At 68.1% G+C, this 45935-nt stretch carries 23 protein-coding genes (1 of these 23 running past the window's edge); 7 read left to right on the plus strand and 16 right to left on the minus strand.

Features of this window, described 5'->3' with window-relative positions:
- From ACQG3P_RS12910 to ACQG3P_RS12925, 4 genes are all read right to left on the minus strand, one after another.
- Positions 1–701, minus strand: the 5' portion of a protein-coding gene (locus ACQG3P_RS12910; protein ID WP_426805276.1) for an OmpA family protein. It extends 310 nt beyond the left edge of the window; 701 of the gene's 1011 nt are visible here — the first part of the coding sequence; the start codon lies at positions 699–701; the stop codon falls past the left edge of the window.
- 10 nt (positions 702–711) lie between these two features.
- Positions 712–4065, minus strand: coding sequence for a hypothetical protein (locus tag ACQG3P_RS12915; protein WP_426805277.1), 3354 nt, complete (start codon positions 4063–4065; stop codon positions 712–714).
- Positions 4062–13601 (minus strand): SdrD B-like domain-containing protein, encoded by a 9540-nt coding sequence (locus ACQG3P_RS12920; RefSeq protein WP_426805278.1) that lies wholly within the window; start codon positions 13599–13601, stop codon positions 4062–4064. The genes ACQG3P_RS12915 and ACQG3P_RS12920 overlap by 4 nt, the downstream gene beginning before the upstream one ends.
- A 223-nt stretch (positions 13602–13824) precedes the next feature.
- On the minus strand, positions 13825–14532 hold the full coding sequence (locus tag ACQG3P_RS12925; RefSeq protein WP_426805279.1) for a response regulator transcription factor: 708 nt from the start codon (positions 14530–14532) through the stop codon (positions 13825–13827).
- A gap of 187 nt (positions 14533–14719) precedes the next feature.
- Here ACQG3P_RS12925 and ACQG3P_RS12930 point away from each other — a divergent pair, with 187 nt between their 5' ends.
- Complete coding sequence (locus ACQG3P_RS12930; RefSeq protein ID WP_217537474.1) at positions 14720–15448, plus strand: hypothetical protein; 729 nt, start codon at positions 14720–14722, stop codon at positions 15446–15448.
- A gap of 11 nt (positions 15449–15459) precedes the next feature.
- Here the strand turns inward: ACQG3P_RS12930 and ACQG3P_RS12935 are convergent, their stop codons facing one another.
- The 8 genes from ACQG3P_RS12935 to glyQ all read right to left on the minus strand — a co-directional run bounded on the left by ACQG3P_RS12935 (position 15460) and on the right by glyQ (position 35169).
- The gene (locus ACQG3P_RS12935) at positions 15460–17607 is read right to left on the minus strand and encodes a S46 family peptidase (RefSeq protein ID WP_426805280.1); all 2148 of its coding nucleotides are present in this window, start codon (positions 17605–17607) and stop codon (positions 15460–15462) included.
- Between the two features lie 98 nt (positions 17608–17705).
- Positions 17706–18032 (minus strand): SymE family type I addiction module toxin, encoded by a 327-nt coding sequence (locus ACQG3P_RS12940; RefSeq protein WP_426805281.1) that lies wholly within the window; start codon positions 18030–18032, stop codon positions 17706–17708.
- A 707-nt stretch (positions 18033–18739) separates the two neighbouring features.
- Positions 18740–22582: a translocation/assembly module TamB domain-containing protein gene (locus ACQG3P_RS12945; protein ID WP_426805282.1), complete on the minus strand. Its 3843-nt coding sequence runs from the start codon at positions 22580–22582 to the stop codon at positions 18740–18742.
- Entirely contained in the window at positions 22579–24363 is a 1785-nt protein-coding gene (locus ACQG3P_RS12950; RefSeq protein ID WP_217539147.1) for an autotransporter assembly complex protein TamA, read from the minus strand. Before ACQG3P_RS12950 ends, ACQG3P_RS12945 begins: the two co-directional genes overlap by 4 nt.
- Before the next feature lie 77 nt (positions 24364–24440).
- Entirely contained in the window at positions 24441–24953 is a 513-nt protein-coding gene (locus ACQG3P_RS12955) for a hypothetical protein (RefSeq protein WP_184126058.1), read from the minus strand.
- Between the two features lie 96 nt (positions 24954–25049).
- Entirely contained in the window at positions 25050–31895 is a 6846-nt protein-coding gene (locus tag ACQG3P_RS12960; protein ID WP_426805283.1) for a hypothetical protein, read from the minus strand.
- 269 nt (positions 31896–32164) lie between these two features.
- Positions 32165–34261 carry a glycine--tRNA ligase subunit beta gene (gene glyS, locus ACQG3P_RS12965; RefSeq protein ID WP_426805284.1) on the minus strand — a complete coding sequence of 699 codons (2097 nt, stop codon included), beginning with the start codon at positions 34259–34261 and terminating at the stop codon, positions 32165–32167.
- On the minus strand, positions 34258–35169 hold the full coding sequence (glyQ, locus tag ACQG3P_RS12970) for a glycine--tRNA ligase subunit alpha (RefSeq protein WP_068847918.1): 912 nt from the start codon (positions 35167–35169) through the stop codon (positions 34258–34260). Before glyQ ends, glyS begins: the two co-directional genes overlap by 4 nt.
- A gap of 116 nt (positions 35170–35285) precedes the next feature.
- On the opposite strand from glyQ, the gene ACQG3P_RS12975 reads away from it, so the two are divergent.
- From ACQG3P_RS12975 to ACQG3P_RS12985, 3 genes are all read left to right on the plus strand, one after another.
- Positions 35286–37121: a GspE/PulE family protein gene (locus tag ACQG3P_RS12975; protein ID WP_093532598.1), complete on the plus strand. Its 1836-nt coding sequence runs from the start codon at positions 35286–35288 to the stop codon at positions 37119–37121.
- Positions 37093–37812, plus strand: a complete 720-nt coding sequence (locus ACQG3P_RS12980; protein WP_068847921.1) for a glutamine amidotransferase — start codon at positions 37093–37095, stop codon at positions 37810–37812. Before ACQG3P_RS12975 ends, ACQG3P_RS12980 begins: the two co-directional genes overlap by 29 nt.
- 103 nt (positions 37813–37915) lie before the next feature.
- Complete coding sequence (locus ACQG3P_RS12985; RefSeq protein ID WP_184126062.1) at positions 37916–38827, plus strand: BPSS1780 family membrane protein; 912 nt, start codon at positions 37916–37918, stop codon at positions 38825–38827.
- Between the two features lie 486 nt (positions 38828–39313).
- On the opposite strand, the gene tatC is transcribed toward ACQG3P_RS12985, so the two are convergent.
- The 4 genes from tatC to ACQG3P_RS13005 form a co-directional block, all read right to left on the minus strand.
- On the minus strand, positions 39314–40063 hold the full coding sequence (gene tatC, locus ACQG3P_RS12990; RefSeq protein WP_320457670.1) for a twin-arginine translocase subunit TatC: 750 nt from the start codon (positions 40061–40063) through the stop codon (positions 39314–39316).
- On the minus strand, positions 40060–40551 hold the full coding sequence (gene tatB, locus ACQG3P_RS12995) for a Sec-independent protein translocase protein TatB (RefSeq protein WP_426805285.1): 492 nt from the start codon (positions 40549–40551) through the stop codon (positions 40060–40062). Before tatB ends, tatC begins: the two co-directional genes overlap by 4 nt.
- 15 nt (positions 40552–40566) lie before the next feature.
- Positions 40567–40794 carry a Sec-independent protein translocase subunit TatA gene (gene tatA / locus ACQG3P_RS13000; RefSeq protein WP_217538947.1) on the minus strand — a complete coding sequence of 76 codons (228 nt, stop codon included), beginning with the start codon at positions 40792–40794 and terminating at the stop codon, positions 40567–40569.
- 77 nt (positions 40795–40871) lie between these two features.
- Positions 40872–41759 carry a YSC84-related protein gene (locus tag ACQG3P_RS13005; protein WP_426805286.1) on the minus strand — a complete coding sequence of 296 codons (888 nt, stop codon included), beginning with the start codon at positions 41757–41759 and terminating at the stop codon, positions 40872–40874.
- A gap of 166 nt (positions 41760–41925) precedes the next feature.
- On the opposite strand from ACQG3P_RS13005, the gene hemH reads away from it, so the two are divergent.
- The 3 genes from hemH (at position 41926) to ACQG3P_RS13020 (ending at position 45697) form a co-directional block, all read left to right on the plus strand.
- Positions 41926–42888: a ferrochelatase gene (hemH, locus tag ACQG3P_RS13010; RefSeq protein ID WP_093532593.1), complete on the plus strand. Its 963-nt coding sequence runs from the start codon at positions 41926–41928 to the stop codon at positions 42886–42888.
- Positions 42885–43733, plus strand: coding sequence for an alpha/beta fold hydrolase (locus tag ACQG3P_RS13015; protein ID WP_426805287.1), 849 nt, complete (start codon positions 42885–42887; stop codon positions 43731–43733). Before hemH ends, ACQG3P_RS13015 begins: the two co-directional genes overlap by 4 nt.
- A 254-nt stretch (positions 43734–43987) precedes the next feature.
- Positions 43988–45697 (plus strand): methyl-accepting chemotaxis protein, encoded by a 1710-nt coding sequence (locus tag ACQG3P_RS13020; RefSeq protein ID WP_426805288.1) that lies wholly within the window; start codon positions 43988–43990, stop codon positions 45695–45697.
- Positions 45698–45935: the final 238 nt, after the last annotated feature.

Consider the following 45935-nt stretch of genomic DNA (forward strand, 5'->3'; position numbering starts at 1 on the left):
TCCAGCGAGTAGGTGCGGATGTCGCGGTAGCCGTCGCGGTCGAACTCGAACAGCACGTTGGCCACCAGCGGGCCCGGTGCGGCGATGGCCGCCGGGCCCACGTCGCACTGGCGGGCCAGCGCTTCGGCGTCGTTGACCAGCTCCTCGGCGATCTGGATGTACGGCTTGGAATGCCGCCACTGCTGCTGGTTGAATTCGTTGCCGGCGTGCACCAGCTCGACCTCGCCGCAGGCCACCTGCTGCGCCGCGCAGGCAAAGCCCGGCGTGCCATGCAGCACGCGCAGGCGCTGCCACAGGTCGTCGCGCAGGTACTTCGCGTTGTTGACCAGCGCCGTGTCGGTGGGCAGCGGGCTGGCGCCCTGTTCCATGCCGATGATCAGCCGCTCGGATTCACCCAACGCGGCCTGCGGGAAATCGCTGCGGTCGTTGCGGCTGTATTCGTGGAAGGACACGTCCAGCCAGCACTGTGCCTTGGACAGGTGGTAATCGCGGATCGGGCGGCCGCCATCATTGAGCGCCTGGATGCGGCCCTGGGTGGCCTCATACGTGGCATGGTCGGCATGGATCGCCTCGTCGGTGATGCGCTGCTGCTGCGGCAGCAGTTGCGCCGTCTGGGCGTGTGCGGCACCAGCAAGGGCGGCAAGGAGCGCCGCGCCCAGCAGCGGGCGCGCAGAACGGAAGATCGGGTTGGCGTTGTTCATCAGGGCATCCTCAGCGTGCCGGGTCGCGGTAGCGGACGGGGTCCGGCCGGAAAAGGTCTTCGTCGAACTTGAAGCGCAGGCGCACGAACACACCCTGCTGGGTGTACTCATAGCCGTTCAGGTCGCGGTCGCCGGCAAAGCCGGTCCAGTTGTAGCCGGCCGACAGCCACAGGTTCTGGCGCAGCAGGCGGCCGACTTCCATGCCGTAGGCGTACTGGTTGGCGCCGCTCTGGCCGCGGAACGTGGAGCCGAGCACGCCGATGTCCCAGTTCTCGGTGATGTCATAGACCACCCGCCCGGACAGCAGCGTGGCGCGGAAGTCACTGTTGACCCGTCCCCCGTCGGCGTAGGCGAACTGATCCTGCTGCCACTTGCCGGCCACGCGCCCGGTGAACCACCACGGCCGCGAAGGATGCCAATCGGCATGGGCAGAGACAATGTGCGCGCGGGTGCGCACGTCCTGGCTGCTGCCATCCACGGTGCTGCCGTCGACCAGGGTCAGCCCGCTCTCGTCGCGCTCGAGCTTGTACTCGTAACGGGCCAGCGCGTTGATCCGGTTGCGGTCGGTATCGCGGTAGGCCACGCCCAGCTGGAAGCGGTCCTGCAGCACGTCGCCGCGTGCGTCATACCGCGTGCTCAGCAGGTAGTTGCGGGCCAGCAGGGTCCAGTCGCGGCTGAGCTTGCGGGCCAGCATGAACTGCAGCAGTGTGGTGTTGAACGCCTCATTGGTGTCGGTGTCCGGCACGTCTTCGGAGATGCGATGTTCGGCCCGTATCGCACCGCGCCACAACGGGTTGGCGCCGTAGTCCAAGGACAGCGCCAGGCCGGTGCTGTCACCGGTGCTGCCGTCGATCACCTTCACGTGCTCGGCCGAACTGGACAGGCGCAGTCCTTCGGCGATGTCCCAGTTGTTGCGGATACCCGAGGCGGCCTGTACGTCGCGGCCACTGATCGCGTCGCGCAGGCGGTACTCGCTGAAGGTCTGGGTATCGCGCAGGTAGCTGCTGTCGATACCGAACACCAGCGCGTCGGCCTCGCGGTCGGTGGTGGTGATGCCGTAGGCGCTGGTCAGGCCGGTCTGCTTTTCGTAGCGGCCGTAGAGGCGGCTGCGTTCGAATACCTGGTAGTCCAACCCGGCGGCCAGGCGCCGACGTTCTTCGCCGCTCACGCTGTGCTCGATCTCGGCACCACTGCTGAGCTTGTCGCTCAGGCGGTAGCCCAGGCCGAAGCGGGCGCTGTCCGATTCCAGCTCGGTGCCCACCGGCAGGTCGCTGGTGATCGGGCTGCCGGTGCTGCTGCCGTTGATCACCATCAACCCGGTAGCCGGGTCCAGCGCCTGCTGGCCGTAGCCGAGCGCGCCGCCACCGGCACCGGTGGCGAAGCCGCCGGTCAGCCCGCCGGCATTGCCGAACGGTACCCCGGACGACCACGGCGAGGTCACGCCGATGGTCTCGCGGATGCTGCGCACGCCCAGGTCCACGGTCAGCCGTTCAGTAGCGCCAATGCGCACGCCGGCGCCGCCGGCATCGCGCTTGCCACCGTCCGGGTTGCGGTCTTCGCTGCGCAGCCCTTCCACGTACAGCTCCAGGCGCTGCCCAAGCTGGTAGGCCACGCGCGCGTTGTACTCACCGCGGCCGCCGTAGAGCGGCGCGGCCGGGTTGTTGAACGCCGGGTCGGTACGGGCGGCAAACAGGCGCGCTTCCAGCTTCTCGGTCTGGTGCGCGAATTCCACGCGCCAGGCATCGCCTTCGACCTCGCCGGTGACGTCTTTCAGGCCCTGCGAGGTGATCTGGTTGATGCTGTTGGTATTGACCTCGCTCTGGGTGCGCGCGAACTCGGCCACCAGCAGGGTGTTGTCGCCGAACCGATAGCTGGCGTTGGCGCTGCCCATGCGGAATTCCGCATACGGGTTGCGGTCATCCACCGCCGCCGCGCCGACTTCCAGCCGGTCGGTGAGCTTCACCTGCGCGTCGGCTCCCACCACCCAGAACTTCTCTGTGTCCTGGTCCAGTTCATAGGTGATGCGCAGCGAGACCGGGTTGAGGTCGCTGTCGAAGGCCGGCAGGAACTGGTTGAGCAGGATGCGGCCGGAGAACGGCTCGAAGCTGTAGTCCACCAGCCGCGCCAGCGGCCGCACCGACACGATGCGGGTGGGCTGGTTGCGGTCGCGCGAGATGACTTCGACACGCTCGCTGCCTTCCAGCACCGCGTTGTTGCGCAGCGCGTAGGGACCACTGCCCTGGCTGCGGAACTCTTCGATCACCTGGCGCAGGGAATCTTCGATGGCGAACACATTGCTGCGCACGCGCTCGCTTTCGAAATGCCAGCCCAGTCCGGTGGCGGTGCGGTTGTAGGTCCCCAGGCTGCGCTGCGGAATCGGACCGCTGCCGCCGATGCCGGTGGCCGTGGCCAGCCCGTCGCCGGTCTGGAAATCGCCGTAGAGCAGGTAGCTGCGCTTGTTGTCGATGCGCACATACAGGCGCTCGGCCGAGCGCGCGTCGAAGCCGCGCAGCGACGCGTCGCCGTAGACCGGGTAGAACTCCTCGGGCTGGATGTCACGCAGCAGGCGGCCGCGGGTGTCCTTGTCCGAATCGTAGGCGGCAGTGAGCAGCGCATCGCCCTTGATCCGGCCCTTGACGAAGAACGCGGTGCGCGCGGCGGCGTTGGCCTTGCCGTTGTTGAACTGGCGCTCCCAGCGACGGATGTCGCGGTCGAAGGCGTCGTTGTGCTCCACCGGCGAAACCAGGCTGCCATTGCCGTGGCGACGGAAGTTGACCACGCCTTCGATGAGGCCGGTGGCGATCATCTCGCGCATCTCCGGCACGAAGCCGATGCTGCCCTGCGCGGTTTCGGCCCCGGCGGTGATCCGCAGCAGCACATCCTGTGGCTCGTGCGGCGCGACCAGGTCGAACTCGGCTACGCCATCGACCACCTGCAGCTGCACGCCGGGGGTGACCTTGTCAGCATCCAGCGCGCCCGGGCCGAGCTCATCGGTGCGCGAGCCGGGAAGGCGGATCCGGCCGCCACTGTTTTCAATCGTCGCGTAGGTGGTGCCGGCCAGCGGCAGGCCGCTGGGGTCCAGCAGCTGCACGCGCACGTGCACCGGGCTCTGGCCATCGGCCGGCACGCCGTCGCGGTCCAGCTCGACCACGATGCGGTCCAGCGTGCCCGATGCGGCGCGCACCGCAACCGGCGCGGCGTCCACGCTGGCTGGGCTGCGCGGGTACAGCGTGCTGGCATCGCCCAGTACCGGGGTGAAGCGGCCCGGCGTACCCACGCTCTGGGCCATCGCCGGCAGGGTCGCCAGCGCGCAGGCCAGCAAGCTCAGGCGCGGCAGCTGGCGCACTACGGAAGCACGGCTCATGGCTGGCCCTCCGTGGTGGCGGCGGGCGGTGTGGCTCTGGGATGCACGATCGGTCTCTGGTTGGCCGTGTCGGTCGCCTGCTGCGGCGCCCGTGCGGGTTTGCTCTCGAAGCGCAGCGGCGCCTGGCCCGGTTCGGTTTCCGGCGCCTGCACCTCACCCTGGGTGCGGCGTGCCTTGACCTGCTCCAGCACCGGGTTGGCGCAGCTGCCTTCGATGAAGTCGGCGCGGTGCAGCTCGCCGTTCTTCAGGTCGAGCAGCAGGCTGTCGGCGTCGCCCAGGTTGCGGTTGCTGCTGGTGGTCAGGCGCGCGCCGACCGGCAACGTGCTCGCATCCACCTTCAGCGTGTGGCTCTGCGGCGGCAGGCCGCAGAAGCTGTACTTGCCTTCCGAATCGCTGATCACCCAGGTGCCGTCGGAGAAGTACAGGCGCACCCCCGGAATGCCCAGCTCTTCGCGGTCCTGCAGGTGGTTGTTGTTGCAGTCCATGAACACCTTGCCGAGCACACAGGCCTGTTCGGTGAACACGCCACCGGTGACACGCACGCGGTATTCGGCACGGTTGGAGGCCAGCGAACCGGGCAGCGGGGTGACCGCCACCGGGTCGATGCAACCGCCGCTGATCGAACAGCCAAGGGCCTGCGCACGGTTGATGCCGTCGCCCTGCTGCGCGCCCACGCCCACGCGGACCCGGTAGGTCAGCACGATCTGGCCACCGACAGTGATCGGCCCCAGCGCGAAGCCCAGCAGCGGGCCGGGCTTGCCGGCCGGGTCGGCCACCGCACGGCCGTCGGCACGCGCGGTGCCGTCGATGTAGGTGAAGCCACGCGGCAGGCGGTCGATCACGTTCAACGCGGCCAGCGCACTGCCGGCGGTCTGGCGCACGGTGATGGTGTACTGCACGGTGTCGCCGATTTCGGCGGTCTGGCGGTCGCCGGTCTTGGTGATCGCCAGACCCGTGGCCACCGCCGTATCCAGCGGCAGATGGTTGTGCACGATCGCTGCGGTGGCCGAACCCGCGAACAGGGTCAGGTAGTACTCGGTCGCCGTACCCACCGCGCCGGTCGGCGCCTGGGTGTTGGTCTGCACGACATGGTTGGCACCGGCACCGCCGGCCGGCGACAACGCGCCCGCCTGCGGCGGAATCATCGTCGACACGAAGGTGTAACCCCCCGGCGGCGTGACGGTCAGCTGGAACTCGCAGCGGGCCGGCGCGGCCGGCGCGAAGGCGAACTGGTAGAAGCCTTCGCTGCCGACGGTCATCGCAATCGTGTTGCCGTCAATGCGATAGCCACCACCGGCTGCATTGAGCACGCTGGTTCGCGGGTCATACCCGCTGCACAGGCCAACCGGCGCCAGGGTCACCACCGAACCGGGAACCGGGTCGCGGGTCGTGGCGTCGTACACCACGCCCGACGGGTCTACCGGCAGGCTCTGCTGCGCGAGGTGGTCGCCGGCGCGCAGCACCACTTCCAGCTGGCTGGTGCCGTTGTCGGTGGTGCGGCAGGCGCTGACCCCGCCGCGCGCGATCGCCGCGTCGGCGTCGCAGGCTTCCTGCACGCCGCCGGCACTTTCGCGGGTGACCGGGAACGGCCACAGCACGGTGGAGCGCGGGTCGCGGAAGCGGATGTTCCACTTCACGCCTGGCACCACATCGCCGAAGCGGTAGCTGCCATCGGCCGCACTCACGGTGGTCTTCACCACCTGCCCGTTGGCAGGGTCCACCAGCTCCACGATCCAGGCCGACAGACGGCGGTCGCCGCCATCCAGCAGCTGGTCATCGCTGCCCACGTCGAACCAGACGGTGCCGCCGACCGACGCGGCCAGCTGCACGCTGTTGGGCACGCGGCAGGCGTTGTGGATGATGGTGTCCACGCACGCCGGCAGGTTGCCCACTTCGCCCCCGAACGCAGCGCGTTCGGTTGCGGTCGGGGCGCGGAACGGGTTCTCGCCGCCGCCTTCCACCAGCACGGCGTTGTTGACTGTGCCGGCCTCGGCCGCTGCGGCGGCCACGCGCACCACCACGGCGATGCTGTCCGGCGATACCGCACCGGCAGCCAGCACGCGCTGGCTGGTGCAGCTGAAACGCACCGCGCCGGGTTCACCGGTGCAGGTCCAGCCGGTCCCCACCGGCAGGCTGTCCAGGCTCAGGCCCGCCGGCAGGCGGTCGTGCACCGTGTACTCGCCACGGCTCGGCTGCTGGCCGGCGTTGCGCACCTGGATGGTGTAACCGGCCAGGTTGTTGACCGTGAAGCGCGTGCTGGTGGACGCCTTGCTGACCATCAGGTCGGGCGAATCGCCGATCTCACCGAAGTTGTACTCCAGCGCGTCCACGCCCAGCGGCAGCACGATCTGGCTGATCGCCGACGGCACGCTGGCGCGGTCACTGGCCACACCGACCAGGGCGGCGTTGACGGTGCCGGCGCTGGTGATGCCGTTGAGCGTCTGCGGCGGCTGGGTCGGCTCGGTCACGGTGTAGGTGCCCGGGCGCAGGCCCTCGAAGCGGTAGCGGCCTTCGGCGTCGGTATTCAACGTGAGCGATACCGGCTGGCCAAGGTCATCGGTGCCGGTCAGCACCACGCTGACCCCGGCGATGCCGCCTTCGCCACTGTCGACGCTGCCGTTGTCGTTACTGTCGTTGTAGACGCGGCCGGCAATGCTGGCGGTCGGAATCTCACCAAAGTTGTTGTTCACCGACTGCTGGTTCACGCCCAGCACCAGCGCAGTGATCTGCGAAGGCGCCGTGCCCGGCGCGGTCACGCTGCCACCTGTGCTGCCGGCCACGGTGCGGCCATCGCGGGTGCCGGTGGGCTGCTCCGGTTCGGTCACCACGTAGGTGCCCGGCGGCAGTTCGGCGAAGCTGTAGCTGCCGTCGGCGTCGGTCACGGTGTCGCGGCTGATCGGGTTGCCGGCGAGGTCGGTGCCGGTCAGGGTGACACGCACATTGGCCAGGCCGGTTTCGCCCGGGTCGACCACGCCGTCATTGTTGCGGTCGGTCCAGACCTTGCCGCTGATACCGCTGTTGAGCGGAATTTCGCCGAACAGGTTGTCCACCGAGGCGCTGCCCGGCGTGGTCAGGTCGATGGTGCTGATCGCACTGGGCACGGTGGTGATCGGCGTGGCGGTGCCACGGGGCGTGCCGCCGACGGTGCCGGCGGTGGTGATGCCGTTGCTGGTGCCGGCGGGCTGCTGCGGTTCAACAAGCGTGTAGGTGCCCGGACGCAGGCCTTCGAAAATGAAGCGGCCATCGGCATCGGTCTGCACGCTGACCGAGACGCTGGCGCCGGTGTCGTCGGTACCGGTGACCTGCACGGTCACCGCTTCGATGCCGGTTTCAGCGGCACCGTTGCGCACGCCGTCGTTGTCGACATCGAAGAACACCGTGCCGGCGATGGACACCGGCAGGATCTCGCCGAAGTCATAGGCGGTCGCGGACTTGCCGGCCGGCAGCGTGATCGCGTTGATCGCGCTCGGCACGCTGGCCACGGCGGTAGACACGCCCACGATGGCGCCGTCGATGCTGCCCGCACGGGTGAGGCCGTTGAGGGTCGGGCCGCCATTGAACGACGGTTGCGTGGCCTGCTCGGTCACGCTGTAGGTGCCGGCCAGCAGGTGGTCGAAGCGGTACCGACCGTCGGCATCGGTCGCCACGGTAACCACGGCGTTGCCCAGCGCGTCGACCGTGCCGGCCGGCAGCTGCAGCTGCACGCCCGGCAGGCCCGGCTCGCCGGCGTCCTGCACGCCGTTGTTGTTGCGGTCCAGGAACACGGTGCCGGACAGCGACGCGGCCAGCTCGCCGAAATCGTTGCCGCTGGCGCCGGCGGCGGGCAGGTTGGCGATCAGGATGACATTGCCCGGCTGCTCGCGGCCTTCGCCCAGCCCGGTCGGCTGGGTTTCGGTGATGCGGTAGGCCTGGCCGGCGATCGCGCCAGGGTAGCTGTACTGGCCGTCGGCATTGGTGACGAGGTTGACGGTGGTGTCGTCGGGCGTGCCGAACACGCCGTCGGCGCCATTGCCGACGATGGTCACCTGCACGCCGGGCACGCCGATGTCGCCGGCGGTGTTGTCGCCGTCGTCGTTGCGGTCCAGGTACACCGTGCCGCTGATCGGCGCATTGGCCAGTTCGCCAAAGAGGTAGCCGCTGGCGTCCTGCCCGGCGTTGATGGCGATCGCGGAAATGACGTTGGCCACGGCCGTGCTGCCGGGGGTGGCCGCATTGCCGGCCGCATGCTTGCCGTCCAGGTAACCGGCCGGCTGCGTTTCGGTCAGGGTGTAGCCGGTGCCGGCCTGCGGCGGCAACAGGTCGCTGAAGCGGTAGCCGCCGTTGGCATCGGTGGTGGTGGTCAGCACGACCGGATTGCCAAGCACGTCCGTGCCCGACAGGGTCACGGTGACGTTGGCGATGGCGTTTTCACCGGCGTCGCGGCGGCCGTTGTTGTTGTTGGCCGCCACGTTGGAGAAGTCTTCGTAGACCTCGCCGCTGAGCGAACCGAGCGCCTCGCCGAAATCATTGCCACTGGAACCGGTCAACGGCAGCGCGTTGAGAGTGATGCTGTTGGTCGCGTTTTCCGCAGCGTTCGCATACCCCTGCGGCTGCGTCTCGGTGATGCGGTAGTTCTGCCCGACCACCAGGCCATCGAAATCGTAGCGGCCCTGCGCGTCGGTCTGGACCACCACCGGTGGCAGGTCATCGCCCGTACCGAACGCGCCGTCGGGGCCCGCGCCGATGAGGGTGACGGTGACGCCCTGCAGGCCGCCATTGGCCTGCGAATTGCGTGTACCGGCATCGCCGGTGTCGAAGTCGCCGTTGCCGTTGCGGTCCAGGTACACATGGCCGGAGATGGCGGTGACCGCGTCTTCGCCGAAGTTGAACGCTGTGGCGTCTTCGCCGCGCGAGAGGTCGATGTTGCCGATCCGGTCGGTGGTTGCCGCATCGCCGGCCGCGCCGGTGGCCACGGTGCAGCCTGCGCACGCCGCAGCACCCACCAGGCCTGGATTGATCGCGCTCGGGCGGTTGCGGTAGCTGCCGGTGGGCAGCACTTCGCGCAGCGTGTACACCTGCAGCGGGTTCAGGCCGGGGAAGCTGTAGCTGCCGTCGGCGGCGGTGGTGGCACTGGCCACCACGGTGCCGGCCGCGTCGAGCAGTTCGACGGTGGCATTGGCAATCGGGGCGTCGCCGGTGTTGCGGGTGTTGCTGTAGTTGCTGTCGACGTAGACGAAGCCGGACAACGCCGGGCGGCGCACTTCCGGGAAGTTGTAGCGCACCGCGTCCACGCCCGCGCCCAGCGCGACAGCGGTATAGAGCGAGTTGGCGCTGATCGCCGGATCGACCACGGCATAGGTACCGCCGGCCGACGGCGCCAGGCCGCCCGCAACGGGCGGTGCCACCGGGCCATTGACGTAGGCGGCCGGCTGCACCTGGGTCAGCGTGTAGCCGTCGGTCCCGGCCGGTGCGAGGTTGTCGAAGCGGTAGGCACCGTTGCCGTCGGTGGTGGTGGTGAGCGTCACCGCGTTGCCGTAGGCATCGGTGCCGGTGAGGCGCACTTCCACGCCGGAGATGGTCGGTTCGCCGGCCTGCGGCGTGCCGCCATCCGTGCCGCTGCGCTCGCGGTCCTGGAACACCACGCCGGTCAGCGAGGACCGCACCACGGTATGGGTGCTGGTGCCTTCGTCATTGCCGGGGGTCGGGTCGAGCTGGTCGCTGGTGGCGCGTGCGGTATTGCGGCCGGTGCCATTGGCCGGCACCGTGGTCCAGCGCGCGGGGACCAGCACGCGGACGCGGCCGTCCAGTGCCAGGTCGCCCATGCGGCAGGTAAGGTTGCGACCGTTCACCACGCAGCTGCCGGTGCCGTTGCTGACCACGCCGGCGTCGGCGGTGTTGCCGGCCTTCTGCCAGCTGGTGCCTTCGCCGCCGCCGATCACCTCCAGGCCTGCCGGCAGCGTATCGGTCACCACCACGCCATCGCCGCGCAGCGGGTTGTCGCCGCTGCGGTCGCGCGACAGGCTGTGGCCGGGGCCGTTGTTGACCACGTCCAGCACGTACCAGAACGGCTGGCGCAGACTGATCGTGGTGGCAGCGGCGGGCAGCGGCTGGGTCGGGTTGGCATTGGGCGCCAGCACCACGCTGGTCTTGGTCATTGCCAGGTCCGAGCGCGTGCGGATGCTGGTCTCCTGCACCGCGCTGTTGTTGCTGGTATCGCGCTCGGTTTCAGCCGAGCGTGCGGTGACCTCGTTCAACAGCGTCGCGCCGGTGGCCGGCGGCGCGCTGAGGTACTGGTACACCAGGTACAGGTAGCTGGTCTGGTTGGCGGCGATCGCCCCCTGTTCGGTGGTGGACACGCCCACGCTGGGCATGCTGCACGACAGGGTCTGCGGTGCCGTGGTGGGATTGCTGCTGCCCGGGGCAACGGTACAGCGCACGCCCGGTGCTTCCAGCGCACCCTGCGGCGTGGTGGCGTTACCGGTGCGGCTGCCGACAAAGGCCACGTTGGCGCCACTGGCCGGGGTGATGGTGTCTTCGATTACCGTGCGGGTGGCCAGCGACGGGCCGTCGTTGCGCACACTCACCTGGTACAGGATGTAGTTGTTGGCTTCCTGGCCCACGCGCGAGTCAAAGCCCAGCGGATCTACCGCGCCGGCGAAGTTCTGGTCGATCTTGTTGACGATCAGGTCGACTTCACCGGCGGTGAAATCCAGCGCGGCGGCACGCAGGTCATCGTCGGTGCGGCTGTTGTAGTTGTAGCTGCGCCCGCTGCCGTCGACGCCGCTGGCCGGTACGGGGCTGCCGGTGTTGTCCGGATCGAAATGGAAAGAGCCATCGTTGGTGAAACGGCGACCGGTGTTGCCGCTGTTGACGTTCGGGCGGATCACCACCGTCATGGTCTGGGTGGAGTTGTTGGCCATGTCCTGCGGCGCACAGGTCAGCCGCAGCGTGGCGGGCGCACCGCCGGTGTTGAACCACGACGTGCCACCTGGGGCGGGCGCCGAGCTGATCGCCGCATCGTTGGCGGTCACGCTGCACGCGGTGCTGCCGCTGCCGGTGCGCACCGCGGAAATCAATACGAAACCGGCGTCATTGGCCGGCAGGGTGAAGGTATCGCTGAACACCACGCCGCGGGCCGTGGACGGACCCCGGTTCTGGTAGGTGATGCGGTAGGTGGTGTTGACGCCGGCGCGGCCCGGGCTGCCGGAAGTGATGTCCTTGGCAGTGGTGGCCATGTTGGCCACCGGGTCGATCTGCACCCAGTCCGAGGCGCTGTTGTTGCCCGGGTTGGCTTCGCCGATCGAACCGCTTACGGTCGGATCGATGCTGACGCCTGCGGTGTTGCAGAAGCGGCCGGCCGGCATCGCCACACCACCGCAGGTACCAGCGGCCTGGCTCTGGCTGTCGAACAGGCCGCGGTTGACGGTGAACACGATGGTGGCGGTGGCGCCGGCCGCCAGCGCGGTGCCGGCGGAGCGGCAGATGTAGCCGCTGCCGACCACATCGCAGGTCCAGCCGGCCGGCACGGTGTTCTTGGTGACGGTGGTGCTGCCGGTGACAAAGCCCGGGATGGGGTCGTTGACCACCACGCCGGTGGTGGTTGCGCCGTTGTTGGTGACCTGCAGCGTGTAGCTGACCCCGCCATCCGCTTCCCGGATCACGTTGTCGGCGTCGCCGGCGCCATTGGTGCGCTTGGTGATGGACAGGTCGGCGCGGGCGTCGGTGGCGCGGCTCTGCCCGCCGGTGCAGTCATTGCCGGTGTTCGGATCCAGGTTGATGCCACCGGCGGTGGTCGGTTCGGCCGAACCGCCGCTGCCGCCGGTACAGGCGGTATTGGCCAGCGTGCCCTGCAGGCGCGCAAGCGTGTACAGGGTCAGCGCGGCGGAGTTGCCGTTGACCGCGACCGGGTAGCCACCGGTCTGGGTGCAGGTGACGACCTGCGGCGGGGCCCCGCTCCAGGCGCGGTCCACGCTGCAGCTGAAACCGCCCACGGTCACGGGCACGCCCGCCGCGTAGGGCTGCCCACTGGCATCGACCCATTCTTCGCCCGCGGCAAGCGTATCGACCAGCTGCAGGTTGCCGGTGACCGTGCGCGGGCCCAGGTTCTGCGCGCGCAGGGTGCTGGTCATCACGCTGTCGGTGCGCAGCCCGGTGTTGTTCCACACCGGTACCAGCGCCGGGGTCTTGGTCTTGGTCATGCGCAGATCGGCGCCGTCGGGGATGACGGTCAGGCCGACGCTGCCTTCGTTGTTGGTGAGCACCGGATCCGGCGTGGCCGCGCTGATCTGGGCGGTGTTGGTCACCGTACCGCTGCTGTTGGTGCCGGTGGACGGCACCTGCGCCTGGATCGCGATCTGCGCCTGCGCGCCCGGTGCGAAGCTCGCGGCGTTGCAGGTGACCACGGTGCGCTCGGCGTTGTTGGTGCACGACCAGCCGCCGGGTCCGGATACCCCGTTGACCTGGAAGCCTTCCGGCAACGCATCGCGCAGCACCACGGTGGTGGCCGCGCTGGGACCATCGTTGCGCGCGGTCAGCGTATAGGTGACCACCGAACCGGCGGCTGCCGGCGCGGGCGATACCGACTTGGACACCAGCAGGTCCGCACCGGCGGTCACCTGCGTGGTCACCTGGGCAGCGTTGTTGTCCGGCACCGGGTCGGGCACGTTGCCGGCGTTGACCACCGCCGAATTGACGATGTTGCCGGTGCCGACATTGACCTTGCCGCGGAACGAGTAGCTGGTGCTTGCGCCTACCGCCAGGGTGCCGTTGTAGGTGCCGTTCTGCTGGGTGAAGGCCCAGTCCGCACCGGTCGGCGCGCCGACCAGGGTGACGTTCGGCGGCAGCGTATCGGCGACCCGGAAACCGGTGGTGACGCTGGGGCCGGCGTTGCGCACGGTCAGGGTGTAGGTGACTTCACCGCCGCCAATCACCGGATCGGGCGTGGCGCTCTTGCTGAGTTCCAGGTCGGCCGCCGCCTGGATGGTGGTGTTCTGGCTGGTGCGGTTGTTGGCAACGTTGGTATCGCTGCCGAAGAACGGGTCGGTGTTCTGCAGCGTGCTGATCGGAGTGGTCGCCGGCGGCAGCGCGTTGGCGAAACCGATCGCGGCGCGCACGGTGATGGTGGCCGGCTGCGAGGCGATGGTGGTGACCGGCAGCTTGAACTCGTAGGGCGCCGTAGAGGCGTTCAATGCCGGGTTCGTGCACACCACGCGGATAGTGCCGGCAGCGCCCGCCGAGGCGCTGCAGCCCGCCGGGGCGGTGCCGCCCAGCGCGGTGCCGGCGGGCAGGTCGAACAGGGTCACGCTGCCGCTGGCGGTGTCATTGGCGCCGTTTTCGACCTTGACGTTGTAGATCACCGTGGTGCCGGCCGGCACCGGGTCGTAACCGGTATCGGAGAAGTCGGTGATCTGCAGGTCGATGGCCAGTGCGGGTAGTGGCAGCGCCATCAGCAGGCCCAGCACGGCGCGGCGCAGCGACAACCGCCAGGACTGCGCCTGCGTGCGCTCAAACGGCGTTGCCGCCGCGCAGATGCCTGCGCGATCGCTCTGGATGGACATGCGTTTTCCCCTGTTCCGGTCGTTGCAGCGTTCACAGGGAACGCCGCACGATGCGTACCCAACGCAACCGGTCCAGACGTCCCCTGTCAGATGAATCCCAGGCCTGCAGGCGACAGACGTCGCCGACGGTGCCGGGCGGGGCGGATTGTGATGTTGCCGTGAAGGCAAGTCAGTGCCGGCGGCTCACGCACGCTCACACTGGCTCACGCCGACCGGGAGCGGATCAGACGGTAAGCAGGTAGCCCTGGCCGCGCAGCGCGCGGATCGGCAGCTCGACATCGGTGGCGCTGCGCACGCGCGTGCGCAGGCGATGGACCAGCACATCCAGGCGGTGCGGATCGAAATCCCACGGGGTGTCGGTGATGTTGGCGATCAGCTGCTCGCGGGTGACGGCGCCGCCGTTGGCCGCGAACAGCAACTGCAGCACGCCGCGCTCCATCATCGTCAGCGCCAGCGTGGCGGTGGTCGGTGCGTGCAGGGTCCAGCCGTCATCGGCCAGTCGCCAGCGCGGCTGCGCCGTGGCGGGGGCCGGCGCGGTGGAAGCAGGCGACAGGCGGCGGCGCAGGCTGTGCAGGCCGGCTGCCAGCACGTCCAGGTCCGGTGGCTTGACCAGATACAGGTCGGCGCCCTGGGTCAGGCCCAGCGCCATGTCGCGGGGGTCGCCACGGCCGGTCAGCATCACGATGCCGATCGAGGCCGAGGCGCGAAGGTGGCTCGCCACCGTGTAGCCGTCTTCGCCAGGCAGGCCCACGTCCAGCACCACGATGTCGCAGCGGTCGCTCAGCAGCGCGCGGTACAGGGCTTCGGCGCTGTCCAGGCCACGCACGGTCGCGCCGCGCCAGGCCAGGTCGTCCAGCAGCAGTGCAAGCAGCTCCGGGTCGTCTTCAACCACCCAGACCTTCAGCCCTTCAAGTTCCCGTACTGCAGTCACGTGGTGCGTCGCTTCCTCCGGATCCAGCCTGCAGTCTAGCCGCCGCCCGGGAACCCGCCAAATGCTACAAAAGCCGCAGTGCGGTGGCGTGTGGGTGCAAGCGACAGTGGGGCGTCGTGGTTGCCGCTTGTTCGTGTGGATCGGGGCAGGCAGCGTTGACCGCCCCTCGTTCCCACGGAGTTCCAGCATGCCCGTAGCCACCTCCCCGCCCGCCATCCTCACCCCGCTCTTGCGCCACCGCCTGGAAACCTCGCTGCCCGCGGACCAACGCGAGGTCACCTGCAACGCGCTCAGCAACCTGCTGTATTCGGTCTGGAACGCCCGAGCCGTCACTGAAACCCCTCCGCCGGCTGACCGTACCAGTCGTTGGCCGATGGCGCAGATCTACCAGCGGCTGGCGGTTCCGGTAGCCGGTTCCCCGTTCGGCCCACTCAGTGCGGATGAACACCGCACGCTGCAGCTGGTGCACTACCTGCACGAAGTGGAAGCGGCACTGCCGCTTGATCCCGGAGGCGACCCCGCCATACAGCGGCCGCAGAGCCAGATCCATGCCCACCTGCTGCATGAACTGCGCCGCGAGTTCTCGTTGCTGCCGGTGCCGGTAACGTTGACCTGGCGCGAGCTGGCAGTCAGCGATATTGCCGTCAAGCTGCTGGCCAAGGCCGAGCGGCTGGGCTTTCAGCCCACAGAAGTACGGGCACTGGGTGCGCAGCAGTTGGACGCGGTGGCAGGCGTTCACCGCGGCGGCATGAAGCTGACCCTGGTGGCGTGGAACGGCGCCGCGCCGCCAGAGCGCTCGCACGCTGCAGCCAACCCCAACGTCTGGGACCCCGGCAACCCGCTGGGCAACGAACTGGATCTGCTGCTCGCGCCCTTGCAGATGGACTGGACCGGGCTGACGCCGCTGGCCCGTTGAAGGGCGCCGGCCTACTCGGCCGGCACGCCCATTTCGGTCAGCAGTGCCGGCGCCGGGTAGACCTTGGCCAGCAACCAGCGCAGGTAGCGCATGTCCACGTGCACGGCGCGCTTGAAGCGCGGGTCGAACCACCAGCTGGCGCTGACCGATTCCCAGTTGCTGTCGAAGTTCAGCCCGATCAGCTCGCCGCGTGCATTGAGCACCGGCGAGCCGGAGTTGCCGCCGGTGGTATCCAGGTTGGTCAGGAAGTTGACCGTCTGGGTCTTCAGCACCGGGTCGGCGGTGCTGCCGAAATCGCCCTTGGCGATCGCCGCCAGCAACGGCTTGGGCGCATCGAACGGGAATGCATTGGTGTTCTTTTCCACGATGCCGGCCACGGTGGTTACCGGATCGAAATGCACCGCATCGCGCGGGGACAGCGCTTCCACCTTGCCGTAGCTGATGCGCAGGGTACGGTTGGCATCGGGGTACACCGCACGGCCCTGCTTGGCCCGCCAGGCAAACAGGGCCTGCATGTAGGCCGGGCGCAGGCGCAGCTGTTCGCCTTCGCGCTCCTTGCGCTCACCCTCCAAGCGCAGCTGCGCGGCCACCAGCGGGCCGGCCAGGTCGATCAGCGGGTCGTGCGCCAATGCCTTGCCTTCCTTCGCAGCAGCGAAGCGGCTCAGGCGTTCGGCTTCATCACCCAGCCGGGTACCGCTGTACAGCGCGTCCAACGCCTTGGCCAGCGCGGCCGGGGTACGGCCGAACGCGGCGTCGAACTCGGGCACGCGCTGCGCATCGGGCAGCTGCTGGTAGCGGGTGAGCAGATTCGTCAGCAGCGCCTTCTCGACCTCCGGCGCATAGCGGCGCTGGACCTGCTTGAGGGTGCCTTCGATCAGCGCCTGATCGCGCTGCTGGTAGCCGCTTTCGCGCTCGGCATCGGGCTTGGCCGATTCGATGCGCAGGCGCTCCAGCAGCAACGCCGAACGCAGCAGCTGGCTCTGCGCGGCGGCCTGTTCCAGCACGAAATCGCGCTCGCCCATCGACGCGCCCTGCGACAGCGAGCCCAGCAGCGCCTGGATGTCCGGCTGCCAGGTCGCATCGGTGGCCTTCAGCATCGCCGCCTCGTCGGTGGCGCGCTGGGTCTTGGCATCGCTGCGCAGCAGGCCTTCGAGCTCACCGGCGGCACGCTTGCGGTTGTTCTTCAGCGACTGCAGTTGCGCGGCGTAGCGGGTGCGCGCCTGTGCATCCTTGGCCGTGGTCGCTTCGATGGTGTCGATCATCTGCTGGAACACCGCCACCCGGCGCGGCAGCACCGTGTCGATCTGGCCGGCGAACTCGGCCGCCGTGCGGTGGCGGTAGGTGATGCCCGGGTATCCGGCCAGCATGGCGAAATCACCGGTCTTCGGGCCATCGATGGCCATCTTCAGGTGCGCCGGCGGGTGGTAAGGCACGTTGTCCGGGCTGTAGGCGGCCGGCTTGCCGTCCTTGCCCACGTAGGCGCGCAGCAGGGTGAAATCGCCGGTGTGGCGCGGCCACATGAAGTTGTCGATCTCATCGCCGTAGTTGCCGATCGCGCGCGGCGGCGCGTACACCAGCCGCACATCGCTCAGTTCCAGCTGGCGGATCCGATAGAAGTCGGTGCCGTAGTACATGTCGGCCACGCTGCAGCGCACGTTGCCTTCCTGCTCGCACTCGGCCACCAGCCGCTTGCTGGCGCGGTCCACCGCGTCGAAGTAGGCGCGCCCGGTCTTGCCACGCGCATCGCGCAGCACTTCATCGGTGACCTTGTCGAAGCCGGTGGTGACCAGCACGCGGAAATCCGGGTTGGACGGGCGCTCATCGCTGCGACCCTGGGCGATGAAGCCGCCGTCGATCAGGTTGTGCTCGGCGGTGCTGTTGTACTGGATCACGCCCATGGCCACATGGTGGTTGGTCAGCAGCAGGCCGTCTTCGGAAACGAACGAGCCGGTGCCGCCCCCCGCACGCACCACGGCGCTCAGCGGCGCGGCGGTCACGTTGGCCAGGTCGGCCGGGTTGCCCTTGAACCCGGCCGCCTTCAGCGGCTTGGCCAGGTCCGGCAGCTGGGTCGGCATCCACATGCCTTCGTCGGCGTGGGCGCCGGCGGCGAGGGTGAGGCCAAGGGCCAGGGCGGTGGAGAGGGTGCTGCGAGTGGCCATGGAGTTGATTCCGGCACTGTTGAACAGTCCGGGACCATAGCCGCTGCGCCCCGCAAGGGCAACGGCCGATGGTCAGGGGCCGGGGAATGACGCGCGGCTTACCAGCGCGAGCGCGTTCGAACGCTCGGGGCCTCTTTCGTGGACAGGTACCACCCGGGGCGGCACGCGACGCTTACCACGGGCTTCACGCTGCGCAGCAGCAGGCAGCCGGGCGCGATGTGCACGCTCAGACAGCTGCCGGTTTCGATGCCTGCCGTGGTCATCCACATGCCGCGCAGGTGGAGGGAGGGAATCAGTAGTTCGCCGGGCTCCGGCTCACGGTCGTCCTCGCGCAACGCACCAACGAGCACGCTGCGCGGCGTACGCCAGTGGTAGACGACACGCGATGGGGTGCGGGCGGATGACTGATTTTCTTGGTCGTGCATGGTAGGCCTCTCCTTGATGTCCCCCCGCCGGAATGGCGGGGGAGTCGGGAGGCTAAAAGCCGTTAAGCAAGAAACGGTGCGACGTATTTCCACGAGGGGTGTTGTATTCGGTCACCCTCCCGACGCATTGCATCAAGCTTGCTTGGTTGCTGAGCTTTTAGACTCAGGGCCTACCATGCGGACGCGATGACCATAACGGAATTCGGTTGTATCTGTTGATTCGGCCGAACCGGTAGGCAGTGCCTAACACTGTGTCGGAATTGATCCGGAGGTACCCGGTATCCATTGCGGCGCAAGGACATTGCAAAGTGTGATGCGGTAGGCGAACTGTCTTTCCAAGCGCCCTGCGCTGCTTGAATCGCCAGGATTTCCATGCCGCATTCGGCATGCACCGCGCGGTAGGGTCGGTTCCCAAACGACTGCCGACAATGTGCGCGATCGCTTTGACGCATGGACCTGTGCAATTGCATGGCTGACGGAGGCGTGATGCCGATCATTGCAATGCCATCAACGATCGCGGATGCCGCGTCGGTGGTCGATTGGGATGCGACCCTACCGGTGTCGGACCCGCAATCACACGGGCTGACGGAGGCGCGATGCCGATCATTGCAATGCCAGTACCGGACGCGGGTGGCCTATGCCGGTTCCCCACACGTCCGGTGGGGCAGTGGCGCCGATCATTGTCAGCAGCCAGGCAGGGCCTGGCTCTACTTTTCTTTTCGCCAGTTGAGCGAGCCGCGGTTTTCCACCGTGCTGGATTCGATTTCGATGTCGAAGCCGCGGCGCAGCAGGTACTTCAGCGTGAGTACCGAGCCGCTGCCTACCAGCGAGACGCCGTAGCCGACGTACAGCTTGGGCGAGATGTACTTGCCCACGCCGATCACCGAACCGCCCAGCGCGCGTGACTGGCTGACGCCGGCGTCGTCCAGGCCGAGCTTGGCGCCCAGCTGCGAAGCGAGCAGGCCGCTGCCGGCCGACAGCGCTGCCGAGGCCGCGTTGACCTGCTGGGTCTGGTCGCTGCTGGCGCCGGTAAGGCTGCGCCCCAGCACCAGGAACGCCAGTGCTTCGGACTGCGACATCGACGGCTCGGACCACACGTCCACCCGTGGCGACTGCGCGCGACCGGTCACGTCGATACCGGCCGTGACATCGCCCACCCGGCGCTCTGCACGGATGTTGATGCGCGGGTCGGACACCGCGTTGAAGTTCCAGTTGAGGTTGCCGCGGGTGATGGTCAGGTCCTGGCCATAGGCCTTGTAGCGGCCACTCACTTCCAGCGCGCCGTTGGCGGTCATCTCGCGACCGGGCCGCGCCCACACCTGCATCTTGCCGCCCAGCCCGCCCTTGAGGCCGAAGCCGGCCATGCGGACCTTGTCGCCCAGGCTTACGGTCAGGTCCATGTCCAGCGGCAGGCTCGGGCCTTCTTCCGGGTCGGCCGGGTCCAGCACCACCACGTCTTCGGACACCGAGGTGCCGCGATCCAGCCGCTCCAGGTCCAGGTCGGCTTCGGGCACATGCACGGTGCCGCGCAGCTGCATGGCCGCCTTGGCCAGGGTGAAGTCGAGGTTGGGGTTGGCCACGATGCGCAGTTCCGGCGTGTTGGACAGCAGCACATTTTCGCCGTGGATATGCAGCTGCAGCGGCTGTGCATCGCCGAACCACGACAGCCCGCCGTCCACGTACAGCGTGCCCTTACCCGAGTTCGCCTGTGCGGTGATCTTCGCCGAACCATCCGGCTGCGCGGTGAAGCTGCCGCTGCCCTGATCGAAGGTCAGCCCCAGCGCCGGGAACTCACCCTTGAAGTTGCTCAGCTTGGCGTCGCCGCCCAGCGACGGCGTGCCGCGCGTACCGCGCAGGCTGACGTGGCCTTCGATCAGGCCGGTGGGGCGCACGATGTCGGGCGAGAACAACTCGATCCAGTACAGCCGCGACATGTTGAGGTACAGCTCGCCGTTGAGTGGCGCGTTGGCATCCCAGCCGGTCTGCACCTTGGCATCGACGAAGCCGTTGCCCTGGAAGCCAACACCGAGCTTGGCGTTGATCTGCGCCGGGGTCATTTCCAGCGTGGCCGAGAACTGGTCGTAGCGCACCAGCTCGCCGCGCGCGTTGTCGCCCAGGCGGATGCCGCCTTCCAGCGAGGCGATCCTGGCGCTGCCTTCCCACGCGTTGCCGCGCGGGCGGATCTGCCCATCCAGGGTGATTTCGCCGCGCAGGTGCAGGCGGCGCCCGGATTGCGGCGGCAGCCACGGCTGCACCAGCGCCAGCGGCAGCGCATCGCCGCGCACCTTCAACCCATCACGCGGCCAGTTGGCGCTGGCGCACAGCGCGCCGCCGGTGGCCGCGCCCAGGCAGGTGTCGGTCAGGGTGAAGGTGCTGCCCTGGATACCGAAGGTGGCCGGTGCGCGCAACGCCCATGCATCGCCCTTGATCGGTGCGATCCGCAGCGCGGCGATATCGCCCCGCCATGCATTGCCCTGCTGGCGTACCCCGCCCTCCAGCGCCACCGCACCCAGTTCGTTCTTCGCCTGCGCATCCAGCCGCAGGTTGGACACACTGCCGCGCGCGTCCACGTTGATCGTGTCCAGCAGCATGCCGGCCTGCACCTTGGTGCCCTGCAGCGCCAGGGTGCCGTTGCTGCCCTGCCACGGCAGGCGGCCACGGATGCTGAGCGCTTCAGCGCTGTAATCGGCATAGCGCAGCCCGCTGCCGACCAGGTCGGCGGTGATGTCCGGCGCGGTGCGCGGTCCGCGCACCTGCACCTGGCCACGCAGCGTGCCGGTGCTGCCGGGCATCAGGTCATCCAGCTGCACCGGTTCCAGCTGCGCCTGCACATCGAGGCGGTCGCCGACGCTGCCGCGCGCGGTCAGGCGGCTGTTGCCCACCGCCAGGCGCACGTTGCCTTCGCCCTGCTGCCCGCGCAGCGCGAAGCGGCCCTGCGCATCCACGCGGCGGTTGCGCAGCATGCCGTTGATGCCGGGCACGTCCACGGTGGCTTCATAGATCCCGGCGGTACCGGCCGGGCTGCCCGCCGGCGGCGGCAGCTGGCGGCCCTTGGAGGCCACGTTGCCGGACAGGCGGCCATCCCACCCGGGCACGAAGTAGCCGGGATCGAATGCAGCCAGCTTGGCGGCCACGTCCCAATCCAGCTGCGGCGCCCACGCCACCTGGCCGGTCACGTCGAGCGTGCCGCCGGGGGTCTTGGCCTGCAGCTGCTTGATCCGGGCGGCGGTGTCGCTGCCGCGCACATCGAACGTCAGGTCGGCCGATTGCTGTTCGCGCTCCACCGAGGCCGTGCCGACCGCCGCCCAGTTCTTGAGCGTGCCGGCCAGGCCCATGCGCGCTTCGTTGAGCGTCACCGGCACCGGCTTGGCGGCGCCCGGCGTGGTGGGATCGGCCTCGGGCACGAAGGTCAGGTCGTTGGCGACGATCGCAAAGCGCAGGCTGGCATTTTCGCGGTCACGGAAATCGGCGGTGCCCTGCAGCCGGGCCTGGCCACCGAAGCCCTTCACCACCAGCGGTGAGACGGTCAGTACCTGGTCGGCCAGGCCGACATTGGATGGCGCCAGCTCCACCGCCAGGTCGCCCTGCTGGATGCGGCCCTGCAGGTTGGCCTGCCCGCCCTTGCCGGTGGCCTGGAAATCCAGCGACAGCGGCGTGCTGGTACCGGCATCCATGCCCGGCACCAGCAGTGCCAGGTCCAGTTCCTTGCTGCGCGCACTGGCCTTCCACACCGGTGCGTCGCGGCCGTCGAAGACCAGGCTGGCCTGCAGCGGCGCGGGGGCATGCCCGGCCAGCGCGATTTCCATGCGGTCCAGGTTGCCACGGGCCACCAGCCCGAGCCGCGCCGGGGTGCGCCCGCGCGGTGCCGGCAGCACCGCGCCGATGGTGATGTCGGTGGAATAGTCGTTGCGCGGCACATAGCGGCCGTCCACGCGGAAGTCGCCCAGGTCGCTGTCCACCTTGAGCTGGCGCGCGCGGAATTCGCCGTTGGCAATTTCCAGCCCACCGCGCAGCCTGGTGATGTCGATCAACGGCTCCTGCGCCTGGGTGATGCGGAAGCCATCGATGATGATGGTGTCGGCCTGGATCGCCAGCGGCATTTCGATCTGCGGCAGCGAATCGGGCCACGAGGGCATTTCGAACGGTTCGTCGCTCTTGGCCAGGTTCAGCGTGGCGTTCTTGATCTGCAGCGCATCCAGCTGCAGCTTGCGGCCCAGCAGCGGGCGGATATCCGGATCCAGGTACGCGCGCTCGGCGGTGAAGTGGATGTCGTCGTAGCGGAAATCCAGGTTGTGCAGCACCAGCGGCCCGGCCACCGGGCCATCCACCTTGCTCCAGGTCAGCGTGGCGCCCACCGGCAGCCGCGCCACCACCTGGGCCAGCAGCACATCGCGCCCGGCCACGGTCTGCAGCAGCCAGTACACCAGCAGCAGCGCCAGCAGCACCAGCCCCAGCACGGTGAAGCCGGACCATGCCCAGAACCGGCGCTTGCGGTAGAAGCGCACGCGCGGCGGCGGCGGGGTTGGCGTGGTCGGGGTCGGCGTGCTCACAGGTCCGCTCCCACGCTCAGGTACAGCTGGAACTTCGAATCCGGATTGTTCAGACCGTGCGCGATGTCCACGCGCACCGGACCCACCGGTGATTTCCAGCGCACGCCGAAGCCCACGCCGGTATGCAGGTCGATGGTGTTGTCGAACGCGCTGCCGGTATCGACGAACACCGCGCCGCCCCACGGCCCGCCCTTGAAGTAGTGCTCGTACTCGGCCGAGGCGGTCACCAGGTTCTTGGCACCCAGTGCGAATTTATCCGGCGGAGGCGTGCGCGGGCCTACTTCACGGAACGCGTAACCGCGAATGCTGCGGTCGCCACCGGCGAAGAAGCGCAGGCTGGGGGGCATCGCCACCAGGTCGCTGGTCCAGGTGGTACCCCCTTCGCCGCGCAGGATCAGGCGGTCGGCATCGCCGACCGGAATGAACCAGCGCAGCATCACACTGGCCTGCACGAAGCTGGTATCCGAACCTGCGCCTTCGATGCCGCCACGCATTGTCGCGCTGCCACTGATGCCCTTGCGTGGGGCCAGGCGGTCGTCGACATTCACGTAGTCGGCCACCAGCTGCGGATACACCAGCGTGGAGGTGTTGTAGATCGCGTTGGTGAATTCGGTGCCCGAGGCATAGCGCCAGCGCTCGCGCAGGGCATTGATCGAGGCGATGGCCGTCCAGTTCTCGTTGATCTCGCCGCTGCGGCTGCCGATCAGCTTGAAGTTGCGAAGGTCGATGTAGTCGGTCTGCTCGTCATACGCGCTGGCGGTGAGCCCGTACCACCCGTCCAGCCACTTGAACGCCGGGATCCGGTAGGTGGTGACAAGACTCTTGCGCTTCTGCGCGTAGTCCAGCTGGGTGTTCATCTTGTGGCCGCGGCTGTTGAGGAAGCGCCGCTCCAGGCCGCCGCGCACACCGGCACCGCTTTCGCTGCCGTAGCTGATACCGGCCGTGTAGATGCTGCGCTTGGCCCGGGTCAGGGTGACATCCACCGGCACGTTGCCGTTCTCGTCGGCCTGGTCCGGCTGCGGCTGGATGTCGATGACGCTGAAGTAATCCAGCTTGGTCAGCGATTCGCGCAGGCGGTCCAGCTTGCCTTCGTGGAAGTAGCTGCCCTTTTCCCAGTACACCAGCGGGTCGAACAGGCGCTCCACGAAGTAATCCTGGTGGAAGCGGATATCGCCCATGTTGTAGCGGCGGCCGCTATCCCAGGTGAGATCGATGTCGGCGGCATTCTCGGCGCGGGTGATCTCGACCCGGCGCTGGGTGAAATCGGCATCGAAGTAGCCACGTTCGGCCAGGCGCCGGGTGATGGTCACGCGGCTGGCGTCGTACAGCGTGTGCTCGAAGCGCTGGCCCTTGCGCGGTCGGAAGTTCTCCAGGTCTTCCTGCAGGTACTGGTCCAGCTGCGCCGGACCGGTGATGTCGATGTTCTCGCGGCGTACCAGGGTGGGCGGACCACGATCGACATGGATCACCACGCGCAGGTTCTCACCTTCGCGCGGGCTTTCCACCGTGATCACCGGGTTGTAGTAGCCGAACGGTTCCAGCGCGCGCCGGGTCTGGCGCTCGGCCTGCGACAGCAGGTATTCCAGCCGGGACTCGCCCTGTTCCTTGCCAATGGTGTCGTACAACGACAGCGAGACTTCGATGTTCTCGATCATCTCGGCATCGTCGTCCCTGTCCAGGCCGGTGATGTCCACCTTCTCGATGGTGCCGCGCGCATGCGCGGTCGAGGCGATGGCCAGCGACAGGAACAACAGCGGCAGGAAATATTTCAAAGGCGGCATGGGCACAGGATAGCGGGATCGTGCCAAAAACGAAGCCCGTCGCTGCGGTGCATGCGGCCTCGAGCATCACGCCATATTCACGCAGGCGGAAGGTGAGCCAGAAATTGTGACCAGTCCATCGAGGGGGACACGGAGATTTCGTAGGCCTCACCGCTGTCCACGCCGGACTCGATGCAGATGCTGAAGAACGCAGGCGCCCCCCTGCCCGGCACGCAGGCGTAATAGCAGTCCCCGTTACCGTGGTTGTTGTAGCGGCCGAAGATCAGCACCCCGTCGCGCAGGGTCAGATTCCCGCCGCAGGCATCGAGCCCGTCGTCGCCGTCCCCGGGCGCCACCTTCCGTTGTACCGGCCCGCTGGCATCAGCGTCGTGCAGGAATCCCTGTTCGAGATAGGCGCGCAGGTCGTCGGCGATCCCACTGCGGAACAGGTCGCGGGCGAACGCGGTGGCCTGGCTGCCGAACAGCAGGAAATCGTGCTCGCGCGTGCCCAGGGCCTGCTCGCGGTCGGCCCCGAGAACGGAGGCGTCCGCCGCGGTGAGGCCCGGTGTGCTGGAAAGTGCGGCAGGACGGCCGGCGCCGTTGATGATCATTGCAAGTGCTCCCGGAATCGGTGGTCCAGCGGCGGCCGGGGCTCGCACCCCGGCCGTCGCACATCGACATGGTGCCGCATCCGCATGCGGCGCGCCTCAGAATCCCTCGGCTTCATACTCCGTCCGTGTCCAGAGCCGCGGCACCGGCCGCGGCGGCGGCGATGCCAGCAGCTGTTCCTCGGCCCATTGGCGCACATCGGGCTTCTTCAACTCGGCGGCGGCCATCTGCCGAATGTCGTTTTCGGAATGGCCTGCACCCTCCCATGCGACGCGGTGTTTCTCCATCACCCGCAGCATGGCCTGCTCCGACCGCCACTCCAGGGCCTCGGTTGGCGTGTCGAAGTGATAGAACACGGTAAGTTCGACATCGGGCAGCATCTCCTCCAACTCGGCCAGGCGGCGATCACAGCTGTAGGAACAGGGGTTGCTGTCGGACAGGATGCCGACCTTTCCCGTGACCTTCGGTATCGGGCCCCTTCCATCGAGAAGGTCCGCGATCGCAGGCACCGCCTTCTTCAATGCGTCAAACCAGCCCTTCAGGATCTTGCTCTCGCTGCATGAGCGTATCTGGTACAGGTAGTAGTCGCCGGGGGTCAGGGATTTTGCATTGCTTGCCAGCAGATTTCCCTCGCCAACGTACTGCCGCATTGCCTCCGAGAGCGACTTGCCATCCAGTGCGTCGAACTCCGCGTCGGTCAGCTCGGCGAACGACCGGGCCTGCTTCCCGCCCGGCACCGTCACCTGCAGGTCGCGCTCGGTCAGGGTGATCTTCTTCGACGCCTGCCCCGGTTCGGCCAGCTTGCCCACCGAGGGCATCAGGTCTGCACCCAGCGGATAGTCCGCACGGAACAGGTCGCTCTGCATCGGCTTGCCCTCGGCCTGTGCAGCGGGCAGGAACACGCGGCGCACCGGCACCGGCTTGACGAAGTTTTCCGGGTGCATCCATGCCCGCGGCACGGTACTCAAGGCGAAACCACTGTCCGGGAAATCCGGTGATGGACCCAGCGGCACCCCACCGTACGCGATGCCGTCCAGACGGTAGTAGGCCGCGTTCATCAGGTCGTAGCCGTTCAAGGTGCGGAAGTTCTTCTTCTGCAGCTCCTTCATGCGTGCGGCGTCGGCCGGCGGCAGGGATTGCTTCTCCAGCTTGAGCTGCATCATGCGGCTGGTCAGCGCCTTCAGTTCGCGTTCTTCCGCGCGCAGGCCGGTGTAGGTCCGGTCCAGCTCGTGCCGCATGGCGCCCAGGCTGCGCTGCATGTCGTCACGCAGTGCAATCATGTCCGGACCCAGCGAGATGCTGTCCGGGGGATCGCAGTCCGCCGAACGGCGGGTGCGTTCGTGGGGCCGTGCCTCACTGTTGGGGCTGCTGTCGGGCACCGGCTTGAGCGGTCCCCTCAGGCTGCAGCGCTGCGCGATCGGCATCTGCTTCATCTGCTCGACCACTTCGCGCCGCAGCGTGGTTGCGTCGCCCAACCGGCGTTTTTCGGGTGCGGCAAGCTGTTCGAACAACGCGTCCTGCCAGTGCGTATGTACCTTGTGCTGCGCATCCGACACGATCAGTGCGCTACCCGTGCCAGGGCTGAAGGCCAACCGTGCTTCGGCAACCCCGGGCGTTGCCGAGGCGACCAGCAGCACGGAACCGCCCTGGCCATCGTCACGCACCTTGATGGTGCGGCCAGGCAGTGCCGACTGCAGGTGGGTGCCCAGTTGCTGCACATCGGCAAGCGTGCCGAAGGCGTCGTTCACCACCGCCTGGCGTTGCTGCCGCTGCGTCCGGCTGGTGAGTGTGTCGGCCACGATCGCGCGGATGTCCGTGGAGAATATCCACGATTCCACCTCGCGCTTCTGCAGGCCGTTGGAGCGGGTGATGATCTCTTCCGCCTCGGCCTTGGTGAGATCGGGGAAGTGCTTGACCAGGTTGTCCGCTGCCGTTGGCAGGCGGTGCTGGGCGGCGATCCAGCGTTGCCAGGTGAGGCGGCTCTGCGCCGGGTCGGCCTTGATCACCCTGCCCAGCTCGCTGCGCACCGCCTGCAGCAGCGCGTCGCGGCCGGTGTCCGCCGGTAGTTTCAGCCGCGTGGCCAGGGCGGTTGCGTCAGCAGCGTCAACCAGGGCCTCGACGCCGGGCAAGGTGCGCGTGTCGGCCACTTCCACCATCAGCCCGACGGGACCGCGGCCGAAACGTGCGCCTCGGGTCCACTCGCCGATGGTGTCGACATAGGTTTCCACACCCTTGCCGTTGCCCAGTGCAGGGCTGTCGGCCCAGGCGCGCATGATGATCGCCTCGTCGCCGGGCATGCCCAGCGAATCGGGGTCGCCGAGAATGCGCTGCACACGCTGGTCGATGGTGAGCTCCTGCACCACGTGGCGCAGGTCGGCACTGGGTGAGGAATCACGCGAACGCACGCCGAACACCGCCTCCAGCTCGTCCAGCTTCTCCGGCGGCAGGTTTTCCGCTTCCGGCAGGCGGCTCACCCACCCGCGCCCGCCCACCGGCGACAGCGTGGTGGTGCCGCGGTGCGCCGGCGGGCGCTCCTGCCGGTACCAGGCGTTGTTCCTGAATTCCACCGGTGGACCTGGCGCCTCGGATGCATCGGGCATGCGCAGGCGCACATCGCGGCCATCGGTCACCGCTTCGACGAAATGACCTTCCTGCCGGATATATGTACGGTCCCGCTGCCGGTACAGCAGGCCGCCACCGGCGAGCGGTTGTTCCAGCATGGGCAGCGCTGCGGTCGCCAATGCGCTGTCCGACACCGCGAAGCCCTGGTTGACCTGTCCGTCGGCGCTGAACCCCCGCCGCTGCAGGCGCAGCTGGCGCACCGCAGCGGTCGCCTCGGCGATGCTGCCGAGGCTGCGCTTGCCGAGCTGGTACAGCAGCCCGGGGATCGCGGTGATCTGGGCCGGGTCGAGCAGATCGACCACCCCCCCGCCGATCTCGAGGATGCCGTCATCGACCAGGCCGCGCTCCAGGTAAACCAGGCCCCGGTGGAAACTATCGACCACCACCCCCAGCGTGCCGGCCAGGCACAGCAGCGTGCCGCCACTGGCGAGGGAACACAACGCGCCCACCCCGATCGTGCCAATCATCCTGAGCGTCTCGACCAGCTGCTCGTGCGGGCTCACCGTAAGCTCGTCCACATCGTCGATGCGCGCGGCGATCAGCGTGGCCGCCGCCGCCTGCGGCCCACGCGTGGCCCCGAAGCCGAACGGGATGCCGCGCGAGCTGGCGGTATGCTCGAACGCCCCGGCCAGGTCCGGGTGGTAGCGATACTGCGCGCGGGCGCGAACGTAGGCTTCGGCCTCGGGTCGGCGCAGCCAGAGGGCAAAGGCGCGCTCGTCCAGCACCTGGTCGCCGTAGGGGGTATCGGGCAGGAACACATGGCGACCGGCAGGCGTCTGGATCGCCCACAGCCCCACCAGCGGGTGGCCTTTGAGCGTCACTACCTGCAGGGTCGAGGTCTGCTTGCCGACCGGGTCGAGCCGCGCGTGCGCTGTTTCCAGCGCGGCGTGGGTGGCGGCGTCCAGCAGGCCGTCCTGTCGGGCCACCTCGATCATCCACGCGGTGCGCGCGCGGATCTGGTTGCCCAGCGCAGCGGCGAAGGCCCTGCCCTCCCCGCTGCGCGGCAGCGCGCGCAGGTGCTCAATGTAGGCCGTGGCCAGCCGGTTGCTGGTGGCGAAGCTCTCCAGCTCGCCACAGATCGCCCGGCGCAGCGCCGGGTCGGCCAGCCGCGCGGTGAGCTCGGTGTCCACCCCGCCCTGCGCGTCGCCGCGCCACGCCACCAGCTGCATCGCGTCCAGCGTCGCATCGTCCAGCCAGGTCGCTTGCGGCAGCTTGGCATTGGGCATGCCGGCCGCGTCGGGCGCCCAGTCCGGGGCATTCAGCGGTACCGGCGGCCGGGGCAGCCCGTGCTGCTGCCAGCCGCGGGTCGCCCAACGGGTCAGGTCCATGTGCTGCTCGCCCAGCTGCAGGCGGACCCGGCTCGGATCGAAGCCCGCCAGCGAGCCTTCGAAACCGGCCATCCGCAGCGCGCCCACCATGGCGTCGGTAACGCTGGGCTGCGCGTGCGTGTCCAGGGTCTGCAGGGCGCTGTCGCGGCGCTGCTCGTAGGCGGCTTCCGCCGCTGCGTTGGCAATGCCCAGCGGGCTCCAGCGCAGCAGGTTGCGGCCGAGCTGTTGCTGCGCCAGCGCCTGCCCGTGATTGACCAGCGTGTCGGCCCACTGCTGCCGCGCGCCGTCGGCGTGCTCGACCGGAGTGAACGCAAAGGTGAAGCTCGTGGCCGGGCTCCATGCCTGTGGTCCGCGCTGGCCGCGCTGGTGAAGCACGAGACGCGCTTCCCAGTCATCGACCAGTCTCTGCACGTCCCTGCGGTGTTCTGGCGGCGCGGCCTGCACGATGTCGTCGCCCAGGCTGCGTTGCACCCCGCCGTCGGCGGCGAAGGCCCCGCTGCGGGCGCGCTGGGTATCCAGGAACTCGCGGAACGCGTCTTCGTCGCCGAATGCCTGGAAACGCGACAGGTCCGAGCGGTACAGCACCACCTGGCCGCGCAGACCCTCCTCCTTGGCGGCGCTGCGCAGCACCAGGTAGTTCGGCACCGGCACCGTAATCGCGCTGCCGTCGGGCAGCCGGTCCACATAGGTCAACGTGGCGCGTTCGACCGCGCCGGTGCCCTGCAGGAAGCCCAGCACCACCTCCGCACCACGCCGATGCGCGTCGCCGCTGCCCAGCCGGCCCAGCGCCTTGGCCTTGAGCGCGTCCAGCACCAGCTGCGCCTGCACGGCTGCACTGAGCGCCGGCCGCGCCTGTTCGACGCGGGCGGCGATGTCCACGCGCAGGCGGCTGGCGTCGGCACTGGCCAGCGCCTGCCTGAGCTGGGCCCACTCACGCGGGGTGACCGGCAGGTCATCGCGCAGGAACGACGCCTCACCGGCGCGCGGCCGCGACAGGCAGTACGCGAGCAGCGGCAGGCGGTCGTCCACCTGCATCCCGGCCACGTCCTTGTGCGGCAGGCGCACTTCGATGTCGTTCCAGTTCCCCTGCCACCCCGCTTTCTGCAGCAGTTCTTCCATCACCGCATCGGCCGCGTTGTCCACCGCCGCCAGGGTGGGGGCGATCCTGCGCAGCGCCTGCCAGTGGCCGACCAGCAGTTCCTGTTCCGAGGCCGACAATCGCGCCACCCAGTCCCAGCCGGGCTGCGTGGCGATGTCACGGGCTACCGCTACCGACCACAGACGCTTCGACTGCAGCTGCTGCATCAGGGCAGGGTCGGCGCGCAGTGCATCCAGCTGCGCGGTCGACACCCCGTGCCGCTGCAGGTCGGCTTCCTGTTCGCCTGCGCGGTAGGCGGTGGTGGCGGGTGCCGCGCGCCGCGTGCGACCGCTACGCGGAGTGGGCTCCAGTTCGCCCAGTACCAGGTCCAGCGCGGTGCCCCAGTGGCCGTCCGGCAACCCAACCACCTCGACGGCCAGCTGTTCGGCCAGCGCGATCGGCGTGGTGGCGGCGGTGTCGGGCCAGAAATACCGCTCCAAGGCCATCACTGCTGCACCCGCGCCTGTTACCGTCGCTGCCGCTGCCAGCGCCAGCGGCGTCCGTCGCAAATTGGGGAACATGCGCACGGTGGTAGCCGCTCCCGTCGCCACTTCAACTGCTTCGGGCGACATCAGCGGCTCGGTCACCACCTCGCGCAGCGCCGAGCCGCCCATCAAGGTCATTTCCACTGCGGGTGCGGCTTGTGGCACCGACTGGAAGCCACCCCGTGCCGCATGGCCCAAGGTGGCAATGCCGGCGCCCAGCCACGCAAGCCAACCGCTCTGCGGGCGGCTGCCCGGTGACGCTGCCGCATCGGCCGGCCGCGCCGGGCTAAGTGCCGGGGCAGGTTCGCGGGTCGGCCCCCCTGCCTGCGGGGCCCCGGGCGCGCGCGACGCTTCAAACGTCACCGGCTCAAGGCTGTCGATGGTGGGACGGATCCGCGGCGGGCCCGGCCGCAGGTCCCGATCCGCCCAGCGCTGGAACTCGATCCGTTGCGCCTTTTCTTCCGGGCCTGGACGCAGTGCGCGTTGGTCGCGTTCGAGTGGCGCGTCCGTCTCTCTATCGGCGGCCACCGCGCCCGGTGCAAGCATCGCCCCGCCCACGCCGTTAAGCACGGCGACGCGTTGCCAATGCAGCGGCAGTTCGGCGATGAAGCGGCCGATCCCCTGCAGCTGCCCCGCCGGCTTGGGCAGCGCGCGTTGCACCTGCCAGAGCAGCGCGGCCACCGCCAGCGCCGACACCAGGTGACCGCCGCCGAGGTTGGGGCGCAACTGCGCGTCGGCCTGTGCGATCTGCTCATGCAGGGTCCACAGGCTGGCCCGGAGTGTTTCGGGCAACGACTGCACCAGCGCGTCGAACTGCGCATGAGTGCGCAGCGACGGAAGCGCCGCCGCCAATGACGGCAGCACGGCGGCCACGCTGCCCCACGTGCCGGTGAATACGCTGCGGGCGAGCTGGCCTGCGGTCATCGCGCTGCTGGCCCAGCCGGGCAGTTCGGCCATCAGTGTGGTCCACGCTGCCCGCGTCAACGCGCTGTCCAGCGTGTTGATGCCCAGCTGGCGCAGCATCGCCACATCGCGACCTCTCGCAGCAAGCGCCTGCTCCATCCGCTGGGTGATGGCCTCGCGTTCTTCCGGCGTGGTGGCAGCGGCGATGTACTTTTTCATCGTCCACGCCAGCGCCGCGCGTTCCGGCGCTTCTGTTTCCAGGACCGCATCATGCACCGCCCTTTCACGCGGGCTCAGCACGACGTCCAGTGCCGTGGCTTCCCGCGGGTACGGCGATGTCGCATTGCTTACATGGGTGGGGGTATTTGCGCCTGTCCCAGCCGCATCCTGCGCCACAGGCTCGTTGGCCGGTGCGTTGAACGGGTTGAAGGTAGACAAGGCGCCAGCGGCGCGATCGAAGATGGGCATGCGGCAGAACTTCCATGCGAAGCGGGGGCGAGCCGCGCAGGACGCACGCGACGTGTCGGTGCCGCGTGGAAGTGCGGCGCCGGATGATCACGCGGCGCTGGGAAATACCGATTGCACGAATTTATCGTTTTCTGATTTTTCCTAAGAAACGCTCAATCAATATTCAGATTGATTGCAGTTTTCGTCGCATTCGAGCAAATGCGCATAAAAAGAAAGCGCCCGAACCAGTCGGGCGCTTTCAAGGGTGAGACGCGATAAGGCTGTTGCCGTCAGCTGGACAGATGCTCGATCGCCGCCACGCTGCCCAAGCGGTCGCCCAAGCGCTTGAGCAGCGCCAGACGGTTGCCGCGCAGTGCGGGATCTTCCGCGTTGACCATCACCGCATCGAAGAACGCATCCACCTGCGGGCGCAGGCGGGCCAGGCGCGCAAGCACGCTGACGTAGTCCTTCTGGTGCAGGCTGGCGTTGCTGTCGTCGATGGCCGCTTCGACGGCTTCAGCCAGTTCGCTCTCGGCCGGTTCGGCCAGCAGGGCCGGATCGACCATGCCGGGAATCGCCCCCTCGGCCTTGCGCAGGATGTTGCGGATGCGCTTGTTGGCGGCGGCCAGCGCTTCGGCTTCCGGCAGCGCGGCGAAGATGCCGATGGCGTCGATGCGGCGGTCGAAGTCATACAGCGAGGCGGGCTTCAGTTCGGCCACGGCGTTGAAGTGCGTGGCCGGCACACCCTTGTCGGCGTAGTAGCCGCGCAGGCGGTCGATGATGAAGTCGTACAGCTCGTGCGGCAGCGCGCCGGTCTTGCGCTCGGCACTGGGCTGCACCGCCGCCGGCAGGCCGGCAAAGGCCGTTTCCAGCAGCGCGCGCAGGTCCAGCTCGAAGCCGGATTCAATGATCGTGCGCGCCAGGCCCAGCGCGTTGCGGCGCAGTGCGAACGGGTCCTTGTTGCCGGTTGGCTTCAGGCCTGCGGCAAAACCACCGGCCAGGGTGTCGGCACGCTCGGCGATGGCCAGCACCTTGCCCAGGTCCGACAGCGCGATGTCATCGCCACCGAAGCGCGGCTGGTAGGCCTCATCGATCGCCAGCGCGACTTCGGGCGATTCGCCACCGGTCACCGCGTAATGGCGCCCGGCAATGCCCTGCAGCTCGGGGAACTCGTTGACCATGCGCGACTGCAGGTCGTTCTTGGCGAGCACGGCGGCGCGCCTGGCCAGCACCGGATCGGCGCCCACCTGCGGTGCGATAAGCCCGGCCAGCGCGACAACACGCTGCACCTTGTCGGCCACCGAGCCCAGCTTGGCCTGGTAGGTGACGGTCTTGAGACCCTCGCCCATGGATTCCAGGCCCTGCTTGAGGTCCTCGTCGAAGAAGAACTTGGCATCGGCGAAGCGCGGGCGGATCACCCGCTCGTAGCCCTTGGCCACTTCGGCCACGTTCTTCGATTCGATGTTGGCGATGCCGATGAACTTCTCGGTCAGCTTGCCGCTGTTGTCCAGGACCGGGAAGAACTTCTGGTTGATTTCCATCGTCTCGATCAGCGCTTCCTGCGGCACCGCCAGGAAATCGCGTTCGAAGCTGCACAGCACCGGCGCCGGCCATTCAACCAGGTTGACCACCTGTTCCAGGTTGTCATCGGTGATGCGCGCCTGGCCACCGGCGGCGGCGGCTTCGGCATTTACTGCCTCCACGATGCGGCTGCGGCGCGCGTCGGCGTCCACCAGCACATAAGCGGCCTGCAGCGAACTGACGTAGTCGTCCGGCGAGGACAGCCACACGGTCTTGTCGTGCATGAAGCGATGGCCGCGGCTCATGCGGTCGGACTTCAGGCCCAGCACGTCGGCCTCGATCACGTCCTTGCCGTGCAGCAGCACCAGCCAATGCACCGGGCGAGCGAAGCCGTAGGCGTGGCTGCCCCAGCGCATCGGCTTGGGAATGGGCATGGCGGCAATCGCTTCGGCCAGGATCTCCGGCAGCAGCGCGGCGGTGCGCGCACCCGGGGTCACCGAACGGTGCACGAAACGCTCGCCCTTGGCATCGCTGGTGCGCTCCAGCGCGGTCCAGTCGATCCCGGCCTTGGCCGCGAAACCCTGCAGCGCCTTGGTCGGCTGGCCATCGGCGTCCAGCGCGATGTTCAGGTACGGGCCCAGCACTTCACCGCGCTGTTCCGGCTGCTCCACGGCCACGCCGGGCAGCAGCACCGCGAGCCGGCGCGGGGTGGACAGCGGCTTGGCGTCGCCGCGTTCCACTTCCACGCCACGCTTGGCCAGGCCGTCCACCACGCCATCGAAGAATGCTTGGGCCAGGCCCGGCAGCGCCTTCACGGGCAGTTCTTCGGTACCCAGTTCAATCAGCAGCGGCAGCATCGTGCTCATGCCTGCACCTCCTTGGCCGCCACCGCTTCGAGGCGCTTGGCTTCATACAGTTTCGCCACCGCCTGGGCCAGCGCGCGCACGCGCAGGATGTAGCGCTGGCGCTCGGTCACGCTGATCGCGCGGCGCGCATCCAGCAGGTTGAACGAATGGCTGGCCTTGCACACCTGCTCGTAGGCCGGCAGCGGCAGGCCCACCTCGACCAGCTTCTGTGCTTCCTTCTCGCACGCGTCGAAGCGGTGGAACAGTTCTTCCACGTCGGCGTACTCGAAGTTGTAGGTGCTCTGCTCCACTTCGTTCTGCAGGTACACATCGCCGTAGGTCACCGGCGTGCCGTCGGGCCCGTAGGTCCAGACCAGGTCATACACGTTGTCGCAGTTCTGCAGGTACATGCACAGGCGTTCAAGACCGTAGGTGATCTCGCCCAGCACTGGCTTGCACTCCAGGCCACCGGCCTGCTGGAAGTAGGTGAACTGGGTGACCTCCATGCCGTTGAGCCAGACTTCCCAGCCCAGGCCCCAGGCGCCCAGGGTTGGCGATTCCCAGTTGTCCTCGACGAAACGCAGGTCGTGCACCAGCGGGTCGATGCCCAGTGCCTTCAGCGAATCCAGGTACAGCTGCTGGATGTTGTCCGGGCTGGGCTTCATCGCCACCTGGTACTGGTAGTAGCGCTGCAGGCGGTTGGGGTTTTCGCCGTAGCGGCCATCGGTCGGGCGGCGCGAGGGCTGCACGTACGCGGCGTTCCAGCTTTCCGGGCCGATCGAGCGCAGGAAGGTGGCCGGGTGGAAGGTGCCGGCACCGACCTCCAGGTCCAGCGGCTGGATCAGCACGCAGCCCTGCTGCGCCCAATACTGGTTGAGGGTCTGGATCAGGCCCTGGAAAGTGATCGGAACGTTCTGGGTCGCGGACATGCGGCGGAGTCTTGCCTGCTCAGGGGGTGCGCTAGTATAGCGACGGACCGCCCGCCGGCATTCCAGGCAAGCTGCCATCACGCCGTGCAGGCCCCCGCTCCGAGGATTCTGGCGCCATGGAACACCGCTCACCGGCAACGCTCGCCCCCGTTCCTGCTCCGGGGCCCCTGCCGCCGGGCCGGCTGGATTTCGATCAGGTGGCGGCTGCCATGGTGGCCGACGGGCTGGTCGCGGCCAGTGATGTGGAGCGCATCCGCTTTTCCGGCCAAGGCGCCCGCAATGCCAGCGAGGTGCACCCGCTGGTGCTGCTGGCCAACCTGAAGCTGGCGGCCGCCTCCGGCGGAGAGCTGGGCCTGGAACGGCTGACCGAATGGCTGGCCACCCGAACCGGCACCCGCTACCTGCGCATCGATCCCACCCGGGTGGACGTGGCGGCGGTGACCGCGCTGGTCTCCCATGCCTATGCCCGCCGCCATCGGTTCCTGCCGCTGGCAGTGGACAGCGAGCGGCTGCTGGTGGCCACCAGCGAGCCGCTGGCCCAGGAGTGGCTGCTCGACCTGCAGCACCTGGCCCGGCGCCGGATCGAGCTGGCCATGGTCAACCCGCTGGACCTGCACCGCTACACGATGGAGTTCTACGGGGTGACCCGGTCGGTGCGCGGGGCGCGCGGCGATGTGCGCGGCGAAGCCAGCGGCGTCCTGCCCAGCTTCGAGCAGCTGGTGGAGCTGGGCCGCTCCGGCGATGTGAACGCCGATGACCAGCACGTGGTGCACATCGTGGACTGGCTGCTGCAGTACGCCTTCGAGCAGCGCGCCTCGGACATCCACCTGGAACCGCGGCGTGACATGGGGCGCATGCGTTTCCGCATCGACGGCGTGCTGCACAAGGTGTTCGAGGTGCCGCCGGCGGTGATGACCGCCATGGTCAGCCGGATCAAAGTGCTGGGCCGCATGGACCTGGCCGAGCGTCGACGGCCGCAGGATGGCCGCATCAAGACCCGCTCGCCGGGTGGGCGCGAGGTGGAAATGCGCCTGTCGACCATGCCCACCGCCTTTGGCGAGAAGTGCGTGATGCGCATCTTCGACCCGGATGCGGCCTTCAAGAGCATCGACCAGCTCGGTTTCAGCCCACAGGAAGCGGCTGGCTGGACCGCGCTGGTGGAGCGCCCGCACGGCATCGTGCTGGTCACCGGCCCGACCGGTTCGGGCAAGACCACCACCCTGTATTCCACCCTGAAGCGGCTGGCCACCCCGGACGTGAACGTGTGCACGGTGGAGGACCCGATCGAGATGATCGCGCCGGAATTCAACCAGATGCAGGTGCAGACCAACATCGACCTGGACTTCGCCGCCGGCGTACGCACCCTGCTGCGGCAGGATCCGGACATCATCATGATCGGCGAAATCCGCGACCTGGAAACGGCCCAGATGGCCGTGCAGGCGTCGCTGACCGGCCATCTGGTGCTGTCCACGCTGCACACCAACGATGCGCCTTCGGCGATCACCCGGCTGCTCGACCTGGGCGTGCCGCATTACCTGTTGGCCAGCACCATCAACGGGGTCCTGGCCCAGCGCCTGGTCCGCACGTTGTGCCCGCACTGCAAGGTGCCCAAGCCGCTCAGTGCGGCCCAATGGGCGGTGCTGGCTGATGCCGATGAGGCATTACCAGAGTCACCCACGCCATATGCGCCGGCCGGTTGTCTCGACTGCCGGCGCACCGGCTACATGGGCCGGGTAGGCCTGTATGAGTTGCTGCCATTGAGTTCGCGGCTGCGCGGGCTGATCCGGGCGGACATGGATCTGGCCGGTTTCAACCGGGCCGCGCGTGCTGAAGGAGTACGAACCCTTCGCCGCGCGGGGCTTGAAAAGGTGGCGGCAGGGCTGACTACAATCGAGGAAGTCCTCAGCGTGCTGCCTCCCCCCGATGAACCGCTCGCCTTTCCTGATTCTTGAAACCGGCCAACCGGTCGCTTCGCTGCGCCGGTACGGCCGTTTTCCGCACTGGATCCGGGTCGCGGCGGGGCTGGATGCGGACGAGACGGTGGTGGTGGACGTGGAGCACGGCGGCGAGCTGCCCGACCACCGCGATTTCGCCGGGGTGATCATCAGCGGCTCGGCTGCCTACGTGACCGACCGTGCCGACTGGAGCGAGCGCAGCGCGCAGTGGCTGCGCACCGCCGCGCATGACAACCGCCCGGTGTTCGGCATCTGCTACGGCCACCAGCTGCTTGCACATGCGCTGGGCGGCGAGGTGGCCTACAACCCGGCCGGGCGCGAATCGGGCACGATCGAGCTGGCGCTGGAGCCCTCAGCGGTGGACGACCCGCTGTTCGCGGGCCTGCCGGCGCGCTTCCCGGCCCATGCCACCCACCTGCAGACGGTGCTGCGCGCGCCGGAGGGCGCGGCCATCCTGGCGCGCTCGGCGCAGGACAACTGCCACGCCTTCCGCTGGGGCCAGCAGGCCTGGGGCGTGCAGTTCCACCCGGAGTTCGCCACCCACCACATGCGCGGCTACGTGCGGGCGCGTGCCGAGTGCATCGGTCGCCACGGCGGCTGCGCGCGCAGCGTGGCGCGCGGGGTCAGTGCGGCCCCGCTGGCCCGCCAGCTGCTGCGCCGGTTCGTCCGCCAGGCGCGCAACAACTGAAAGACCGCCGGAAGCGACCTTTCCTTCAGGTGATGGGCACGGAAAACAGGGATAATCGTTGGTATTCGGGGCGTACGCGCCCTTCCCCCTGTTCCGGAATGGTATGAGCGAAATTCGCAAGCTGCCCGCCTCGGCGGGCGCCCAATGGCTGCTGGACGCGTTCACCCTGTATCGCCGCGCACCGCTGCAGCTGGCGGTCCTTGGCGTGATCGGCATGCTGGTCAGTTCGCTGATCCTGGTGCTGGCGCAGGCATTGCCGAGCTGGCTCGGCGTGTTGCTGCAACTGGTGTCGGTGGCGGTAGGCCCGCTGGTGTTCGGCGGCATGCTGGTGGCGGTGAGCGAAGTGGCCCAGGGCCACCGCGCCATGCCGACCCACCTGCTGCAGCCGATCCGCGACCGCCGCGTGAGCCACCTGCTGGTGCCGCTGGCGATCCAGCTGATCGCGGTGATTGCGCTGGGTACGCTGTTGTACGTGATGATGGGCCCCGACGGCCTGACTGCCACGGCCGAGATGTTCCGCAAAATGCAGGAGCTGCAGCAGTCCGGCGCCACGCCGAGCAATGAGCAGACCATGGCGCTGATGGCGGGCGTGCCGGTGGTGCGCATCCTGCTGTGGCTGCTGATTGCATTCGGCACGTTCGTGGCGCTGAGCATGGCGATGTTCACCCAGCCGGCTCTGGTGGTGTTCGACCACCAGAGCGGCATGCACGCGCTGCGCATGAGCCTGCAGGGCTGCATCCGCAATTTCGGCGCGATGGCAGTATTCATGCTGCTGGGCCTGATCGCGGCGATGTGCATCTACTTCGTGATGATCATCGTGATGCAGCTGGCGCTGATGGCCGGCGGCGCCGGTGCAGCCGCGTTCGTGATGCAGCTGACCAACACGGCGGTGATCATGCCGCTGTACGTAGGTGCGGTCTACGCCGCCTGGAACCAGATGTTCGCCCACCGCGGCCGCGCCGCCCCACCGCCGGTACCGCCGTCGAACGGGCCTGGGAATATTTTCGCGGCTTGATTGGCGGCGACAGCAACAGCAACAGCAACAGCAGCGTTTCAGATGCTACGGGCTGGGGCCGGGCGACGGGCAGCCCCCTCCGGGACACGCCGTGAATCCATCCCTGGAGGCTTGGCAAAAACATCCATGTTTTTGACAGTCCCTCCGGGGGCTACCCGCCGCCCGGCCCCGTCATGGATCGCGCTGTGCGGATGGAAAAGCAGCGACGCATGGCGTCGCGCTACCGTGCGCGTGCGATGTATCCGGTAATGCATTGAAAAATTCAAAGACGTAGAGCGACGCCATGCGTCGCTGCTTTGCTTTGCTTTGCTTTCTTATCCGCACTCGCGATGCACGAGAGGGGAGGCCGGCGGGCAGCCCCTGTAGGGACTGTCAAAAACATGGATGTTTTTGCCAAGCCTACAAGGATGTATTTACGGCGTGTCCCGTAAGGGGCTGCCCGTCGGCCTCCCCAGCACGTAGCAACCGAAACGCTGCTGTTGAAGCTTAAGAAGCCTGAGGCTCATCGCTCTTCGCGGGCACCAACCAACGCGAAGCATGTATCCCAAGCTCATAAAGCAGGCACATGGGAATCGCCAGCATCAACTGGGAAACCACATCCGGCGGCGTCAACACCGCAGCCAGCACGAAGATGCCCACGATCGCGTACCCACGGCCGTCCTTGAACTGCTGCGGCGTGATCCACCCCAGCAGGGTCAGGATCACCATCGCCACCGGCAGTTCGAAACTGCTGCCGAACGCGAAGAAGATCGCCAGCACGAAATCCAGGTACGCGTTCGCATCCGGGGTGATCGCAATCACTTCCGGGCGGAACGTGGTCAGGAAGTGGAAGACCGCCGGCAGTACCAGGAAGTATGCGAACGCGCAGCCGATGTAGAACAGCAGCACCGAGGTTGCCAGCAAGGGCACCGCCAGTCGCTTTTCGCGCGCATACAGGCCCGGCGCCACGAATGCCCACAGCTGGTACAGCAGCCACGGCACCGCGATGAACACGGCCACGAAGAAGGTCAGCTTGAGCGGCGCGAAGAATGCACCGGCCGGGTTGGTCGCGATCATCGACTGCCCGTTGGGCAGCTGCGAAATCAACGGCTGCGCCAACCACGTGTAGATCTGCCGCGAGAACGGCATCAGCCCCAGCAGCACCACGCCCAGCCCGATCAGCGCCCGCATCAGGCGCGCGCGCAGTTCGATCAGGTGTTCGATCAACCCGCTTTCCGGCGACTCGTTAGCGCTCATCGCGGGGCCTCCGTCGTCGCAGGCGGCGGATCGCGCGGCGCCCGCCCGTCGATGCCCGGCGGTGCCATCGCATCACGCGGTTCTTCAGGCACGGCCTCGGGCTCGGGTGCCACCACGTGCTGGGCCACGCTCGCCGGCGAACCCGGCGCGGGCCCGGTCATGACCGGCTCGTCGGTGCTGGCTGGCGTATCACCATCGCGTTGCACCTGGTTGCGCACCTGCTCCGCTTCGCGACGTACCGCCTCACCACTGGCACGCAGCTGCGCCTCGGTATCGCGCACCGAATCCTGCGCTTCGCGGAACTGGCGCTTGATCTCGTCCGCGTGCAGCTCGCGTTCCAGCTCCTGCTTCACCGAATCCCACTGGTTGCGCGCGCGCCGCACCCACAGCCCCGCGAAGCGGGCTGCCTTGGGCAGACGCTCGGGACCCAGCACGACCAACGCTACTACCGCGATGACCAGCAGTTCACTGAAACCGATGTCGAACACGCCATGCCGCCCCGATCAGCGCCGGTCGCGGTCGTGCTCGTTCTGCGATGTCGTCGTCGAATCCTGCGGACGCGACTCATCGCTCAGGTGCGCGGTCGGCTTGTCCTCGTCGCGCATGCCCTTCTTGAATTCCTTCACGGCACTGCCAAGGTCCTTGGCGCCACTGGTCAGCTTCTTGGTGCCGAACACCAACAGAACGATGACCAGTACCACCACCCAATGCCACAAGCTCATACTGCCCATGATGTTCTGCTCGCATTACCCGGTTACAAGGACCTGAGCATAGCGCACCGCCGGTAGGGCGGCGCGCGTGACGAAAGTCAGTTGCCGTCCAGCGATTCGGTACGCACTTCGCCTTCGCCCACCGGCTGGAAGCCCTGCTGCGGTGCCGGCTGCGCCGGAACGGCCTGCAACGGCGCGGTGGTGGCACCGGCATTGGCCTGTTCAGTTACAACCGGCGCTGCCTGGGGCTGCGGGGTCGCCGCACGCGGGGCCGGTGCACTGCCGGCGGTGCCGCGCTTTTCACGTGCCGAATACGTCGCCTCTTCCAGACGGTCGCGGAAGGCCACCACGTCCATCGACGGCGCTTCGCCCATGCGGCCCTCGAACACCATGCGCGGCGTGGTGTTGCTGCCGTAAGCGTCCAGGTTCGCCTCATCGTCGATCTGCAGCACCGCGCCATCCAGCGCCACGCCGGCAAACAGACCGCGCGCACGCGACCACGACCAGATCTCGGCCTTCAGCTGTCCATCGGTGGCCGCGGCGGCATTGCGGCCGACGGGACCGGCCGCCACGCCGGCATCGGCGCCCAGGGTGAATTTGCCGTTGACGAGATTGTCCAGGCTGCGGTCGTTGCGGAACACCAGCACCACGTCCGAGGACTGCACACCGGCCTGGAAGCCGATGCTGCCGCCGGTGAGCTTCATGAACACCGGGTTGGACCAGCTGCCATCGGCGTTCTTGACCGACATCAGACCGTGGCCACGGCGGCCGCCGATCACCAGGCCTGCCTTGATTGTGTCGGGAATGACCACGATCGCGCGGCCTTCGTCCAGCAATTTGTCAGGAATGCCCTGCTCGGGAATATTCTGGATGTCGTTCAACACGCGCACCGCGTTGCGGGCGCGCTGGTCCTCCTCCGGCCCGGCCATCGCCCGGGTCGACAACAGGCTGGCGGAGATCAGCAGTACAAGGCTCAAGCGGCGCATGGGTGCTCCAGAAAGGGGAAATACGGACAGCGTCGATACGCTTTCCCCGAAATTAGTGGGGTTCTTATGAATCCGCAATGAGTATGTTCGGTTCAATCGAGCCACTCGATGACAGTGATGGCGTGATTCGATCCCGCCCGTCGCGCAGACCTGCGAGAATGGTCCCATGCTCGACGCACCCGATACCGCCGTGCTGGCGGTCAATCTAGGCACACCCGAGACGCCCACCGCCCCGGCGGTGCGGCGTTACCTGGCTGAGTTCCTCAGCGATCGGCGCGTGGTCGCGATTCCGCCGCTGCTGTGGAAGCCCCTGCTGTTCGGGCTGATCCTGCCGCTGCGCAGTGGCCGCTCGGCGGCCAAGTACGCCCAGGTCTGGCTGCCCGACGGCTCGCCCTTGATGGTCTACACGCGCCGCCTGGCCGAAGCCATGCAGCAGCTGATGCCCAATGTGCGCGTACGCCACGCCATGCGCTACGGCGCGCCCGCGCTCACCGCGGAGCTGGACCGACTGGCCGCCGAAGGCATGCGCCGGATCGTGGTGCTGCCGTTGTACCCGCAGTATTCGACGACCACCACTGCCTCGATCGAAGACCAGGTGCGTGACTGGCAGCCCCGCCATCCGGGCGTGACTGTCACCCTGGTGCGCGATTACGCGGTGGACCCGGACTGGGTGGCGGCGGTGGCGGGCAGCATCCGGCAATGGTGGGAGCAGCACGGCCGCGGCGAGCAGCTGGTGTTTTCCTTCCATGGCATTCCGCAGCGCCTCGCCGATGCCGGCGACCCCTATCCGCAGCGCTGCGAAGCCAGTGCGCAGGCAATCGCGCAGGCACTCGGCCTGGCGGATGGCGAGTGGAAGCTCACCTACCAGTCGCGCTTCGGTCGCGAGAAGTGGCTGCAGCCCTATGCCGAACCCACGCTGTGGGCGATGGCCGAACGCGGCGTCAAACAGATCGACGTGGTCTGCCCGGGCTTTGCGACCGACTGCCTGGAAACGCTGGAAGAAGTGGCGATGGGCTTCACCGAAACCGTCGCCGAGCGCGGTGCGCAGATGCGCTACATCCCTTGCCTCAACGCCGATCCCGCGCACGCGCTGGCGTTGTCGCGGCTGAGCATCACGGCGTTGGCATGACGCTCGAACCCCTTGTACTGCCGGTGGCGGGCACCCGCGTGGCCGGCCTGCGTTCGACGCCGGCGGCAGGCACGCGCGTGCTGGCGCTGCACGGCTGGCTCGACAACGCCGCCAGCTTCGTGCCGTTGGCCGCAGCACTGCCCGGGCTGGACCTGGTGGCCATCGACCTGCCCGGACACGGCCACAGCTCGCATATGCCGCCGGGCACGCAGTACAACACCCCGGGCGCGATCTGCCATGTGCTCGACGTAGCCGATGCATTGGGCTGGGAGCGCTTCACGCTGCTCGGCCATTCAATGGGCGCCGGCATTGCCAGCCTCACCGCTGCCGCCGCGCCCGAGCGCGTGGAGCGGTTGATCGCCATAGAAGCGCTCGGCGGCCTGCGCGGGCCGGAAGATGAAACCGCGCAGCGCCTTCGCGAGCATGTACGCGCCGTGCGCGCGTTGCCATCGAAGAAGCTGCGCGTGTTTTCCGATCTGGCCGCGCCGGTACGCGCGCGCATGATGGCCAACCAGCTCAGCGAGCCCTGCGCGCGCCTGCTGGTTGAACGCGGCGTCATGCCGGTGGAAGGCGGCTACAGCTGGTGCAGCGACCAGCGCCTGATGCTGCCCACCGCGATGCGGTTGAGCGAAGCGCAGATCGACGACCTGCTGTCGGCGATCGAATGCCCCACCCAGGTGATCTACGCGACGCCGGCACAGTCGTACTACCCCGAGCCGCTGCGCAGTGAACGCATCAAGCTGCTTCGCGACGGCCGCCTGGATGTATTCCCCGGCACCCATCACCTGCACATGGAGCACCCGGCGCTGGTGGCCGACGTGATCACGCGCTTCCTCGCCGGCTGACCACTGCGACACCCTGTCGCACTCAACTTCCAGCGGCGCCAACCGATACCGATGCAGCAGGCACGCGCAGCGTGCCTGTGTCGTCGCTTGCTCCGCCGTCTGCGAAGCCGCGTGTCATCCGGCTTCCAAGGAAGGAGTGCTCTCCCCCATCCACGTCTGTGCAAGGTCTTCCGCCGCTGGGTCGCCGGGCCTCGCATCCGTTTGTCCGCGTTTCAGCGGATGACGTTCCGTTCCGAATTGCTTCTGGAGTTGTCATGTCTGCCATTCCCCACCCCTCCTCACGTCCACCCGACGCCATGCTGCTGTCACCTGCGTTGCACCCGCACCCGCGCGGGCAGCGCATCCTCGCGGGGTTGCTCTCCACCGGGCTGGTTTGCGGCCTTGCCGGCGCCCTCTGGCAACAACAGTCCGTCACCGTGCTTGGCATCGCGATGGCGACCGGCGCGCTGGTGGTGCTGGCGCCGCGGGTGCGGCGCAGCAGGGACGCGCTGCGCGCCGAGCTGGCGCGCGTATCAGCAGGTCATGCGCAGCTGCAGGCGCATTGCACCCGCCAGCATGCCGGCGCTGCGGCCGACGCCACCCTGCGCCTGGCATTGGAGGTCTCGCACACGGCGGTGATGATTGCCGATGCGTCCCACGTGATCCGGTATGTAAACCCCGCCGTGGTGCGTCTGCTTCGCAACCAGCAGGCCACCCTGCGCGAGGCGTTTCCGGATTTCGACGCCGACAGCCTCGTGGGCACCAGCATCCATCGCTTCCACGCCAACCCGGATCGCATCCGCGCCATCCTGGACACCCTTCAGGCCACCCACCATGGGCGCGTGCGGATCGGTCCCGTGCACTTTGCCCAGGTGGTGAGCCCGATGTTCGACGCGGCCGGGGCGCGCGTCGGCTTCGCCGTGGAATGGCACGACCGTACCCAGGAGCTGGTGCTGGAGACGGCCGTGGCCGAGATCGTGGATGCCGCGACGCGCGGCGACCTGGACCGGCGCCTGCCGCGGGCCGACAGCGGTGCCGCCTTCATGGATGGCCTCACCACCGGCATCAACCAACTGCTCGAGCGGGTGGGCAGCACCGTCGGCGATCTTCGCCGCGTGTTGTCGGCCTTGGCCGAGGGTGATCTGGGCCAGCGCATGGAGGGCGACTACGAGGGATCGTTCGCTGCCATGCAGCGCGATGCGAATGCGACGGCGATTCAGCTGGGCAGCATGGTCGAACGCATCCGACGCAGTGCCGGCGCCATCGCGCTGGGCGCTGAGGAAATCGCCAGTGGCAACCATGACCTCTCCACCCGTACGGAGCGGCAGGCAGCACATCTCGAGGAAACGGCCTCTTCGATGGAAGAGCTTACGGCCACGGTTCGACAGAACGCCGAGCATGCACACAAGGCCAGCACGCTCGCGCGTGGGGCGCAGGACGTGGCCGAGCGTGGCAGCGCGGTGGTGGGGCGCGTGGTCAGCACCATGGACAGCATCCACGGCGCATCCAAGCGGATTGGCGAGATCACCGGCGTCATCGATGGGATCGCCTTCCAGACCAACATCCTTGCCCTCAATGCGGCGGTGGAAGCGGCGCGCGCCGGTGACCAGGGCCGTGGCTTCGCGGTGGTGGCCAGCGAGGTACGCAGCCTGGCACAACGTTCGGCCGAGGCCGCGCGTGAGATCCGGCAGTTGATCGATGCATCGGTCAGCGAGGTGGCCGATGGTGCCCGGTTGGCGCAGGACGCCGGCCACACCATGCAGGAAATCGTGGGCAGCGTGGCGGGGGTCAGCAAGATCATGGCGAGCATTGCGTCGGCGTCGCAGGAGCAGGCCGCCGGCATCGACCAGATCAACCAGACGGTGGTGCAGATGGACGAGGCCACCCAGCAGAACGCCGCGCTGGTCGAAGAAGCCAGCGCCGCCGCGCGCGAGCTCGAGCAGCAGGCAGCAGGCCTGACCGAGGCGGTTGCAGCGTTCCGTTGAGGGGTTGTGCGTATCGACTGACAGTCGATCACGACCTGGTAGATCACGACCGTTGGTCGTGATGCGCGAAAGGCGCCCCGCGGGGCGCCTTTTTCATGCACTCGGTAGGTGCCGACCGTTGGTCGGCACGCATTGACGCAAAGAAAAAACCCCGCTGCGTAAGCAGCGGGGTTTTTGGGTGTAAACCCTGGCGATGACCTACTCTCGCATGGCTTGAGCCACACTACCATCGGCGCAG

The organism is Stenotrophomonas sp. SrG (assembly GCF_050031795.1).
Taxonomy (GTDB): domain Bacteria; phylum Pseudomonadota; class Gammaproteobacteria; order Xanthomonadales; family Xanthomonadaceae; genus Stenotrophomonas; species Stenotrophomonas rhizophila_A.

What these genes read in the sequence shown, in the direction of transcription:
- ACQG3P_RS12915 (WP_426805277.1), bottom strand. Translation starts at nt 4,065, where the DNA reads ATGAGCCGTGCTTCCGTAGTGCGCCAGCTGCCGCGCCTGAGCTTGCTG.
- ACQG3P_RS12920 (WP_426805278.1), bottom strand. Translation starts at nt 13,601, where the DNA reads ATGTCCATCCAGAGCGATCGCGCAGGCATCTGCGCGGCGGCAACGCCG.
- ACQG3P_RS12930 (WP_217537474.1), top strand. Translation starts at nt 14,720, where the DNA reads ATGCCCGTAGCCACCTCCCCGCCCGCCATCCTCACCCCGCTCTTGCGC.
- ACQG3P_RS12935 (WP_426805280.1), bottom strand. Translation starts at nt 17,607, where the DNA reads ATGGCCACTCGCAGCACCCTCTCCACCGCCCTGGCCCTTGGCCTCACC.
- ACQG3P_RS12940 (WP_426805281.1), bottom strand. Translation starts at nt 18,032, where the DNA reads ATGCACGACCAAGAAAATCAGTCATCCGCCCGCACCCCATCGCGTGTC.
- ACQG3P_RS12950 (WP_217539147.1), bottom strand. Translation starts at nt 24,363, where the DNA reads ATGCCGCCTTTGAAATATTTCCTGCCGCTGTTGTTCCTGTCGCTGGCC.
- ACQG3P_RS12955 (WP_184126058.1), bottom strand. Translation starts at nt 24,953, where the DNA reads ATGATCATCAACGGCGCCGGCCGTCCTGCCGCACTTTCCAGCACACCG.
- ACQG3P_RS12960 (WP_426805283.1), bottom strand. Translation starts at nt 31,895, where the DNA reads ATGCCCATCTTCGATCGCGCCGCTGGCGCCTTGTCTACCTTCAACCCG.
- glyS (WP_426805284.1), bottom strand. Translation starts at nt 34,261, where the DNA reads ATGAGCACGATGCTGCCGCTGCTGATTGAACTGGGTACCGAAGAACTG.
- glyQ (WP_068847918.1), bottom strand. Translation starts at nt 35,169, where the DNA reads ATGTCCGCGACCCAGAACGTTCCGATCACTTTCCAGGGCCTGATCCAG.
- ACQG3P_RS12975 (WP_093532598.1), top strand. Translation starts at nt 35,286, where the DNA reads ATGGAACACCGCTCACCGGCAACGCTCGCCCCCGTTCCTGCTCCGGGG.
- ACQG3P_RS12980 (WP_068847921.1), top strand. Translation starts at nt 37,093, where the DNA reads ATGAACCGCTCGCCTTTCCTGATTCTTGAAACCGGCCAACCGGTCGCT.
- ACQG3P_RS12985 (WP_184126062.1), top strand. Translation starts at nt 37,916, where the DNA reads ATGAGCGAAATTCGCAAGCTGCCCGCCTCGGCGGGCGCCCAATGGCTG.
- tatC (WP_320457670.1), bottom strand. Translation starts at nt 40,063, where the DNA reads ATGAGCGCTAACGAGTCGCCGGAAAGCGGGTTGATCGAACACCTGATC.
- tatA (WP_217538947.1), bottom strand. Translation starts at nt 40,794, where the DNA reads ATGGGCAGTATGAGCTTGTGGCATTGGGTGGTGGTACTGGTCATCGTT.
- ACQG3P_RS13005 (WP_426805286.1), bottom strand. Translation starts at nt 41,759, where the DNA reads ATGCGCCGCTTGAGCCTTGTACTGCTGATCTCCGCCAGCCTGTTGTCG.
- hemH (WP_093532593.1), top strand. Translation starts at nt 41,926, where the DNA reads ATGCTCGACGCACCCGATACCGCCGTGCTGGCGGTCAATCTAGGCACA.
- ACQG3P_RS13015 (WP_426805287.1), top strand. Translation starts at nt 42,885, where the DNA reads ATGACGCTCGAACCCCTTGTACTGCCGGTGGCGGGCACCCGCGTGGCC.
- ACQG3P_RS13020 (WP_426805288.1), top strand. Translation starts at nt 43,988, where the DNA reads ATGTCTGCCATTCCCCACCCCTCCTCACGTCCACCCGACGCCATGCTG.